The sequence below is a fragment of the Duganella sp. GW822-FHT06D06 genome (assembly GCF_058799615.1).
In genome coordinates this window covers 392,785-450,455 of sequence record NZ_JBXALQ010000001.1, presented here as the reverse complement: position 1 = coordinate 450,455, position 57,671 = coordinate 392,785, and the positions used below count along the sequence as shown (strand labels likewise).

Genomic DNA, 57,671 nt, shown 5'->3' with positions numbered 1-57,671 from the left:
GTCGGCCGTGAAGTCGATGGCGTTGTGCAGGCCCAGCGGCAGGCGCCGGTCGTGCTGGTAGTCGCGCAGCACGCGCGCCGAACTGAGCACGGCGCCGTCGACGGTCAGCATGGCGCGGTCGACCGCGATCTCGGTGGCGATGCCGTACAGCGGGCGGCCCTGGTCGTCGCCGCCCTGCACCGCCTGTATCTGCGCGGCGCCGCTCCATTGCAGCGGCGCGCCGTCCGGCTTGAACCACAGGCCGGTGGCGCTGTTGCCGGCCGGGAAGGCGGCCAACAGGCGCGGCTCCATGCCGGAGCTCAGCAGCAGGTGGGCGGCGACCGCTCCCTGGCGCAGGAATTCATTGGCGACCAAGCCCTCCGGCAGCGAGAAGCGCAGGGCGGGTTCGGCGGGGTCGGGCAGCGGGTGGATCTGTTCCATCGGGGGGTTCCAAAAACGGGTGGGGAAAATCGGCCGGCGCGCACGCCGGCCGGAAAAATAAATGCCGGGCCTAGGGCAGGGTAAAGGTCGCGCGGTCGATGCCGACACCGCGTATTTCCAGCTTGGTCCAGCGCTTGGGCAGCGCGGTCTTGCGCTGGCCTATGCCCTGGTCGTCGATGTGCAAGCCGCCCAGGCCAAACAGCAGGGCTTGCAGGGTGCCGCCGGCGCCGGTCGCGAAATACGGGTTGCCGCCGCCGGGGTATTCTTCCAGCACGCCGAACGGCGCCAGGCGCAGGCCCTGGTAGCTGCGCTGGAAGGCCTGGTACGCCTGCTCGGTCTGGCCGGCGCGCGCGTGCAGCGTGGCGACGATGGACAGCCCCATGGCCGGACCTTCCGGCGCCAGCCGTGGCGCATAGTAGGCCAGGTCCTGGGCGATGCGGGCCGGGTCGCTGACGATCGCCAGCGGATAGGCCAGCAGGTTGACGTCGGCTTGCTTGATCGGCACGCCGTCGTAGCTGGCGTTCTCGCGGGTGGTGCCGTCGGCGAAACGCAGGATGGGGATGTTGGCGGCCACCAGCTCCCAGTCGGGATCGGGCGCGATGCCCAGTTCGCGCGCGGCCTGGCCGGCATAGCGCAACACGGTGATCGCCATGCCGTTGGTGAAGGCGTTGTTGTCGATGTTCTCCTGCCATTCGTTGGCGCCGATCACGTTGTTGATCTCGTAACGGCCCGGCCCCTGGCGTTCGACCCGGCTGGCCCAGAAGTCGGCCACTTCCTTCAGCATCGGATAGCCGCGCTCCCGCAGCCACTGCTTGTCGTGGGTGACCTGATAGTACTTCCAGAAGGCCCAGCCGACGCAGCCGGTGATGTGCTGCTGGAACGGTCCGGTCAGCGCCGGCACCGGCGTGACTTCATGGCCTTCGCTGGCCGACTCCCAGGGGAACATGGCGCCCCGGTAGCCGTGGTTGCGCGCATTCTCGCGCGCCGCGCCGAGGCGCTGGAATCGGTATTCGAGCATCGACTTGGCCAGCTCGGGCTGGAGCGCCAGCAGCGGCGGCAACATCCACAGCTCGGCGTCCCAGAACACATGGCCGTTGTAACCCAGCCCGGACAAGCCCATCGGCGACAGGCTGAAGGCCGTGCCTTCGCGCGCGAACGAGTACAGGTGGTACAGCGCCAGGCGCATGTCGCGCTGGGTTTGCGGATCGCCGTCGATGACGATGTCGCTGCGCCATAGCTGTTCCCAGGCCCGCAGGTGGGCCGCCATCAGCCGCTCGCGCCCCTGCAGCGCGGCGTACACGGTCAGGCGCTCGGCCTCGTTGTGCGGGTCGGCCAGGTGGGCCGAGCTCAGCATCGATCCGACCACCGAGAAACGCAGCGTCTCGCCGGCCTTGAGCTTACGGCTGAATTTGGTCGCATGGCTGTTGTAGTCGCCGTCCTCGTGCACCAGCTCCGGCTGGACGCCGGGCTCGAAGATGAAGCTGACGGCGGCGGCGACGGTGTGCCGGCCCGACGGGCTCTTGCCCACCGAGCTCATGAGCGGAATGCGCGCGTGCGGCCGGTCGATCTGGGCGTACAGGTTCTTGACGTCGCGCAGGATGTCGGGCGCCGCGATCAGCGCCGACGGCGTGACCGTGGTATCGCGCCGCGCCGTGATCTCCACCGTGGCCAGCGCGGTGTAGGGCAGCTGGCGCAGGGCGGCGATGCTGTGCCTGACGTGGACCTGGTCCTTGAGGTCGAACTCGGTAACCAGCAGCGCCCGCTTCATGTCCAACGTTTGCCGCAGGCCCGACACGTGGGCGGCGTCGGCGCGCTGGCCGTCGACGTCGAGCTTGACGTTGATGAAGTTGAAGCCCTTCAGGATGTTGTCGACCCGGCCGCGGCCATAGGTGTCGAAGGCGCCGTTGAGGACCACTTCGCCGATCTGCATCGGTTCGGCCGAGGACACCAGGCCGAGCACGCCATTGGCCAGCGTCACGCCGTGGTAGCGGGCCGGATCGATGGCGGACGCGACAATGGTCCAATCGTCCTGTGCGCCGGCCTGAACCGCCGAACCGAGCAACAACGCTGCAATGCTGAGGTATTTGATCATGGATGGATTCTTCCGCCTGGAAAAAAAACCGGCTGACGCGGACGCCAGCCGGCCAAGGACGCACATTTAGAACGATGCCGTCAGGCTAAACTGCATATTGCGGCCCAGGATGGCGCGGGCAAAGAAATAATTGCCGCCCGCGACTTCGGTGAATCCGGCGCGCGGATTGCCCTCGGTCAGGCCGATGGTGTTGGTCAGGTTCTGCACGCTCACATTCAGCGCCAGCGTCGGCGTCAACTGGTAGCTCGCGCCCAGGTCCACCGTATGGTAGGCCGGCAGCACGAAGGAGTTGGCGGCGTCGGCGTAGCGCTTGCCGACCTGGTGGTACGACAGATAGACCTCGCCCTTGTTATCCGGCAGCAGCAGGGCCGGCGTAATGGTGTAGTTCTGGTCCGGCGAGCGCTCGGGATGCGAGCCCAGGTTGGCGGTGTTGATGGTCGAGGCCGACGGCCCGCTGACGCTCTTGATGTTCATCGACGACTTCTGCACCACGCCGGTCAGGTTGACCCGGGCGTAGCGCAAGGGCTTCCATTGCAGCTCGTACTCCAGGCCGTTGACGATGATGTCGCCGCCAATCTTGGTTTCCAGGCTGTCGCCCTCGAGCAGGCGGCTGAACTGGTAGTTCTTGAAGTTGGTGCGGAACGCCGTCAGCGAGGCGGAGAAGCCGCGCCGCTGGTAACGAGCACCGAGTTCGCCGAAGCTGATGCGGGTCACCGGATTCTCGTTGTTGGCCTGGTAGCTTTTCGAATAGCGCGCGTAGGCCGCCAGATTGTCGTTGATCAGGTAGTTGGCGCCGGCCGTGGCCGAGCTGTGGTTGGCGGCGCCCTTGTCGACGTAGTCGTACTGGCCGTTAAAGGCCGGCATGGTGTTGTTGACCATGATGTTGTCGGCGTCGCTGCCGTCCGGCTTGCTCGATCCCGGGATCGCCACGGTCGAGCCCTGCGGACGCCAGGCGCGATAGCGGAAGTGCTCCAGGCGCATGCCGGCGTCCACCCGCAGGCGCTCGTTGAACTGGTACTCGTCGTTCAGGTACAGGTTCTGCGACGACAGCGAGGAGCGGCTCAAGCCCACGCCCCACGGGTTGTATTCCAACACGCCCTTGTCGGTCAGCTGGCCGACCACCTTGCCGGCGCCGTCGATGGCGACGATGTCGAGGCGGGCCGGGTTGTTCCTCACCTCGCCCAGGAAGCGGGTGTTGCCGTCGTTGCCGCCCTGCTCATCCTGGTCGATGGTCAGCAGGCCGGCGGTCAGGCTGTTGCCGGCCGCGCTCCAGGTGACGCTCAGGTCGTTGACGAAGTTCTGGCGGTAGGCGCGGTTCTTGGCCGAGATATTGTCCGTCAGCAGGCCGTTGCCGCTGACGTTGGCGAGATTGGCGCCGGCATACACGGTGCCGCTGGCCACGCCGCGGATGGCCGCCGTGGTGCCGGGGAAGCGCGCCAGCATGGCCTTGATGTCGCTGTTGGTGGCCGGGTTCAGGCGGTTGGCGGCCGAGCGCATGCTGTTGTTGTCGAAGGTGAACACCGCGTTGAAGTCGTTCTTGAAGTCGGTGTAGCGGCCTTTGGAGCGCACCGTGAAGGCGTCGTTCAGGCGCTGTTCGAAGTTGTAGCCGATCGAGGTCGACTTGGTGGCGACGCCGTCGGTCAGGTCGTTGGTCTGGACGCCGTTGGAATTGCGGCCGGCCTGGACGCCGTTGTCGGCGCTCAGCAAGGTGCCGTAGTTGCCGTTGAAGCCGGGCACCGGTTGCGGATTGGACGGGTTCTGGAACGGGGTCGGCAGCAGGAAGGTGTTGTGGTCGTTGACCAGCTTGAGGTTGACGCTGAATTCGCCGTCGCCCCATTTGCGCCCCACATAGGCGCGCAGCAGGCCGCCGTGGTCGGCGGTGAAGCCGATGTCGCGCACCGAGTCGGCGTTGCGGTAGAAGCCGCCGAAGCCGGCATACCAGCCGTTGCCGAGCGCGCCGCCGTAGCGCAGGTCGATGCGCCGGGTGCCGTAGTCGGAGCCGGTCAGGCGGATCGCGCCCTCCGGCGCATCCTTGGCGCGCGCCGTGATGAAGTTGACGGTGGCGCCGGCGCCGTTGACCGTCAGGATGCCGGAGGTGCCGCCGCGCACCGCTTCCATGCGGTCGATCGACAATTCCTGCTTGAGGACGGTGTCGGCCAGGCCCGGATGGTAGAACACCGGCAAGCCGTCCTCGGACAGCTGGACGAAGTTCTGGCCGCCGCCGGCCAGGCCGCGCACCGTGTAGTTGTTGGACACTTCGCCGCCGGAGTCCTCGACCATCATGCCGGGGATCAATTCCAGCGCGCTGGCGGTGCTGCGCGGCGCCTTGCGGTCGAGGTCGGCGCGGTCGGCGCTGGTGACGGCCACCGAGCTTTCGCGCACGGTGCGCTTGAGCGAGGTGCTGCCGGTGACCACCACCTGGTTCAACTTGTCGTCGGCCCGGCCCTGGTCGGCGCCGCTGGCGTTGTCAGCGGCAGGGGCGGCGGCGCCTTCCTGCGCCTGTACTTGATGCGTCAACGCCCAAACGGCCAGCGTGATGGTGGACAGCAAAAAACGCTTGTGATTCTTCATTTTTGTCTCCGTCTATTATCTTTTTAACTATAACTGTATAAGCGGTCGCTGCGGTATGGCTGGTGATCGGCACTGACGGATTGTGGCATTTTCCGAAATTATCGATTGAGCAACCGGTGCTTCTGATGTGCGCAACCGGTTGCGCAACGAAATAATTATGCAGCGTTCCAAACTTATTTGCAATTTATTCCGCTTCAACGATGCAATTAGCAACACATGCGGCGAAACCGGCAAATGGCGGTATCATGCCGCTTTTGGATGCCATGCCAGGGCCGGGGGAAGCGTAGTGAAGATGACGTTGGACCAACTTGCATTGAATCTCGGCTTGTCCAAGGGCACGGTCAGCCGCGCCCTCAACGGCAAGGGCCGCATGGCCGAAGAAACCCGTCAACGCATCCTGGCCGCGATGGACGCCTCCGGCTATTCGCCCGATCCGACGGCGCGCGAATTGAGCCGGCGTTCGCGCCACAGCGTCGGCATCTCCCTCAGCAAGGGCGGCTTCGGCCCCTACTTCACCTTGTTCTGGCGCGCCCTGGTGCAGGTGGCCGGCGAACGGGGCACCCGCTTCGTCGAGATGAGCGAGCCGCTGGAAACCTATGCCCGCCTGCCGGACGCGGTGCTGCTGCATAACACCGAAGCGGTGCAGGAACGCCTGGCGCTGTTGGCCCAACGCAAGGTGCCGGCGGTGGTGCTGGGACATCAACCGAACGCCGCCTTTGTCGTGCCGGACGACGCCGGCGGCGGCGCGGCCGCCACCCGCTGCCTGCTGGAACTGGGGCACCGGACCATAGGCTTTGTCGGCATGCCGACCGCGCAGCAATCCGACGTCGACCGCCGCCACGGCTACCGCACGGCGCTGACGGCGGCCGGCATCGCGCTGCGCCCGGAGCTGGAGCTGGACGGGCAATTTTCGGTGTTGGGCGGTTATCGCGCCGTACGGCGCGCATGGGAGGGCGGATTGCGCTTCACCGCCTTGTTCTGCGCCAGCGACGAAATGGCGATAGGCGCCATCGGCGCGCTCGAAGACCTGGGTCTGCAGATGCCGCAGCAGGTGTCGGTGATCGGCTTCGACGGCTTGCCGGGCATGCCGTACGAGTTGACCACGGTGGTGCAGGACATCGAACGCATCGCCGTGGAAGCCATCACCCTGGCCGAACAGCTGATCGACGGCGGACCGCTGCGCGAAATCGTGGTGCCGGTGCGCCTGCATCTGGGCGCCACCACCGCGGTATGTACGCTGCCGGCGTAATGCGCCGGCGCGTACAATAGCAAAAGATCAACAACCACTCCGAGGATCGCCATGCGCATTTCGCAGGCAGTACGCACCAGCTTGACCTTGATTGCCACCTTGCTATTCGCCGGCTGCGTCGCCATCGTGCCGCAGTCCGGGCCGGCGCCGTCCAGCGGCAGCGGCAACGGCGGCGGCCCGCCGTTTTGCCAGGCTTCGCCGGACGGCAAGTCGGTGGCCTGCGGCAGCGCCGCCGTGTTCTGCCAGAAATCGTCCGATGGCAGCGCGGTCGCCTGCGGCGGCAAGGCCGGTTTCTGCGAGACCTCGTCCGACGGCAAGCAAGTCGCCTGCGGCGGCGCGGCGCCGTTCTGCGCCAAATCGAAGGACGGCAGCATGGTGGCCTGCGGCGGCGCCGCGCCGTTTTGCGAGAAATCGGCCGATGGCCAGAACGTCGCTTGCGGCGGCAAGGCGCCGTTCTGCGAGCACTCGGCCGACGGCCACCAGGTCGCCTGCGGCGGCGCGGCACCGTTCTGCCAGGCTTCGCGCGACGGTTCGTCCGTGGCCTGCGGCGGACAGTAACACCGCCCTCGCAGCAAGCAACCCGCCGGCCTGAACGCGCTCAAGATCGCGCTCAGTGCCGGCGGGTTTTTTTACGCCGCCGCGCTGCCATGCGTTATAGTTTCAGCTACTCAATTTTTCAACTACGGAACATCATGGCGGAACAGGAAATAGCGAAGCACACCAAGAAAGTGGTACGACTGTTTGACAAGAACGAACATGGCTGGGGCCACAAGCTGGGCGAGATGGCGCTGGAAATCATTACCATCGTGTTCGCCGTCAGCCTCAGCATCTGGCTGCACAGCCTGAGCGAGCACCGCCACGAGCAGCAGCAAGTGCGGACCTTCCTGCTGGGACTGCGGCACGACATCGCCAACGACATCCAGGCCACCACCGAGCTCAGCGCCGCCTACCGCAGCTTCGACGCCAACTTCGACTACCTCAGCAAGCTCGACCCGCGCAGCGCGCCCGTCGCGGAAAAGTTCGAGGCAAGCTACAGCCTCGCCAACAACAATATCTTCTTCAATCCGGTGCTCAGCCGCTATCAGGGCTTCAAGTCCTCCGGCAAGCTGACCCATATTGAAAATGAGGCTTTGCTGGAAAAAATACTAAGCCTGTATGAATCCGCCACGGTAGGCATCAAGTCCTCCGAACGCGGCTGGGCGAGCAGCCAGGAAAAATACCGCGCTTACCTGGAAGACGCGATGGTCGGCGACGACACGCTCGCGGAACGCTACCGGCTGGTGGTTGCCCCCAAGGGCAAGCGCCTGCTGCGCAACCAGATCGCCTATCCGCAACTGTACGACCGCTACCGCGCCTACGCGGCGCTGGGCACCGAGATCATCAAGGAGATCGAGCGCGAGTATCCGGAAGCGAGCCTGGAGAAAAAGTAACGCTCGTGCCGGCTTTTCGGCATTCTGTTCCCGCCAAATTGCAGTGTGTCGTCGCGGCTTCTATCTTGTGGTTTAACCAATTATCATGGCGCCTCCAAATCCAAGGAGACACCTGATGAAACTAAGCACCTTGCTGGGCGCGACCCTGTGCCTGTCCACCGCCATGAGCGCGGCGCTGGCGCAGCAATCGCCGCGCCAGCTGGCCAACGCCGCCGGCACCGCGCTGGAAAAGAAGGACTACGCGGCGGCGATCGGCGGCTATCGCGCCGCGCGCGACGGCGGTTATCGCGACGCCACGCTGATGTACTCGCTGGCCGAGGCCTACCTCAAAGCCGGCAACCACGCGGAGGCGCTGGCCGCGCTGGAACGCGGCGTGGCCGAAGGCATGCGCCTGGCCGACCTGCTCGAAGAAGACCCCGACCTTGAGCCCTTGCGCGGCAATCCGCGCTGGCCGGCCATCGTCAAGCGCGCCGTCGCCAACGAAGAGGCCTACCGGGCCGCGCACGCGGATCCCGGCCAATTCAAATTCATCACCAGCGATATCGACCGCTTCTGGAAAGTCTACGAGCTACTGCCGGCCTCCAGCGCGCCGGCGCAGTTGCTCGACCAGCAGTACCTGGACGCCGGCAGCGTCGGCCTGCAGGGCTTTATCGCGCACCGCATCGTCAGCGGCGCCAACCTGTACGCCACCATCAACAAGCGGCCCAAATACTACGCGGCGATCCGTCCGCTGACGCTGCAAGTGAGCCAGTCGGAACCTGCGGTGCGCGCGGCGATGCGCAAGTTCAAGGGCATGTACGACAAGGCGACCTTTCCCGATGTGTACTTCCTGATCGGCACCATGAATTCCGGCGGCACCGCCTCGCAGGACGGCCTGCTGATCGGCACTGAAATGTTCACCATGGCGCCGGGCGTGCCGACCGACGAACTGACGCCGTGGCACAAGAACGGCATCAATTCCTTTGCGCTGATGCCGTCGCTGGTTACCCACGAGCTGATGCACTTCCAGCAAAAGATGTCGCCGCACAATCTGCTGGGCCACGCCATCAAGGAAGGCGGCGCCGACTTCGTGGCCTCGCTGGTCGTCCAAGGCAACTTCAACGAAAAGCTCTATACCTACGGCTACGCGCACGAGGCGGAACTGAAGCAGGAATTCTTCGCCGCCATGCGGGGCAGCGACCTGAGCAAATGGCTGTACGGCGGCGCCAACGAGGCGAGCGGACGTCCGGCCGACCTCGGCTACTTCATGGGTTTCCGCATCTGCCAGGCCTACTACCAGAACGCCAAGGACAAAAAGCAAGCGATCGTCGACATCCTCAACGCCAAGGACTTCGAGCGCCTGCTGGCCGACAGCGGTTACCGAGCGCCGCAATAGCGGCGGCGGAAACGCGGTGGGGCAAGGAAGTAGAAGAATATTTCTAGACTATTTGTTCTAGTTGAGCTACGCTTGCCCCAGCTCGCACTCCGCGATCGCCAACGACAGAGAGAGACGATGACATTACGCGCACTGGGATTCTGCTTCGCGATATTGACGACTACGCTTGCCGGCGCCGCCGCACCGGCCAACGACGGCGTGATCACCTTCATTCAAAGCGAAATGAAAGAGCGGCAGATCCCGGGGCTGCAAATCATGGTGATTAAGAACGGCAAGACGGTGCTGTCGAAGGTGTTTGGCACCGCCAACCTGCAGTACGGCCTGCCGGTGACCGAGCGCAGCGTGTTCTCCATCAATTCGGCCACCAAGTCCTTTACCGGCGTCGCCATCATGCAATTGGTGGAACAGGGGAAAATCGATTTGCAGGCGCCCGCCGCACGCTATCTGCAGGACTTGCCGGCCGCGTGGCAAGGCATCACGGTGGCGCAATTGCTGAACCACACGTCCGGCCTGCCCGACATCATCGATCCACAGACGTCGAACCTGCTGCCGGGCGGCGCCGACGCGGCCTGGAAAGCTGTGCAAGCGCTACCGATGGAATCGGCACCGGGCCAGCGCTTCAGCTACAACCAGACCAACTACGTGCTGCTGGCGAAGATCATCGAGCTGTTGGGCGGCGAGCCGTTCACGGCCTTCATTCAACACCGGCAGTTCGATGTAGCGGGCATGCCCAACAGCAGCTTCGGCGATAGCCTGGATGTGATCCGCAACAAGGCCAGCTCCTACCGCCTGGCGGGCGACGGCCAGACACTGAAGAACGTGATCGAAGACTTCCCGCAGTACACGCGGGCAGGGGCGGGGATCAACACCAACGTCCAGGACCTGCGCCTGTGGATCGCGGCCTTGCAACAGGGTCGCCTGATCAAGCCCGCCAGCCTGAAGCAGCTTTGGTTGCCGACCTCCTTGTCGGATGGACGGCCGGCGCCATGGGCAATGGGCTGGCCCACCATCCGGCGCGCGGAACATCGGGCGGTCGCCGGCATCGGCGGCGGACGCTCGGCGTTTTATATCTATCCCGACGACGACCTGGCGATCATCATCCTGACCAACCTGGCCGGCTCGCAGCCGGAGCAGCTGATCGACACCGTGGCGGGATTTTACGTGGCGGCGCTACGGCAGGTTGGCGGCGGCGGCTATGCCGCCTATCGCTTGCGCCAGCGCCTGGAGGTATCCGGCTATGGCGACATCACGCGGGAGCTGGCGCAAGTGATGGCTCGCGATGGCGTTGCGCAGCCGTCGCAGAACGATCTGAACAGCTGGGGCTATCGTTTACTGGCCAAGCAGCAAAACAAGGCGGCCGTCGCCGTGCTGGCCCTGGCGGCGCAACGCTATCCCGACAATGCCAACGCGCACGACAGCCTGGCCGAGGCGTACGAGGCGGATCGGGATACGGCGGCGGCCATCCGGCACTACCAGCGCTCGCTCGCGTTAAACCCGGAAAACCGCAACGCGGCCAAGCGCCTGGAGGTGCTGGCGCGCTGAATACAGCGCGCCAGCAATCGGACCTGACGAGAGTAAATAAAGTTGCTCGGGCCGCTTGGAGCGAAGTACTTGATTTAACAAGAGTAGCTTTAGTGTTGGCGCTGATTGAAAACTGACCCACCGGTCAATTTTCGACCAGCGTCAACACCTGGTGCTCCTGGGCCATCCCGAGCTGATGCAGCGCCTGACCTTGCTGTGCAACGAGGACATCAAGAGCCGCATCAGCTACTCCCAGCAATTGCTGCCCCTGAACGATATCGACCTGGCCGCCTTCATCACCGCCGAACTGGCCGCCGTCGGACTGGGCGCGCACACCTTCGACGAAGGCGCCTTGCAGGTCATTGCCCGCGCCGTGCAAGGCAACCTGCGCCTGTGCCAGAACCTGTGCTAAGCCAGCCTGGTGGCCGCCTGCATGGACGGCCAGCGCAGCTGCTCCGTCAGCCACGTCAACGCCGCCCTGGTGCAGCCGCACTGGCGCTCGCACGATGCACTGGTCAAGCAGCAGGCGGTCCGACGAAGTGCGCCATGAACATGCTCATCCTGCCTCTGGCCTTGCACCTGCCGCCAGAGCAGGCGCTCACCCTGCTCGAACTGCTCGACCAACTGCGCGACCTGCTGGTCCAGGCCTATGGCGACGACATCGCCGCCTTGCTGCGGGCGGCGACCGTGTGCGCGGCCAACACCGCAGGCACCGGCGCCGATCCGCCGTTCTGATCGACTCGTCGGACTGATTGCACCAACGATGGGAGGCTATATGCCTCCCATTTTTCCGCCGCCGCTATAACGCAAATTCGGCCGGCGCTACGATGACAGCGTGGCTCGGGTCGAAAAAACTACGACGGCAAAGCGGGAATCAAGGCCATCTTCTCTCAAAAAGCTACGATGCCGCGAGTGGCAAAGTGTGCGACGGGAGCGAGGCGCGCAACACCGTACAGCGCTTGGGCAGCTGCGTGGTTTGCGTGGATAGTGGGCTTGATGAAGTGGTCCGCCACAGGGACAACCAAGAAGACGAGTCTGGTCGGCCAGATCCTGGTCGATCAGGAGCAACTGCTGAAAAAACTTGATGTCGTTAAGGATGGCATGGCACACTGCGGGCAGTCTGAAGTTGTGAGAAACCCAAGACTCCCCCAAAAGGAGCGTTTGTTCAAGTTCCTTGCGGGGGTCACCCAGCCGTCCAGCACGCTACGTGATCAACATCGGGCCAAAACCCATCAGGTTGAGTGAACATACTCATCGGCAGCCTTGTCGAGGCGGTAAATCAGCAACCTGCTAGGCGCGTCACGAGCCACGTATATTCAGCACAAATCCCAGAAAAACAAGCAGAGTCGCACCTGCGGTGGCGGTACCAACAGCCATTGAGAGGATAATCCCTATCAGCGCTGTTCCTTTAAATCCAGAATAAAAAACCCAACCGTTATATGAAAACAAAAAAAACAATCCAACTATCAAAGGTAAGTAGGTTCCATTATTTTTTCCAAGCATCGGCAAAACCCAGAGGTATCCTCCAATCAACGCACAAAGTATAAGGGCGGATGCAACGAGGATACGAGTAAAACTAACAGCGCCGAACATCATACCAAGCTCACTCATGACCGACTCCTTTCTACTTACCCGGGATTTTCACACGAAGACGATTTGCCATATCCAATAGCTTCGCCGCCTCGGTTTTGCAGTTGTTGTTCACGATTCCATTTGAATGTTTATTAGCCGCATTGCTCATAGTGTCGAATGCCAACCGAACAAATGGGTCCAATGTGGAATCACCAACCTTCTTCGCTAGGTTATCTTTCAATGCCTGCTGAGCGGTCTTCAAATCGAGTGGTTGATTTAGATTCCATCCGCGCAAGTTTGCATCATTTCCCCAGCTGTACGTACCGTCGATAACCCCAGCGCTGTCAGTGGTAGCGACAAAGGTATGAGTGATCGGATTTGACATGCTCCGTGCGGAACTCCCAAAAACTTGCAAGTCCCTGTTAACCAAATATGTATCTAGTCCACTCGAATCAATGTAAGAAACGGGGTTACCAAGCACATATGCGTAGGTATTCACTCCACCAGCTAACCCGATCGGATCACTTTGGGTATAACGTTTCGTTGAAGGATCATAATAACGATTCCAGTTGTACCATAACCCAGACTCCACATCAAAATATTGACCAGGGAAGCCAATGTTTAATCCACCAACAGTGTCAACGACTACGGTTCGATCAAATGCAGTGTTGTTCGCACGCCAAACGACGACACCCGATGTGTTTGTAAGCACTTCCGGTCGTCCAAGGTGATCTGCATGCAGTGCATAAAATGCGCCGTTCCGCACAATTCCGATGAGATCGTCCTCTTGCCATATATAACTGGTGGCTGGTGCGCCGGTTTCGTAGATCAACCGTCCGCCGGCATCGTAAACGTAGCGCACAGCACCCTTCAAAACCCGCTGATTTAGCAAATTGCTATTGTAGACGGTTGTAACACCTGACATCGTCATGTACTGGGTGCGATTGAAATCGTCGTACCTGATGGTGTGCACACCATCCGAAGTGACGTTGCCCACGTTGTCATAACCATAGGTTCGAGAAACTCCACCACTTACAGAAATAAGGCGATTACTCGTTGGCGATACGGACACCGTACTAGAAACGCCGGCACGACTCATCGTTAGCGGATTATCTGCGGCGTCCCAAGTAATAGATTGATTATCACCACTTCGGGTAATAGAGGACAGCCGACTATTGGCATCATATAAGATTGTTTCGCTCTGGACCGGATATATCCCATCTGTGATCGATTGAATTGTATCTCCGTTCGTTGTATATCCATAAGTGAGCTTATGAACGGTGCCGCCATCTAGCTTGGTAACCCGGCGGTCAGCATCAGACGTAATTAAACGGGACAAGCCATTTCCATAGCGCCAAGCATAAAGATTGTTGGTTGCCGGCTGACGCAAGAACGAATTGGTGAGTACAGTGGCACTCGCAACATTGCTTGAGATCCCCGATAAACGACCATAAGTGTCGTATGCATATGTCAGCAGTACTCCGCCTGGGTACGTCATTGTTGATTTACGCCCGGTTACAGCGTCGTATGACCACTGGGTGGTATTGCTAGAACCTCCAATGACATTGACTTGAGTGGTCAAGAATCCATAAATATCATAGGTATAGGTCGACGTTCCGCTTATATCGCTCAGTCCTGTCAGGCGCCCTTTTCCATAGGTGCTACTATCATAACTGAAAGTTTCCGTCGTGGCACTTGTTGTTCGCGTCTTGGGTCTGTCTAGCGCATCCCAAGTATAAGTGAAGAACTTTTCTGCAGTCCATTCGGTGAGCATCCGTCCACCAGTATCGTAGGTGTAGGTCGTTTTCCCTGTATCCGGACTAGTGCGGGTCTTCACTTGACCAAATGCATTGTAAGTGAACGTCGTAACGACATTACGTGGGTCAGTAACCGTTGCTAAATGCCCATCCCCGTCATAATCGTATGTGGTTACACCAAGGTCCGGCGAAGTTACTTTATGCAGGCGATTCTGGGCATCATACTCATAGCTGGTGACGTGGCCGAGGTTGTCGTTTCTGGTCTTTATATTTCCGTTGCCATCATAGGCATAACCAACACCTTGACTATTATTGCCAGTAATGGCCCAGGTACGGCCCAGACTGTCACTCGTCTCACTTGAAATAAACTCGCCGGCAAAACCTGCAACTGGCGTCGTTCCACTTAATGAGGGAGCATTACGCGTGGAATGCGACGTACTGGTGTTGTTGATGATCTCGGCAGCTGATTTTGGATATGTAATATATTCAGAAGCGGCATTCCCCACCTGATCCAACCTACCAGCGGAGTTATAATGAAAGCGAGCCACTTGGCCACTCGGGTATGTAATAGATGTTACCTTGCGATTTCCATCATATGTGTACGTCGTTTTACGACCACCCGTCTGTGTGGACGTCAATAAATTACCCGCGGGATCGTAGGTTATCGTAGTCGTCAAACCGTTTGCATCCACAACTGTCTGTGGTTGACCACGGTTGTTATGGTTGGAATAGGTTGTTGTATGCCCTAGCGCGTTGACGACGGAGGTGAGAAACCCGAGGGAGTTATAGTTATAGACGGTGCTGGCATTACCACCAGGAAGGACGCGGGTTTCGGTGTACGAAGCCAATACATTGTTGCTACCGTAAGTATAGCCAAAATTGGTGCGACGAACTTCGTTCGTAAGTAAATCGGTCTCGACCACTGCGGTCACCAACCCGGTGGAGAGACCCGTGCCGTTGTACTCATATTCGCTTTTAAAGAATGCTTGGCTTTGTGCGTTGTACAGTGTCGAGGTTGCCTCATAGACGCCGTTCCAGGTGGTCTTGCGAGTGAGTGCCGATGAGGTGTTGGCTGCAGTTACTTCTGTATCGAGCAGCCCACCATAGGAGTATGTGTAGGTCGAGAGGTTACCGTTCCAGTCTGTCGTCGAATCGAGATATCCGTAGCTATAAGTTTGGCTCGACGAGGTGGCAACACAGCTGATACTGGAAGAGCGACTGGTGCCCGTAAGCTGTGCGATGCCGCTGGACGTAACATAGTTATAGCGTATGGTTTGGCCACGGTGATCCGTTACTTCCGTGTACATCGGCGAAGTACTATAGACAAAGTTCTCGAATTCTTCGCCGTTAGTAAAGCCACTATGAGTAACCCGATGATTGGCATCGTAGCTATACGTCGTCATACGCACGCCATCAAGTTTAATTCCGGTTAACAGGGCAGGATCAGAGGCGTCCTCATAAAGATATTCGCGCACGCCACCTACGGTACCGGACGGCGGCGTGACTTTAACGAGGTTACTGATTGAATCGTAGCCATAAGTCCAGACGGCGCCCCCAGGGTCCGTCACACTGGTAACCAGATATTTGGAACCCGCTGTCCAGTTCATCGTAATCGACTTACCGTTGCGCGCGGTAATTGTAACGCCCGAGCTGCTTGCCGCGTAGGTGTAGAGCGGCGCACCGTTATCGTCGATGCGGACGATATTTTTTCCAGCTGGATCATAAATATATGTACGGGACCCGATGACCACATTGATGTAGGGGTTTGCGGTACCTTGGTAAGTTCCAGCGGCCCAGTTCATTTTGAGGTACCCAGCAGAGCTGGCGCCACCGCCAGAGAGTGGATAGTAGTACGGAAAGCCGGCGTAGACATATTTGTAGGTTCTGCCGTCGGGAAGGCTGACAGTGAGAGATGCAGGTTGATTGCCAAGACTGGGATAACGACCGTCGTAAATCGTCTGCGTTGAGGGCTCAATATTAGGGTAGTCAAACGTGGAGAACCAGCGCTGGCCGAAATAATGCGCAGCACGCGATGTCCGCGTTGAACGATAGGTTCTCCCCATCGATAGATTCACAATAGAGCTATCGGAAAAGTCGTTCTCCTCCACATACTTCTCACCAGTTGCAATAATGACTGGGTGGGAGGTTACGGGCGACTGCTTGTTGTCCATGCAATCATGGGGAACAGAGTTGGTGATCCCGCTGACCCACCTCGAATCAGGAGACCGATTCGGTCCGATGTTGTACGCCCCCGGGAAAGTTTGATAATTGTCGAAGTTGACCCCTGGTGTTGTTGGCGATAGGACGGAATCTGTCGGACGTGGTGCAGTAATTGTTACCGATGGCATAGTTGGTGGCGGTGGTGGTGTATCGTCATCAGCCCACACAATAGCTGTGGATAGCGTTCCGATTAAAACCAACATGGCGGTGCACACGCGTTTAAAGTTCATTATCAGCTCCTTGGCTCAAGATTCGCAAAATGCTCAACGAACTTCGACAAATTCAGTACGAAGCCGCGGTGGTTTTCCTGGAGTGCTAATGTGCTCTTCGATATATAAACCGAGTACCCCGTCTCGCTCTTCGAGACGGATAACGCATGCTTGGTCAGTCCCTTGAGCCACATAGAAGTTGGTTCCCAACGCGGCCTGAATCGACGTTAGTCGTTTTCCATTGCTACTCAAAAGACCCGCCTTCAGGTCGTAATCGGTCTTGCCTTTCTCGTGCAGCGATGAAACGCTTACGTCTTTCTTCCCGTCAAAGGAAAAATTAAATTGCGGTTGGTCTGACAATGCCCGTCCCATACCCACCACGCCGCAAAGTGTTTGTGCAGCCCCATGCCCGCTTACGAGCATCAGTACCAGTATGCAAATTCGTTTTAACACGGCTGCACCTCCTATTGGTTATGATGGAAACGTTTCCCATGGCGAATTTATCACGGTAAATGTTGTTAAATCTCTCGGATTGTCACTTTGTAAAAAAAAGCATTATTTACAACAACGTAGAAAATTCCGTAGTACGTGGAACAACTTACTTGAGCAGGCAGACACCCAATCCACCCAAGTTAAGAAATTAGTGTGCGTTTAAGTAATTTATTTTCAATATTTATATAAATACACTTTACATCGAATTAAATGCGCGGCGGGCAGTGAGGATTTTTATTTCCACTGGCTGCCATGTCCGTTCTGACCACGTTGTTTCAAGATTTCGCCGCCCGACTATGCTCGCCAGAATTTCTCCTCGACGCCCGCCACACCGATCATCCGACGGCATTCTCGCGCTGTCGCAAGCTGCCGCTCGCGACGCTGGTTGCCATCATGCGGACGGGCATGCGGATGAGCATCCAGGCCGAGCTGGACACCTTCTTCGTCCATCTTCGCCAACAAGCCCAGCTGGTCCACGAGGTGTCCGAGCAAGCGTTCGCCCAGGCGCGTGCCAAGCTGTCTTCGGCCGCCATTCCCGGCCTCAACGACTGGCTCATCGCGCGCGCGGAAAAGGACAAGTTTGTGCCGCGCTGGCGCGGACTACGCTTGGTCGCCGCCGACGCCTCGACGGTGCGTTGCGGTCTGCGGGCCAGCCATGTTAAGCGCGCCGCTCTGGCCGATCAAATCCTGTTCGGCCTGTTCTTGCCGGGGCCTGACCTGATGCTCGCCACCTCCCTGCACAACGTCCACGAATGTGGCGAGCGCCAGTTCCTGTTCGAACACCTGGACCGGCTTTCCCCGGACGACCTGCTGCTGCTCGACCGTGGCTATCCCTGCCGCTGGCTGGTCGCCGTGCTGAACGACCGCGCCATCAAGTTCTGCATGCGCGTCGACAATACCAGCGGATTCACCTGTGTGCGCATGTTCATGCGCTCGGACGCGCTTGAGCAAGTCGTCATGTTGCCCGCGCCGAACAAGCGGGACGCGCTTGATTACGAGTGTCCGCGCAAGCCGCAGCGCGTGCGCTTGGTTCGCAACGTCTCGCCCAGCGGCGAGCAGCGCGTTCTAATGACCAACCTGTTCGACGACAAGCTCTACCCAGCCGACTGTTTCGCTGAGCTTTACCACAAACGCTGGGGCATCGAGGAGGCGTTCAAACGGCTCAAGCATCGGCTCAATCTGGAGCACGTCACTGGATTAAGCCAGCACGCAGTGGCCCAGGACGTCGCCGCTAAAATCGTCTGCGACAACCTTCGGGCCCTCGTCGCCCTGACCGCCCATGCCGATGCCGATCTGCCTGACAGCCAACGCGTCAACCACGCCTATGCCCACACCGCGCTCAAGCCGTTAATGCCCATCCTTCTGCTTGGCGGACGGATTGGCAGAAAGGTCGGCAAGCTACTGCGGGGAATGCTCGACTTGATTGCCGGCCGGACCTATCGCCATCGTAAAATCTCTCAAAACCACGAAACCCAGGCCGAAAACCGCACAAGGCCATGAGTCAGAAAAATTGCTGAAATGGCTTAACTTGGGTGGATTGGGCAGACACCTTGCGCGCCAAAGCCGGAACGCATGCGGCTCGATAACGCCAAGGCGAATCTGGCCAGCGACACCATGTTTATTTATAAACTGTCGAAGTTGTGGACCGTACCGGAAATAGACCGACGCAAGGAGTTCGCGCCGCACAAACAAAAACGCCAACCTGCATGGGTTGGCGTTCTCTCTAAAGCATTCTTGGTAGCCCGGGGCGGAATCGAACCACCGACACAAGGATTTTCAAACCTCGCGTCGGACGATCCTTACCTTACAGATCACTTCATTGACTTGCGCGGGTCTTAGATGATGCTCGTCCGTTGATAGAGCGATACAGAGTTCATTTGTACGATACAGACTTTATTTATACGATCACTAGTCACACCTGTTGTTGCTGACTTACTCGACCGTGACCGACTTGGCCAGGTTACGCGGCTTGTCCACATCGGTACCGCGTGCCAGCGCCGAGTGGTAGGCCAGCAGCTGCAACGACACCACGTGCAGGATCGGCGACAGCAAACCATAGTGTTCCGGCAGACGGATCACATGCACGCCTTCGCCCGAGGTGATGCGCGAGTCGACGTCGGCAAACACGTACAGCTGGCCGCCGCGCGCGCGCACTTCCTGCATGTTGGACTTCAGCTTTTCGATCAGCGCATCGTTCGGGGCGATGGTGACGACCGGCATTTCTTCCGTCACCAGCGCCAGCGGGCCGTGCTTCAGTTCGCCCGCTGGATACGCTTCAGCGTGGATGTACGAAATCTCCTTCAGCTTCAGCGCGCCTTCCAGCGCGATCGGGTAGTGCATGCCGCGGCCCAGGAACAGCGCGTTTTCCTTGCGGGCGAAATCTTCCGACCAGGCGATGATCTGCGGCTCCAGCGCCAGCACGGCGGAGATCGCTACCGGCAGGTGGCGCATGGCTTTCAGGTGCTGCTCTTCTTCCTCTTCGGACAGGCGGCCGTTGACTTGCGCCAGCGACAAGGTCAGCAGGAACAAGGCGGCCAGCTGCGTGGTGAAGGCCTTGGTCGAGGCCACGCCCACTTCCACGCCGGCGCGGGTGATGTAGGCCAGTTTGCATTCGCGCACCATGGCGCTGGTGGAAACGTTGCAGATCGTCAGAGTGTGTTCCATGCCCAGGCTGCGCGCGTGCTTCAGCGCGGCCAGCGTGTCGGCGGTTTCGCCGCTTTGCGAAATCGTCACCACCAGCGTGTTCGGGTGCGGCACGCTGTCGCGGTAGCGGTATTCGCTGGCGATCTCGACGTTGACCGGGATCTTGGCCACCGATTCGATCCAGTACTTGGCGGTCAGGCCGGAGTAGTAGCTGGTGCCGCAGGCCAGGATCAGCACGCGGTCGATCTGCTTGAAGACGTTGTAGGCGCCGTCGCCGAACAGTTCCGGCATGATGCCGGTGACGCCTTCGAGCGTGTCGCCGATGACGCGCGGCTGCTCGAAGATTTCTTTCTGCATGTAGTGGCGGTATGGGCCCAGCTCGGCCGCGCCGGTGTGCGCCTGCACGGTCTTGACTTCGCGCGTGACCGGCTTGCCGTCGACGTCGACGATCCAGGTGCGGCCCAGTTGCAGGTCGACCACGTCGCCTTCTTCCAGGTAGATGATCTGGTCGGTGGTGCCGGCCAGCGCCATCGCGTCCGAGGCGACGAAGTTTTCACCCTGGCCCAGGCCGACGATCAGCGGCGAGCCCTGGCGCGCGGCGACCACGCGGTGCGGTTCTTCGCGCGAGAACACGGCGATCGCATACGCGCCGGTCAGACGCTTGACGGCTTGCTGGACGGTGTCGAACAGGTCGCCGTTATACATATGGTCGACCAGGTGGGCGATCACTTCGGTGTCGGTCTGGCTTTGGAAAACGTAGCCGAGCGCGGTCAGTTCGGCGCGCAGTTCGTCGTGGTTTTCAATGATGCCGTTGTGAACCAGCGCGATGCGCGCCTGTTCGGTGGTCGGCGAGAAGTGTGGGTGGGCATTGTGCGAGGCAGGCGCGCCGTGCGTGGCCCAGCGGGTGTGGGCGATGCCGGTGAAGCCTTGCAAGCCGACTTCGGCGATCTGCTTTTCCAGGTCAGCCACGCGCGAGGTGCTGCGCGAACGCTGCAACTGGCCATCCACGTGCAGGGCGACGCCGCAGGAGTCGTAACCACGGTATTCCAGGCGCTTCAGGCCTTCGATCAGGATGGGAGTGATGTTGCGTTGCGCTACCGCGCCGACGATGCCACACATAGAAAACCTCGCTAAAAATAGGTGTAGCCATGCTAGAGCAGTACTCTTGAAATAAGCTTTCTAAATCCTGTATATTTTGGAATATTCTTTCATCACGCTGATGGCGTGAAATATTATTTCATTTTCTAGGATTATTTTTATGGATGAAGTAGATCGTCGCATTTTGAATGCGCTGCAAGTTGATTCATCACAAACAAACAGCGAGCTGGCGCTGGCGGTCCATGTTTCCGCGCCGACTTGTTTGCGTCGGGTCAAGCATCTGACCGAGAGCGGGGTGATCCAGCGCCAGGTGGCCATCGTGGCGCCGGAGAAGGTCGGGCCCAGCCTGACGGCGATCGTGGAAATCTCGCTGGATGTCCAGGCCGCCGAGCGCATGGCCGAGTTCGAGGCCCACGTGGCGGCCGACGATGCCGTATTGCAGTGCTACCGGGTGGCGCCGGGGCCGGACTTCGTGCTGGTGGTCCAGGTGACGGACATGCCGGCCTATCACGCGCTGGCGCACCGCCTGTTCGCCACGCAGACCAATGTGCGCAATGTCAAAGCCTACTTTTCCACCTTCCGCAGCAAATTCCAGACGCGGATCGCGGTTTAGCCACTTATCCCTGCCTTATTCAGCTGCTTTTGCACAGGTTTATCCACACCGGCCAAAACGCGGGAAATGTTTTCCCGCGTTTTCCACGGCTTTTCCCGGGGCTTTGCACTGGCTTATACCCAAGCTTATCCACATTAAAAAGTTATCCTGATTTACTCACATGATTTCCCACAGGCTTATCCACAGCTCAAGCGGAATCGCGGCTGCAGGCCGTGGCGAGGGCTCGCTTTTTTGATGCAAGCCGAGTTGTCCAACACTTTTCCCTGGCTTATACGCCGCTTCTCCAGGGCTTATCCGTAGGCTTCTCCACATTGTTATCCACAATAAAAAACCGGGACGTATCCCGGTCTTGGTGTGGAGTGCGAGGCTGTTACTTAGGCTTTTTGACTGGACGGCTCCAGCCTTCCACCGTGATCTGGCGTGCGCGGGAAATCGTCAGCTTGCCGGCCGGCGCATCCTTGGTCAGCGTGGTGCCAGCGCCCAGCGTGGCGCCCTTGCCGACGGTGACCGGCGCGACCAGCTGGCTGTCGCTGCCGATAAAGGCGTCGTCTTCGATCACGGTGCGGAACTTGTTGACGCCGTCGTAGTTGCAGGTGATGGTGCCGGCGCCGATGTTGACGCGCGAGCCGATCGTCGCATCGCCGATATAAGCCAGGTGATTGGCCTTGCTGTGCGCGGCGACCTGGCCATTCTTGATTTCGACGAAGTTACCCACATGCACATCCTCGGCCAGCACGGTGCCGGGACGCAGGCGCGCATACGGACCGATGACGGAAACCTCGCCGACCACCGCCTGTTCGATATGGCAGAATGGCTTGATGTGGGCGCCGGCCAGGATGCGGGAGTTGATGATCACGCTGTGCGGTCCGACGCGCACGCCGTCGGCCAGCTCGACCTTGCCTTCAAACACGCAGCCGACGTCGATGGTGACGTCGCGGCCGCAGATCAGCTCGCCGCGCACATCGATGCGGGCAGGGTCCATCAGCGTCACGCCCTGTTCCAGCAATTTCAAGGCGATATTGCCTTGATGGATGCGTTCCAGCTCGGCCAGTTGCACCTTGCTGTTCACGCCGGCCACTTCCCACTGCGCCGACGGCTGCGCCGAGACGACAGGCACGCCGTCCGCCACCGCCATGGCGACGATGTCGGTCAGGTAATACTCGCCCTGGGCGTTGTTGTTCTTCAGCGCGCCCAGCCATTGCTTCAGGCGCGCGGTCGGCACCACCAGGATGCCGCTGTTGATCTCCTTGATGGCACGTTCGGCCTCGTTCGCATCTTTTTGCTCGACGATGCGCACAATTTCGCCGTTTTCACGGACGATGCGACCGAGCCCGGTCGGATCGTCCTGCACCACGGTCAGGATGCCCAGCTTGTCGTTGCCGGCCACGTCCACCAGCGCTTGCAGCGAAGCGGAAGTGGTCAGCGGCACGTCGCCGTACAGGATCAGGGTGGCGGCGCTGTCGTCCAGTTCAGGCAAGGCCTGCATGACGGCGTGGCCGGTGCCCAGCTGCGGCTCCTGCAGTGCGGTGGCGACCTTTTCCGGCTGCGCGGCCAGCATCTCCAGCACCGCAGCGCCCCCATGTCCGTAAATCACGCATAATTGGCTGGCAGACAGGCTGCGGGCCGTATCCAGCACATGCGACAACAGCGGCTTGCCCGCCAATGGATGCAACACTTTAGGCAACGCGGATTGCATGCGTTTGCCCATGCCGGCTGCGAGGATAACTACGTTCATAGGTGCCAAATCGAAGAGTTAATCAAAGCGAAAGTTTAACATGCCAGATATCCACAACCGCGCACTGCGCCGCGTTTTCCTGATTGTCGTACTAGCGGTGCTGGCCGGATGCAGTTCGCTGCGCCTGGCCTACAATCACGGCGATACGCTGCTGTACTGGTGGCTGGACGCTTACGTCGACTTCAACGCCGATCAAAAAGGCTGGGTCAAGAAGGATATCGACGAGCTGTTCCACTGGCATCGCAAGACCCAGTTGCACGACTATGTGCAAATCCTGCAAACGGGACAGCGCCAATTGGCCGGCAACCCGACGGCGGCCGACCTGATGAAGGATTACGACGAGGTCAAGAGCCGCACCCAGCTGCTGCTGTTCAAGGCGCTGCCGGAATTGTCCGACCTGGTGCGCTCGCTGCAACCCGCGCAGATTGCCGCACTGGATAAGAAGTTCACCGCCAATAACGCCGAGTTCCGTAAGAAGAACATGAAGGGCGACACGGATGCGCAACTGAAATTCCGCTATAAAAAATCGATGGAGCAATTCGAGCTATGGTTCGGTAACTTCAGCGCCGAGCAGGAAGCGCAGATCCGCAAGGCTTCCGACGCGCGCCCGCTGGACAACGACATCTGGCTGGACGAGCGCATGCGCCGGCAGAAAAACATCCTGACGCTGGTGCAAAAGGTGCAGCGCGAAAAGCTGAACAAGGAAGCGACGATGGCCTTGATCCACACGCTGATCAAAGACTCCTTCGACCGCCTCGAACACTCCGAACGCAAGCAATTCTTCGACGCGTATGAAGCATCCACGGCGCAACTGGTCTTAACCGTCATCAAGATCGCCACGCCGGCCCAGAAAGCCCACGCGCAGAAGCGCATGCAAGGCTGGATCGACGACTTCAACCACCTGGCGGCGGAACCCCGCTGAGGCCCGTATGGTATAGTGGCCCCTGTTGTATCAATGACTTAGAACACAGCCACATGCCAAAAAAGCCCGCCAACAAGCCCGCGAAACCAGCCAAAGTACCGGTCCACGGTCCCCAGCACAGCAACCAGGTGCGCATAATCGGCGGCGCCTGGAAGCGCACGCCGCTGCCGGTGCTGAGCGCCTCCGGCCTGCGTCCGACGCCGGACCGCGTGCGCGAAACCGTCTTTAACTGGATCAATCACCAACGCGACGGCAATTGGGCCGATGCGCAGGTGCTGGACTTGTTCGCCGGCAGCGGCGCGCTGGGTTTCGAGGCGGCCAGCCGCGGCGCGCAATCGGTGACGATGATCGACACCGTGGTGCCGGTGGTGCGCCAGCTTGAGGACGTCAAGGCCAAGCTCAAAGCCGAGAACGTGCAGATCATGCGCGCCGACGCGCTGGCCGTGGCCCAGTCGGCCGCCATGCGCGGCCAGAAATACGACTTGATCTTCCTCGATCCGCCGTACCAGCAAGAGTTCCTCGAACGCTGCCTGCCGCTGTGCACGCGCATCTTGAAAGAGGGCGGCCTGATCTACGCCGAATCCGGCATGGCGCTGGAGTTCGAAGAGGGCGACGCGCCGGAGTGGATGGCGCCGTGGGAAGTGCTGCGGGCCGACAAGGCCGGCATGGTGTACTTTCATTTGTTAAAGCACAAGCAAACTGCGGCTTGAACAGCCCGCATTTGCCGCTAAAAGGGCTGCAAGCAGCCCCAAATTAAGGCAAACAGGGATTTTCAGGCATAATGCGCGTTCTATATTGGTGCACTGCAAGGAGCCGCGATGGTAGTAGCCGTTTATCCAGGAACTTTTGATCCGCTGACCCGTGGTCACGAAGATCTGGTGCGTCGCGCATCCGGTCTGTTCGACACGCTGGTGGTGGGCGTAGCCGACAGCAAGAACAAGAAACCGTTCTTCTCGCTGGAAGAGCGCCTGACCATCGCCAACGAAGTCCTGGGCCACTATCCCAACGTCAAGGTCCAGAGTTTCTCCGGCCTGCTGAAGGATTTCGTGCGCGAGCATGACGCCCGCGTCATCGTGCGCGGCCTGCGCGCCGTGTCCGACTTCGAATACGAGTTCCAGATGGCGGGCATGAACCGCTATCTGTTGCCGGATGTCGAAACCCTGTTCCTGACCCCGTCCGACCAATACCAGTTCATTTCCGGCACCATCGTGCGCGAGATCGCGGTGCTCGGTGGCGACGTATCGAAGTTTGTCTTCCCATCGGTCGACCGCTGGTTGCAAAAGAAAATTGCCGCCAACGCCGCCGCCGAGCAATAAGCGAGTTCCATCATGGCCTTGATGATCACCGACGACTGTATCAATTGCGACGTATGCGAGCCCGAGTGCCCGAACGACGCGATCTACATGGGCGCCGAAATTTACGAAATCAATCCGGACAAGTGCACCGAGTGCGTCGGCCATTTCAATGAGCCGCAATGCCAGCAGGTGTGCCCGGTCAGCTGCATCCCCTTCAATCCCGCCTGGCGCGAGACCGAAGAACAATTGCGCGACAAATTCGACCGTTTGCAAGCCGCCGGCAAGGCCTGACGAGCCTGAAAAAGCATGACCGTGCGGCCAAATTGCGCCGCCACGCGTTTTTGCGCGACTCCCAGTGGTATATTCCAGCAACGCCCACATCGCGGGCGAGATGCGGGCATCTATCATCCTCGGAGACAACACATGAATCGCAGAAATATCATCAAGAGCCTGATGGCGGCCGCCTTCCTGGCCGGCAGCTTCAGCCTGCCCGCCTTTGCCGCCGTGGAAGTGGCCGGCGTTAAATTCGACGACACCATCAGCGTTGCCGGCAAAGAACTGAAGCTGAACGGCGCCGGTCTGCGCACCAAGGTCATCTTCAAGGTCTACGCCGCCGGCCTGTACCTGACCGAAAAGAAAACCGCAGTGCCGGACGTGCTGGCCACCCAGGGCCCGCGCCGCGTGTCGATCACGATGCTGCGCGAAGTGAGCTCGGAAGACTTCGGCAAGGCCTTCCTGGAAGGCTTGAACAACAATACCGACAAGAACGAACGCAGCAAGATCGCGCCGCAAACGATGAAGTTCGGCGAAGTGTTCGCGCAGATCCAGACGCTGAAAAAGGGCGACCAGATGCTGCTGGACTGGACCCCGGGCGAGGGCACGCAGTGCTATCTGAACGGTAAGAAAATCGGGGAATTGATGCCGGACATGGCGTTCTACAACGCCGTGCTGCGCATCTGGCTGGGCGACCATCCGGTCGACAGCTCGCTGAAACCTGCCCTGCTGGGCGAGAAGTAATGCTGCGGCGCGGTACCGGCGGGCTGAGTCCCCCGGTACCGCTGCGTTTTATTCAGGCAGATACGATTTAGGCGCGCGCGGCCATGGCGCGCAGTTCGGCCGCATGGCTGGGATCGCGTTCCATCGCATTGAGCATGCGCTTGAGCATCATTGCATCGCGCATCTGGCGGCGCTGCAGCTGCTCTTCCTTGCTGCGTTTAGGCTTGATGACCAGCATGGCGGCGCGCGCCAGGCCGCGCAACAGCGGTTTGAACAGGACGATCAGCGCGCACACGGCGCCGCTGACCAGCGCCAGCTCACCGGCGGCGACCAAGGAAAAATTTTGTACGAATGAGATGATGGTAGACATGTTGTAGCACTGCATTTAGAATCAAGTGTAACTATAGTGCAGCGCAACATAAGTATCCAATTTACTTCCCCGATAACAATTATTCGTTTGGTGAATGGGATGCTTGTCATTGACGTGAAATCCATATTTCTCGATACTGTACCGACCCCAACCCCACATCCCGAGCCGACATGAGCTTTTTGACGCTGGACTTGAATTTGTTACGCGTCTTCGACGCCGTGATGACAGAGCAGAACCTGACACGCGCCGCCGGCCACCTGGCCATGACCCAACCCGCCGTTTCCAACGCCATCAAGCGCCTGCGCGAGAGCCTGGGCGACGAATTGCTGATCCGCACCGCCTACGGCGTCAAGCCGACCCCGCGCGCCGAGGCGCTGTGGCCGTCGGTGCGCAGCGCGCTGGCCAGCCTGGAAGCGGCGGTGGCGCCCGAGACCTTCGACGTCTCGGCCGCCCATGCCACCTTCCGCATGGCGATGGCCGACGCCACCGCCGCCTTCTGGCTGCCGTCGCTGATGCGCTCGATCGAGAGCGAGGCGCCGGGCGTCAACGTGCGCATGGTGCCGCTGACCACGCGCGAGCCGCGGCCGATGCTGCTGCGCGGCGATATCGACCTGGCGGTGGGCTTCTTCCCCGGCGTGGCGGCGCAGCTGTCGTACGAGACCGGCTCGCCGATCCGCCACGAGCGGCTGTATTCGGGACATTATGTGTGCGTGATGCGGCGCGACCATCCGCTGTCCAAGGTCGACCTGACCCTGGACAACTATTGCAAGGCCAATCACCTGCTGGTGAGTTTTTCCGGCCGCGCGCACGGCCTGGTGGACGAGGCGCTGGCGCAGATCCAGCGCGAACGCCGCATCCTGCTGACGGTGAACCAGTTCTTCACCGCCGGCCGCGTGGTGGCCAACTCGGACCTGATCACCGTGCTGCCGCGCCACCTGATCGCCTCGACCGGCATGACCGACGCGCTGATTTCCAAGGAATTGCCGTTCACCTTGCCGGCCGTGCACCTGGACATGTTGTGGCACGAGCGCGATGCCCGCAGCCCGGCCCACAAGTGGCTGCGCAAGCACCTGGAGGGCATGAACACCGTGGCCCAGCGCACCGCGCCGGGCACGGCGCCCAAGAACGACACCTACTGATCACTGATGGCTGGAGCGGTAGCCGACGCGGAAACCGCCCCAGTGCTTACCGTTCACATAAATCGGCGCCGACAGGTCGTGCATCACTTCGCCGGTATCGCGCTTGTAGGTTTGCAGCAGGAAAGGCTTGGTGTTCGCGCCGCAGCGCTTGCCGGTGCGATCGCTGAAAATCCGCTTGGTCCGGTTGTTGACCATATCGACGTCGTAATTGCCCGTCAGCGGCTGCGAAAACTTCTTGTTGTGGGTGGGGAAATAGCCGTTGTTATCCACAGCGCCGGCATAGGCCAGCTGCGGCATGACCGCCAGCAAACCTTCCTGCAACTGCGGCAGCGCGCGGTCGGTGAAATCGTCGAAGCGGGTCTTGTGCTTGGGCGGGTCGGTGTTCGGTATCGGCGTGTAGCTGCGGTCGAACAGCGCATCGCGCGTGATCTTGCCGGAAGAGATAGCCGCCTCGAAGATCCGTCCCACTTGCTCGGCCGCCTGCTGCGCGGCAATGCGGATCGCGTCGTGCGAGGTCTCGATCGACGATTCGCCCAGCGCGCCGGTGATGACTTCGGCCCGCTCCGCCAGCGCCATCGCCGAACTGGCGGCGCGCGGCAATTCCTTTTCTGTGGACAACAGGCTGTCGCGGATGCTGGCAATCGCCGTGGCGATTTCCTCGGTGGTGGCGACGTGTTCACGCGACGCCCTGGCGATTTCGCCTATCTCTTCCTCCGACACGCCGGACGAACGCTCGATATTGCCCAGCAAACCATGCACCGTTTCCACGTTGCCGGCCGCGTCGCTGACCTTCAGCGCCAGCGAATTCATGCCGGTGGCCGCCTGTTCGGCCTGCTGATTGATCTCGCGCACCATGGTGCTGATTTCGTCGGTGGCTTCCTTGGTGCGCAGCGCCAGCTGGCGCACCTCGCTGGCGACCACGGCAAAACCGCGCCCCTGTTCGCCGGCACGCGCCGCCTCGATGGCGGCATTCAGCGCCAACAGGTTGGTGCGGGCCGAGATTTCGCTGATGGCCTCGGTAAAACCGTAGATTTTGCGGGAATTCGTTTGCAGGCTGGCCATGACGGCCGCCGCGGTCTGCGCATCCTGGCGCGCCGTGTTGATGCGCTGCAAACCGTGATCGGCCTCGGTGCGGCCTGCCACGGTCTCACCGCGCACCTGGGCGGCGATCTTGGCGGCGCGCTCGGCATTGGCGGCGATGGCGACGGTGGCCTGCGCGTTGTGGGACGCGCTGCGGACGATCACCTCGGCCGTGCCCACGTCCAGTTCGATTTTCTTTTTGACGGACTCGACGAAATACGAGGTTTCCGCCGCGCCGATCATGATGGCGTCGATTTCTTCGCCGACCACCTGGGCGAAGCGGCGCACGCCGCCCTCGTCCTTATTCAGGCCGGCGGCCCACCAGGCCAGCAACGCCCCGGTCAGCGCCGCCGGCGCCGCCGTATAGATCAACGCCGCACCGTCGCCGGCCGCCAGCTTGAACAAATATGCAAGGCAGGTACCGCCAGCCGTTGCGCCCAATAACCATAATCCACGTTGCACCAGCTTATGCTGCAAAAGCTTCATCTGTCCCCCGTTTTACCAGGCGCCTTGGGCGTCTCGACTAATTTATTTCCCTGATGCTATTTTATAGGTAACTTGGTGGTATTCTTCACCTCTTCCATGACGGCGTAGGTATGCGTTTCGCGTACGCCCTTCTGGAGCAGGGTTTTACCCAGGAATTCGCGGTAGGCCGCCATGTCCTTGACGCGGGCTTTGACCAGATAGTCGAAGCCGCCGGCAACCATGTGGCACTCCAGCACTTCCGGTATCACCTGCACGCTATGTTTGAAGGCGTCGAACACCTCGGGTGTCGTGCGATCGAGCACCACTTCGATGAAGACGAGCAGGGACACATCCAGCAGCTGCGGGTTCAATTGAGCAGTGTAGCCCATGATGTAGCCGGATTCGTGCAACTTGCGCACGCGTTCCAGGCAAGCGGCTGGTGACAGGTTCACCCGCGCCGCCAGTTCCACATTGCTGATGCGGCCATCGCTCTGCAATTCCATCAAGATTTTTTTGCTGATCTTGTCTAACATTTCCGGGAACTCCCAAATAAATATTATTTGGTTAAATTGTCGCACTAAAAACAATCTATTGCTAGCCCCCTGGAATACCAGAATTAATCCAGAAGAAATCGCACTACAATCGAATCATCAGCAGTTGACTCAAATTCACGCTCGCCGGCACTCGCAGGTAGAGCGTTTTTTTGCAATCCGCTGCGCCCAAATCTTCCTTCTGAAAGTATTCAATGCAAGCAGCAGCAGCCACCGGTTTTACCCCTTTCGCCGCCATGCAGGCCGAAATCCTGCGCGACCCGATTCCCCTGCGCGCAGCAGTGACGGCGGCCTATCGCCGTGACGAAGTCAGCGCCGTTCAATGGCTGCTGGAACAAATCAAAAACAACGACGCCGGCACCCTGCAACAAGCCCAGCAACTGGCGCATAAACTGGTCAGCTCGGTGCGCGAACAGCGCACCCGCGCCTCCGGCGTCGATGCCCTGATGCACGAGTTTTCACTGTCGTCGGAAGAAGGCGTGGCGCTGATGTGCCTGGCCGAAGCACTGTTGCGTATACCCGACAACGCCACCGCCGACCGCTTGATCGCCGACAAAATCAGCAAAGGCGACTGGCGCAAGCACCTGGGCGAATCGCCTTCGCTGTTCGTCAACGCCGCCACCTGGGGCCTGCTGATCACCGGCAAGCTGGTTTCCACCAGCAGCGAAACCGGCCTGGGCTCGGCGCTGACCAAGCTCATTTCCAAGGGCGGCGAACCGCTGATCCGCAAGGGCGTGGACCTGGCGATGCGCATGCTGGGCAACCAGTTCGTCACCGGCCAGACCATCGACGAGGCGATCAAGAACGGCAAGTCCAACGAGGCGCGCGGCTATCGTTATTCTTACGACATGCTGGGCGAAGCGGCGCTGACCGAGGCCGACGCCAAGAATTACTACGCCTCCTACGAAACCGCGATCCACGCGATCGGCAAGGCGTCGAACGGCCGCGGCATCAAGAACGGTCCCGGCATTTCGGTCAAGCTGTCGGCGCTGCACCCGCGCTACAGCCGCGCCCAGCGCAGCCGCGTGATGGAAGAACTGCTGCCGCGCGTGCGCGAACTGATGCTGCTGGCCAAGCACTACGACATCGGCCTGAACATCGATGCGGAAGAGGCCGATCGCCTGGAACTGTCGCTGGACCTGGTCGAAGCGCTGGCCCACGACCCTGAACTGGCCGGCTTCGAAGGCATCGGCATCGTCGTGCAGGCTTACCAGAAGCGTTGCCCGTTCGTCATCGACTACCTGATCGACCTGGCCAAGCGCAGCGGCCGCAAGTTCATGGTGCGCCTGGTCAAAGGCGCGTATTGGGATGCCGAGATCAAGCGCGCCCAGGTCGACGGCATGAGCGACTATCCGGTCTACACCCGCAAGGTCTACACCGACGTGTCCTACCTGGTGTGCGCGCAAAAGCTGCTGGGCTCGACCAGCGTGATCTATCCGCAGTTCGCCACCCACAACGCGCAAACCCTGTCGACGATCTACACCTTGGCCAAGCGCGACGGCGTGACCGACTATGAATTCCAGTGCCTGCACGGCATGGGCGAATCGCTGTACGACCAGGTGGTCGGCAAAGACAACCTGGACAAGCCTTGCCGCATCTACGCCCCGGTCGGCACCCACGAAACGCTGCTGGCCTACCTGGTGCGCCGCCTGCTGGAAAACGGCGCCAACTCGTCCTTCGTCAACCAGATCGTCGACGAAGCGATCCCGGTCGACTCGCTGGTCAAGGACCCGGTCGCCCAGGCGCGCGAACAGGGCGGCCTGCCGCACACCGGCATCGCGCTGCCGCTGAACATGTTCGGCGACCGCAAGAACTCGGCCGGTTTCGACCTGGCCAATGAAGACGTGCTGCGTCATATTTCGGCACAACTGGCCGTGCCGCGCAGCTGGCGCGCCGCGCCTTTGCTGGCGGGCGGCCTGAGCGCCGGCCAGCCGGTGCAGGACGTGAGCAACCCGGCGCAACGCAGCGACATCGTCGGCCAGTTGGTGGAAGCCAGCGCCGCCGACGTTGAAACCGCGCTGGCCAGCGCCAGCAATTTCGCCATGGATTGGCAGACCACCGAACCGTCGCTGCGCGCCGCCGCACTGAACCGCGCAGCCGACCTGTTCGAAACCAACGCCATGGAACTGATGACCCTGGCGATCCGCGAAGCCGGCAAATCGCTGCCGAACGCCATCGCCGAACTGCGCGAAGCGGTTGATTTCCTGCGCTACTACGCTGAAGAAGTGCAAGGCTCGACCAACACCCTGGCGCTGGGTCCGGTGTCCTGCATCAGTCCATGGAACTTCCCGCTGGCGATCTTCACCGGCCAGGTGGCCGCCTCGCTGGCGGCCGGCAACGTGGTGCTGGCCAAGCCGGCCGAGCAGACGCCGCTGATCGCCCACCGCGCCGTCGAACTGCTGCACCAAGCGGGCATCCCGCGCGCCGCGCTGCAATTCCTGCCGGGCCGCGGCGAGGTGGTGGGCGCCGCGCTGACCGCCGATGCGCGCGTCAAGGGCGTGATCTTCACCGGCTCGACCGAAGTGGCGCAGCTGATCAACCGCACCCTGGCCAAGCGCGCCGTCGCCGAGAACGCCGACATTCCGTTGATCGCCGAAACCGGCGGCCAGAACGCCATGATCGTCGATTCGTCGGCGCTGCCTGAGCAAGTGGTGCAGGATGCGATTTCGTCGGCCTTCGACAGCGCCGGCCAGCGCTGCTCGGCGCTGCGCGTGTTGTTCCTGCAAGAAGATATCGCCGACAAGACCATCAAAATGCTCAAGGGCGCGATGCAGGAGCTGAAAGTCGGCTGCCCGGACCGCCTGGTGACCGATATCGGCCCGGTGATCGACGCCGAAGCCCAGCAAAACCTGCTGGCGCACATCAACAAGCTCAAAGCGACCGCGCTGAACTATTTCTCGCTGGATCTGCCGTCCAGCGTGACCGCGGCCGGCACCTTCGTGCCGCCGACCGTGCTGGAGATCCGTTCGCTGTCCGAACTGACGCAGGAAGTGTTTGGCCCGGTCCTGCACGTGATCCGCTACAAGCGCGCCGATCTGCCGAAGTTGATCGAACAAATCAACGAAAGCGGCTACGGCCTGACGCTGGGCGTGCACTCGCGCATCGATGAAACCATCGACTACATCGCCTCGCGCGCGCATGTCGGCAATATCTACGTCAACCGCAACATCGTCGGCGCGGTGGTCGGCGTGCAGCCGTTCGGCGGCGAAGGCAAATCCGGCACCGGCCCGAAAGCCGGCGGTCCGCTGTACCTGAAGCGTCTGCAACGCGGCGCCATCGCCGGCGCCCAGCACGAGAACCAGGCAAGCCCGGGCCTGGATGCGCTGGCGGTCTGGTCGAAAATGCACGGCCACGAGCGTGCCGCCACCCTGGCCGAGCAATACAGCCGCACCACGATGCTGGGCAGCGTGACCGTATTGCCTGGCCCGACGGGTGAACGCAACACCCTGGCGCTGGTCGCGCGCGGTTCCGTGGTCTGCGTGGCCGGTACGCAAGCAGGCCTGCTGAACCAGATCGCAGCGACGCTGGCAACCGGCAATATCGCGCTGCTGACGGCGGAATCGTCCAAATTGCTGCCTGCGGACCTGCCGGCGGCGGTCAAGGACCGCATCCAGGTGCTTGGCCCCCTGGAAAGCTTCGCTGGCGACTTCCAGATCGCGCTGGTGGAGACGATGCTGGTCGCCGGCCTGCGCACCTCGCTGGCGGCCCGTAGCGGGGCGCTGGTGGGCTTGATCGACACCAACGAGGATGGCGCCATCCCCCTGTGGCGTTTGCTCGCTGAGCGCGCTCTGTGCGTGAATACGACCGCAGCCGGCGGCAACGCCAGCCTGATGACGCTGGACGCATAACTGTAACGATCACCTGTTGTTGTTTTCGGGGCCAGGATAAAACCTGGCCCTTTTTTTACGCCTGCGATCTGACGAGCCGGAATCCGAGATCGTCGATGGCATACGTGGGATGGCTGCGGCGGCGATTCGTCGCCAGGCAGCCGCGTTCGGCATCCGACCAGCCGCCACCCCGAAATACCCGATACAAGCCATAGACCTCGGGGTCGTATTGGTCTTCGCACCACTCCCAGACATTGCCCAACATATCGTGCAGCCCCCATAGATTGGGCTGCTTCAGGCCGACCGCGCAGGAACGGCCGCCAGAATTCTCCCGGTACCAGGCAATATCGTCGAGTTCGCCATAACGCGGGCCGTTGGTGCCGGCGCGACATGCATATTCCCACTCCGCCTCGGTGGGCAGGCGATAGCCATTGCTGCCGGGAATGCGGGTGGCGCTGTCTTCATGCAGTTCGTAGCACGCGCTTAATCCTGCGCTAGCCGACAACAAATTGCAAAAGCGCACGGCATCGATCCAGGAGACGTTTTCGACCGGGCTGTGCGGGGAATCATGCGATGCCGGCCACGCGCCGCTGACTGCCGCATATTCGGCCTGCGTGACCGGATAGCGGCCGATCGCAAACGATGGAAGTTCGACTACCCATGCGCGACCGGTTCGATCATCCCGCATGGCGATGGTCCCGGCGGGGACGATCACCATTTCTACGTATTTTCCGCTGGGTGAGCGGCCTTGCAGAAGTTTTCAATTACCTCAAAAGCGTAACGCGAAGCTACGGTTTTGATGAAATGCATGAAATCGACGGCCGCGTCGTCGTTGGCGTTGTCCGAGATCGTGCGGATGACTGCAAACGGGATGCCCAGCTCAAAACACACTTGCGCGACCGCTGCGCCTTCCATCTCCACCGCCAGCAAATCGGGAAAGGCGGCCTTCAAGGCCTGAATTTGAGTCAATTTGCCTATGAATTGATCACCGCTGGCGATCAATCCCCGGTGTACCCGCGTGGTTTGTGCGGCGGCGGTAGCTAATCGCTGGGTCAAATGCGTATCGGTCGCGAAGCGCGACAAGCCTGTCAGCGGGACTTCAAACTGCGGAAAAAGCGGGCTGGCATCGAAATCATGCTGAACCAGCTCTTCGGCGACGACGATATCACCGACTTGTACATTTTTATCCCCGCTTCCGGCAACGCCGGTGAAGACGATGTGGGTAACTCCGAACTTTTCCACAAGGATGGAAGCTGTCATCGCTGCTGCAACCTTGCCTATACGCGACAGAACGCACACAGCGTCGATTTCCCAGAGTTTCCCGCCCGTGTACTCCCGCATGCCGTGGACGAGCTTGTAGGGGCTCTCAAGGGCTTCTATCAGCCCGTGCTGTTCTTCAGCCAAAGCGCTAATGATGCCTAAACGCATAGTTTTCCCAAGTTTGTAGAGGTGGAGGCTGTGGATTTCGTGCTGCTTTTCCACAGCAGTTTACAAAAAACGATCGATTCTAAGGCGTTTTTTGTGGGCAGGAGTGATTTCAAAGCACGAGCAGGCCTTCAGATTTCGCGTTTTACGGGTTTAGTAGTTTACAAAAGATATATAAAAAAATAGTAGTAATAGTAAACGACCAAAAAGCTGTGGATAAGTCATGTATACGTTTACAAATCATTCGTTTACGAGAAAGATAAGCGCTTGCATAAAGGCTGTACCAGTTCAGGAGCAATTCTGTATAAAATGGCGGCCTTTGGACAACTTGGTCCTTACTCACAAGTCGTCCTGTGGATATCCAGCGAGTTATTCACAGGCGCTTGCTCGCTTTTGATCTGTTTTTCCAGTTCTTCGCCTGAAATCGGCTTGGAAAACAGGTATCCCTGCCCTAAATCGCATCCTGCGGCCGTCAGAGCCGCCAGTTGTTGCGGCGTTTCGATGCCTTCCGCGATCACTTTGATGTTCAGCTTGTGCGCCATGGCGATAATTGCCTCGCAAAGCACGATGCCGTCGGTGCCACTGGACAGATTGGAGACAAAAGTCGGGTCGATCTTGATGTAATCGATATCGAAACGCTTCAAAAACGCCACCGAGCAGTAGCCGGTGCCGAAATCGTCCAGCGAAATCTGCATATGGGCATGTTGGAAAGCCAGCATGCGTTCCGAAACCGAGTTGGCGGTGTCCAACAGCAGGTTTTCCGTCACTTCGATGATGATGCTGTTGGCATTCAGGTGCAGTTCCTGGAGAAAATCCAGCCATTGCTGGTAGTTGCTGCCGTCGTCACGGAACTGCCAGGCCGATTTGTTCACGCTGACTTGGAAATCGGGCAATCCCAGCGCCTGCAATTTCTGCACTTCCTGTGCCGCCTGCTTGAAAACCCAGTCGCCGATGCCGACGATCATGCCGCTGCTTTCGGCGATGCCGATAAATTCAGCAGGATTCAACAGTCCGCGCACCGGGTGCTGCCAGCGCACCAACGCTTCCGCCTTGCAAATCTTGCCGCTGGCCAGGTCGATAATCGGTTGGAACAGGATCCGTAATTCGTTGTGATTCACCGCTTCGCGCAATTCGTTGACCAGGGTCATGCGCACACGCGTGGCTTCCTGCATGAACGGAGCGAAGTAATTGAAGCGGTTGCGGCCCTGTTGCTTGGCCGCGTACATCGCCTGGTCGGCGTTTTTGATTAAAGTTTCAGCATCGGCGCCGTCCTCGGGGTAGAGCGTGATGCCGATGCTGCTCGAAATACGGGCGATATGCTTGTCGCCGTCGTTGCCCAGGTTGAACGGCGTGCTCATTTGCCTGAGAATTTCCTGGGCTGTGCGCACCACGTCGCCGGCGTTATGCAACTCGCTGAGGATGATGGTGAATTCGTCGCCGCCGAGTCGGGCCACCGTATCGGTGCCGCGCACGGCGTTGGACAAGCGGCTTGCCACTTCTTTGAGCAGCAAATCTCCTTTATCGTGGCCCAGGGTGTCGTTAATTTCCTTGAAGTGGTCAAGATCCACGAAAACCAGCGCCATCGGCAGATGGGAGCGGTCGGTTTTTTTCATTTCCTGGCGCAGATGCTCGTGGAACATGCGCCGATTCGGCAAGCCGGTCAGCGCATCGAAATTGGCCTGGCGCCAGATCAATTCTTCCGATGCTTTCTTTTTCGTGATGTCGCTCAACAGCGCAACGTAGCGGAAGGGATTGCCCACCTCATCGTAGACGGTGTTGAAGCGCATCGCGACCAGGTAATCTTCGCCGTCTTTATGCTGATGCCAGAGTTCGCCTTCCCATTGTCCGGTTTGCGCGATCGACTCGAACATGCGGGTGAAGAAGTTGATGTCCTGCCGGCTGGTCGTCAATTCATAGCCGCGGTGGCCGATGACTTCTTTTTCCGTATAGCCGCTCAGCAGGGAGAAGGCTGGATTCACGGTCAATATGCGTCCATCGGCGTCGGTGACCATCATGCCTTCGCCGCTATTCTGGAACAGCAGGGCTGCCAGCTTCATGGATTCTTCGTTTTTCTTGCGCTCTTCCTCGTTGGCCAGCAGTTTTTGTTCCATTTCGCGACTGGCGGCGTACAAGGCGCGGAAGCGCAGCTCGCGCTCTTCCTGTTTGGTGTAGGTGCGCAGCGAAAAATGACCGGCGCCTGCCATCAGTATCAGCAACATGATCAAACCAGCGCCAGCAATCAGATAGTTTTGCTGGAGCAGCCTGGTCGATTCCGAATCGTTGCTGCCGACGACGATGATCAGGGGAAGGTTTTCAAATACCCGATAACTGAACACGCGAGTGAGGCTGTCGGAACTGCTGATGGTTTTGAAAGTGCCCGAACTGGAGCGGCGTACGTTGTCGAACAGGTCGGTCGGTCCCAGATCGCGGGCAAATGACTGTTCGAAATTGGGGACGCCGGCGATAACTTTGCCGCCGCTGTGCATCAGCGTGATCGAGATATCGGAACTGAAGCGCGAATTTTCAAACACCGTGACATAGCGGTTGACGTTGAGTGGCGCGACGATCACTCCCAGGAATTCCCCCTTGGAACTCTCGACTCGACGGCTGAGAAAAAGCAGTCGCTGGTTGTTGCGTCGCCCAATCGCCGGCACGCCGATGAACAATTTGCCACGCATGGCGACATCGAGATGGGCTTTGAAGTAGTCGCGATCGCCGTATTTGGTGCCGGAGATATTGTTGCCAGCGGAAGTGGCGACCGCTTCGCCTTTCGGATCCAGGAAACTGATCCAGTACTCGCTGTTGAAACCGGAGCCGCGTGAAGACAGCAGTTCCAACATCGTTTCCGGCGAACGTCGTTGTTGAGTCGTCAGGACTTTGATGGCATTGGCAAATCCCATCAGCGACAAGTCGATGGACTGTATCGAGTACAGCACATGCGCTTCCATCGCTTTGACGTAGTGCTCGGTCTGGGTTTTGACCGCGAGTTCGCGTTCGACGTAAGCGGTGCGGAATTGAGAAACAACAACAGCAATGGCAAGCGCAGCCATGAGGAAAAGGCCGGTGATCAGACGTCGCCGAAAGCGCAGATAAGCCGGCGACCGCAGATTTTTGCGCTGTGAGGACAAAATGTCTCCGCCAGGGGCTGTTTGTTTGCGAATCCAGTATAGGGGAAAGCAGATGTTGGTGAAATCTTATTTCCGTTCCAATGGGGTATCAGGACGTTCAGGCCTGTGCGCCTGTGGTTTTTGGGTTTATGGTTTACTCTAAATATGTATATATAAAAATAGTAGTAGTTGTTAACGTAGACACTTTTCTGTGGATAAGTGTTCATTTTGGATTAAAATCAGGCGTTTACGAGCTGCATAAGCGGGCGAGAAAGCCGTGTATGAGCAAAGAACTGTTTTGGGATAAGAAAAAGCGTCCCCAAAAAATTTTTGTTTACTCACATTCCGTGCCTGTGGATATCCATAGACTTATCCACATGTCGTAAACGCCACTTTATGCGAGAGATCTGATGAATTTGGCATCAATTTTTCCTCATCCCATCATCCAGGGACCGACTGCCGGCGGCAATAACACGCCCGCGCAAGTGGCTGCGGTCTCGAATGCCGGTGGCCTGGGTTCGCTGGCTTGCTCCTTACTTTCGCCGGACACCATCCGCACCCAGACTGCGCAGATCCGCGCCCTGACCGACAAGCCGTTTTGCCTGAACTTCTTCGTGCTGGAAACGCCCAAGCCGGATCCGGAAGAAGTGGCCCGCGCCATGGAATGGCTGAAGCCGATCGCCGCCTCGCTGGGCTGGATGGAAGTGCCGGCGCCCGCCAAATGGTGCGAAGACTTTGCCGCCCAGTTTGAGGCGCTGATCGAGATGCGTCCTGCGGTGGCCAGTTTCACCTTCGGCATCCTCAGCACCGAGCAGATCCGCCGCCTGCATGACGCCGGTATTGTCGTCATCGGCACCATTACCCACGCCGACGAAGCGCTGGCCTGGCAAAGCAGGGGCGCCGATGCGGTGATCGCTTCCGGCACCGAGTCCGGCGGCCATCGCGGCACCTTCATCGGCGCGCAGGAAGACGCCAAACTGACCACCTTCGAGCTGCTGCCGACCATCGTCGAGGCGGTGCATATACCCGTGATCGCCGCCGGCGGCATCATGGACGGCGCCGATATCAAGCGCGCGCTCGATGGCGGCGCCCAGGCGGTGCAGATGGGCACAGCGTTCCTGGTGTGCGACGAATCGTCGATCAATCCGATTTACAAGCAACGTTTGCTGACGGCCGGCGATCATCCGACCCGGTTGACGCGCACCTTTTCCGGCCGCTATGCGCGCGGCCTGGAGAACCGTTTCATGCTTGACATGGCGCCGGTGGAAAAACAGATCCCCGCCTATCCAATACAAAACGCGTTGACCGGCGCCATCCGGGCGGAGGCGGGCAAGCGCGGCGAGACGGAATTGATGTCGTTGTGGTGCGGTACCGGCGTCGCGCGCGCCAGGCCGATGCCGGCGGCAAAACTGGTTGAAACATTGCTGGCGGAGATAGCGGCCGCCTGACCGAAACAGCACTCTTGGAGGAGAAGTTTTTGGAATCAGCAGGCATTTACGATTACATCATTATTGGTGCAGGCTCGGCGGGCTGCGTGTTGGCAAACCGGTTGAGCGCGAACAGAAACGCGAATGTCCTGCTGATCGAGGCGGGTGGACGAGACGATTATGTGTGGATCCATATTCCTGTTGGTTATCTGCATTGCATAGATAATCCGCGGACCGACTGGATGTTCCGCACCGAAGCCGATCCGGGCCTGGGCGGGCGCAGCCTGCTCTACCCGCGCGGCAAGGTGCTGGGCGGCAGTTCCTCCATCAACGGCATGATCTACATGCGCGGCCAGGGCAGCGACTACGATCGCTGGGCCGCGCTGACCGGCGACGATAGCTGGCGCTGGCAGTCGGTGCTGCCGCTGTTTAAAAAGAGCGAGGATTATCACGGCGGCGCTTCCGAACTGCATGGCGCCGGCGGTCCGTGGCGCGTTGAAAAGCAGCGTTTGTCGTGGCAAATCCTGGACGCGTTCCGCGACGCGGCGGAGCAGGTCGGCATCCAGAAAGTGGACGACTTCAATCGCGGCGACAACGCCGGCTGCGGCTATTTCGACGTCAATCAAAAACGCGGCATCCGCTGGAATACGTCGAAGGCATTTTTGAAACCGGTGTCGATGCGGCCCAACCTGACCATCATGACCGGCTGCCACGTGGAACGTTTGCAGATCGAAATGAGCGATCGCGGAGCGGTGTGCAAAGGCGTTATTTTCACCGGCGGCGGCACGCAGTTTATCGCCACCGCCGACAAGGAAACCCTGCTGGCGGCTGGCGCCGTTGGTTCTCCACAAATCCTGCAATGCTCCGGCATCGGCGCAGCCGACAGCTTGCGCCGGCATGGCATCGAGCCGCTGGCCGATCGGCCCGGCGTCGGCGAAAACCTGCAAGACCATCTGCAACTGCGCATGATCTACAAACTCGGCGGCGGCGCGCGCACGCTGAACACGATGGCCTCCAGCTGGTATGGCAAGATGAAGATCGGCCTCGAATATGCGATGTTCCAGAGCGGACCGATGTCGATGGCGCCTTCGCAGCTGGGCGCCTTTGCGCGTTCGGACGCGGCGCAGGCCACGCCGAATCTGCAGTACCACGTGCAGCCGCTGTCGCTCGAAAAATTCGGCGAGCCCTTGCACGCCTTCCCCGCGTTCACGGCCAGCGTTTGCAATTTGCGTCCGACCTCGCGCGGCCATGTGCGCATCGCCAGCGCCGATTCGTATGCGCCGCCGAAAATTTCGCCGATGTATTTGAGCACGCCGGAAGACCGCAAAGTCGCCGCCGCCGCCCTGACATTGACGCGTCAGATCGTCGCCGCGCCGGCCTTGCAGCGCTACGCGCCGGAGGAATACAAGCCCGGCATCCAATACCGCAGCGAGGAGGAATTGGCCAACGCGGCAGGGGAGATCGGCACCACGATTTTCCATCCGGTGGGCACCTGCAAGATGGGCCGCGCCGACGATCCGACCGCCGTGGTGGACGGCGCGCTGCGTGTAATTGGCGTACACGGCTTGCGCGTGGTGGACGCCTCCGTCATGCCGTTCATAACCTCCGGAAATACCAACTCTCCCACCATCATGATCGCGGAGAAAGCTTCAGAGCTGATCCGTTCAGAGTGGAAATGAAACCCTGTGCCCGCTAGGCCTAGATCAAAAGCGGACCGTAGTTATACTGTATTGTTAGCCAATTTGTTACTGTGTATGATTTGAAAAAATTTAGTAGTTTGAAAAGAATAACTAGGAGACAGAATGTCCGGCGTTATCTTGGAAACAAAGCATCTGACCAAGGAATTCAAGGGATTCACCGCGGTCAATGATGTGAATTTAAAAGTGCAGCGCGGCCACATCCACGCGCTGATCGGCCCCAATGGCGCCGGTAAAACCACGTGTTTCAATCTGCTCACTAAGTTTTTAGTGCCCACCTCGGGCCAGATTCTCTTCAACGGCAAGGACATCACCGCGGCCAGGCCGGCGCAGATCGCCCGCATGGGCGTGATCCGGTCGTTCCAGATTTCCGCTGTGTTTCCGCACCTGACGGTGCTGCAAAACGTCCGCATCGGATTGCAGCGCCAGCTCGGCACCAGCTTCAATTTCTGGCAGAGCGAACGGTCGCTGAGCAAGTTGAACGATCGCGCCATGCAGTTGTTGGCCGAGGTCGACCTGACCGAATTCGCCGACACCATCACCGTCGATATGCCTTACGGCCGCAAGCGCGCCTTGGAAATTGCCACCACGCTGGCGATGGAACCGGAGCTGATGCTGCTGGACGAACCGACCCAGGGCATGGGCCACGAAGACGTGCACCGCGTGACGGAATTGATTAAGAAAGTTTCAGCCGGCCGCACCATCCTGATGGTCGAACACAATATGAAAGTGGTGTCCGGCATCTGCGACAAGATCTCCGTTTTGCAGCGCGGCGCGATGCTGGCCGAAGGCACTTACGCCGAAGTTTCAAGTAATCCACAAGTGATGGAAGCCTACATGGGTACCGAAGCCGCCGTACTGGAAGGAGCCCACTGATGACGGCCGCTCTGGAAATCTCCCACCTGCAAACCTGGTACGGCGAATCGCATATTTTGCACGACGTGAATCTGACGGTGCAGCCGGGCGAGGTGGTCACGCTGCTGGGCCGCAACGGCGCCGGCCGCACCACCACCTTGCGCGCGATCATGGGCCTGACCGGCGCCCGCAAGGGTTCGATCAAGGTCAACGGCGAGGAAGCGATCGGCATGCCGACCCATAAAATCGCCCACCTCGGCATCGGCTATTGCCCGGAAGAGCGCGGCATTTTCTCGTCGCTGTCGACCGAGGAAAACCTGATGCTGCCGCCGCAGCTGGCGACCGGCCAGAAGGGCATGTCGGTCGAGGAAATCTACGCCATGTTCCCCAACCTGGAAGAGCGCAAGCACAGCCAGGGCACGCGCCTGTCGGGCGGCGAGCAACAGATGCTGGCGGTGGCGCGCATCCTGCGCACCGGCGCGCGCCTGCTGCTGCTCGATGAAATCTCCGAAGGGCTGGCGCCGGTCATCGTGCAGGGCCTGGCCCGCATGATCACCACGCTCAAGGCCAAGGGCTACACCATCGTCATGGTGGAACAGAATTTCCGGTTTGCCGCCCCGCTGGCGGACCGGTTTTACGTGATGGAACACGGTCAGATCGTCGAGACCTTTGTTGCATCGGAATTGAGCGCCAAGATGCCGGTGTTGACCGAACTTCTGGGCGTCTGAAGTTTGCAAGGCAAGTGGAAAAAAATAAGCAATAACACTACTTCTTGAACCAACGGAGACAAAATGAAACTTAAAGCCATCACCATCGCAGCCACCGCCGTGTGCGCACTCGGCCTGTCCTTTGCTGCCCAAGCCCAGGTTTCCGGCGACACCATCAAGATCGGCATGATCACCGACATGTCCGGCCTGTACACGGATATCGACGGCGCCGGCGGTGCCGAGGCCATCAAGATGGCGATTGCCGACGCCGGCGTGGTCATCGCCGGTAAAAAGGTCGAGTTCATCTCCGCCGACCACCAGAACAAGGCCGACATCGCCGCCTCCAAGGCGCGCGAATGGTTCGACCAGCAGGGCGTCGACCTGCTGATCGGCGGCACCAACTCGGGCGCCAACCTGGCCATGGCCAAGGTCGCGGCCGAGAAGAAGAAAGTCTTCATTTCGATCGGCGCCGGCTCGGCCCGTTTGACCAACGAGGAATGCACGCCGTACACGATTCACTACGCCTACGACACTATCGCGCTGGCGCGCGGCACCGGCGGCGCCATCGTCAAGCAGGGCGGCAAGAGCTGGTACTTCATGACCGCCGACTACGCCTTCGGCCAGTCGCTGGAAAAAGACACCGCCGACGTGGTGAAAGCCAACGGCGGCAAGGTGATGGGCGCGGTCAAGCATCCGCTGTCGGCGTCGGACTTCTCGTCCTTCCTGCTGCAGGCGCAGTCGTCGGGCGCGCAGATCCTGGGCCTGGCCAACGCCGGCGGCGACGCGATCAACTCGATCAAGGCCGCCAACGAGTTCGGCATCACCAAGAAAATGAAACTGGCCGGCCTGCTGATCTTCATCAACGACGTGCACTCGCTGGGCCTGAACCTGACCCAGGGCATGTACCTGACCGACGGCTGGTACTGGGATGCGAACGCCGACACCCGCGCCTGGTCGAAGCGCTACTTCGAGAAGATGAAGAAGGAACCGTCGATGCTGCAGGCGGCCGACTACTCGGCGGCGGCCAGCTACCTGAAGGCGGTCAAGGCCGTCGGCACCGACGACACCGACAAGGTCATGGCCTACCTGAAGGCGAACAAGATCAACGACATGTTCGCCAAGAACGGCGTGATCCGTCCGGACGGCCGCATGGTCCACGACATGTTCCTGATGGAAGTGAAGAAGCCGTCGGAATCGAAGTATCCATGGGATTACTACAAGGTCGTCGCCACCATTCCGGGCGACCAGGCGTACGCCACCAAGGCGGAAACCAAATGCTCCCTGTGGAAATAAGCTGAGTTGTACACAGGCCGGGCGCCCTTGCCCGGCCTTTCTCTGGTGCCACGCCTGCCCGTCCGGGACGGCGATCTTTATATTGTGATCTCATGGAAATATTCGGCTACCCCTTGCCCATGATTATGAGCCAGCTGATGCTGGGCCTGGTCAACGGCTCCTTCTATGCCATGCTGTCGCTCGGCCTGGCGGTGATCTTCGGCCTGCTGAACGTGATTAATTTCTCGCACGGCGCGCTGTACATGATGGGCGCGTTTGTCGCCTGGATGGGCATGGCCTACCTCGGCCTGAACTACTGGGTGATGCTGGTGCTGGCGCCGCTGGTCGTCGGCCTGTTCGGCATCATCGTCGAAAAGACCATGCTGCGCTGGCTCTACAAGCTGGACCATCTTTACGGCCTGCTGCTGACCTTCGGCATCACGCTGCTGGTCGAAGGCGTGTTCCGTTCGTTCTACGGCGTGTCCGGCCAACCGTTCCAGGTGCCGGAGGCGCTGGCCGGGGCGACCGACCTCGGCTTCATGGTGCTGCCGAACTACCGCGCCTGGGTGGTGGTGGCGTCGGTGGCGGTGTGCCTGTCGACCTGGTTCGTCATCGAGAAGACCAAACTGGGCGCCTACCTGCGCGCCGGTACCGAGAATCCCAAGCTGGTCGAAGCCTTCGGCATCAACGTCCCGCTGATGGTGACGCTGACCTATGGCTTCGGCGTCGCTTTGGCGGGCTTTGCAGGGGTGCTGGCGGCCCCGGTGATCCAGGTGCAGCCCCTGATGGGTCAGAACTTGATTATCGTCGTATTCGCGGTTGTAGTGATCGGTGGCATGGGTTCGATCATGGGCTCCATCCTGACCGGCCTCGGCCTGGGCATTATCGAAGGCCTGACCAAGGTGTTCTACCCCGAGTTCTCGTCGACGGTGGTGTTCCTGGTGATGGTCATCGTGTTGCTGATCCGTCCTGCCGGCTTGTTCGGCAAAGAAAAATAAGAGGCCGTTGATGAATAAGAACTTAGGTTACCTGGTCGCCTTCGCGATCGCGCTGGCGGCGCCGTTTGTCGGCTATCCGATCTTCCTGGCCAAGCTGCTGTGCTTTGCGCTGTTCGCCAGCGCCTTCAACCTGCTGATCGGCTTTACCGGTTTGCTGTCGTTCGGCCACGCGGCCTTCTTCGGCGCCGCCGGCTACGTGGCCGGCAACGCGATGAAGATGTGGGGCTGGCCGGTCGAACTGGGCCTGCTGGCCGGGGTCGCGGCCGGCGCCCTGGTCGGCCTGGTGATGGGCGCGCTGGCGATCCGCCGCCAGGGCATCTACTTCTCGATGATCACGCTGGCGCTGGCGCAGATGGTGTACTTCGGCGCGTTGCGCGCCGGCGAGTTCACCGGCGGCGAAGACGGCTTGCAAGGCGTTCCACGTGGAAAATTGCTGGGCCTGGTCGACCTGTCCAACGATACCGCGCTGTACTTCTTCGTGCTGGGCGTGGCCGTGCTGGCCTTCATGCTGATCGTGCGCACGGTGCATTCGCCGTTCGGCCAGGTGCTGAAGGCGATCAAGGAAAACGAGCCGCGCGCGATTTCGCTGGGCTACGATGTGGACAAGTACAAGCTGCTGGCCTTCGTGCTGTCGGCCGCGCTGACCGGCCTGGCCGGCGCGTCCAACATGCTGGTGCAGGGTTTCGAAACGCTGACCGACGTGCACTGGAGCATGTCGGGCCTGGTGATCCTGATGACCCTGGTCGGCGGCATGGGCACGTTTGCCGGTCCGATGCTGGGCGCCATCCTGATCATCGCGTTGGAAAACAAGCTGGGCGATTTCGGCATCTTCATGGTCGCCCATACCGGCATCGAATGGTTCAACACCATCGGCGAGGCGGTCAACATGGTGATCGGCTTTATCTTCATCGTTTGCGTGCTGCTGTTCCGGCGCGGCATCGTCGGCGAGATCGTCGCCAAGTTCGCCTTCAACAACGGCAAAAAACCAGCTTGACGTAGCGCACACGCCGGACGTTCTGTCCGGCGTTTTTTTTTCATCGGTAGTAAATTTTGTCTGGCCGCCGGCCGGAGTGGGAGTAGTCCGTCCGTAACTTTTATCGACATAGAGGATGACATGCATATCAAGAAAATTTCGCTGGCGCTGGCTGGCATTGCGCTGACCGCTTGTGGCTCCAATGAACCCAACTCGGCCGAGGATTTGAACGTACTGCCGACATACCTGGGCACCATCAGCAGCAAGAGCTACGACGGCACCACCGACGATCTGCTGACCGCCGGCCTGGGCGCGACCGGCCTGGCCGGCGCCACGCCCGCGTATGTCGACCCGACCAATCCCACTGCCACCGAGCTGCGCCGCAACGCCATCCACGCCAACTACCGCGCCGTGCTCGATATCAACGCCAACAGCGGCTACGGCACCTTGTACGGCCCGAATGTGGACGCCAAGGGCGCGATCGGATCGGGGCAGGGCATGATCGCCGGCACCGAGTACATCGCCTATTCCGACGACGGCACGGGCAACCAGAACGTGACGTTGATGGTGCAGATACCGACCGGCTTCGACATCAACAATCCCTGCATCGTCACCGGCACCTCGAGCGGCTCGCGCGGCATCTATGGCGCCATCGGCAGCGCCGGCGAATGGGGCCTGAAGAACAACTGCGCCGTGGCCTATGCCGACAAGGGCAGCGGCACCGGCCTCTACACCTTCGACGACGACAGCGTGAACCTGCAAAACGGCGTGCGCGCCACGCGCACCGCGGCCGCCAAGAACGCCATGTTCGCACCGGCATTGAGCGATGCCGACCGCGCCGCGTTCGCCTCGTCGTCGCCGGCGCGCATCGCCTTCAAGCACGCGCACTCGCAGCAGAACCCGGAAAAGGATTGGGGCAAGGTCACGCTGCAATCGCTGGAATTCGCCTTCTACGTGCTGAACGAAAAGTACGGCGTGCTGGCCAAGGACAACAAGAGCCACATCGTGCGGCTGACGCCGAAGAACACGGTGACGATCGCCTCCAGCATTTCCAACGGCGCCGGTTCGGCGCTGCTGGCTGCGGAACAGGACGCCAAGGGCCTGATCGGCGGCGTGGCGGCCACCGAGCCGCAAGTGCAGCCCAAGACCGCCACCGGCTACACGGTGCGCCAGGGCGGCGTCAACGTGACGGGGCAGGGCAAGGCGCTGTTCGACTACTCGACCTTTGCCGCGCTGTACCAGCCGTGCATCGCCTCCACCGCCGCCGCGCCGGGCCGTTGCACGGCGCTGGCCGCCAAAGGCTTGTTGACCGGCGCCGACCTGCCGTCGCAGCAGGCCGATGCCAAGGCCCGCTTGAAGGCTTACGGTTGGCTGTTGGATTCCGATGTCCTGCAAGCGTCGCACGCCGGCACCAACATCCTGGTGGCGGTGACCTATGCCAACGCCTACGGCAAGTTCTCGGTGACGGACAAGGTGTGCGGATTCTCGTTTGGCGCGACCGATGCGACCGGCGCGCCGGTGGCCTTCACGGCGGCGCAAAAGGCCGGCAGCTTTGCGACGCAAAGCGGCATCGTCGGCAGCGTGGTCTATGAGAATTCGGTGGGCGGCGCCAAGGCCTACAACTTGGGCGTGTCGCCGAGCAGCACGCTGGCGGACCAGTCGCTGGACGGCTTCCTGTGCCTGCGTTCGCTGGCGACGGGTGTCGATCCGGTCACCGGCAACGCGCTGGGGGCGACGCTGGCGGCGCAAAGCGCGCGCGTGAAGGCGGGCATGGCCGAGGTGGCGGCGACCGGCAATCTGCGCGGCAAGCCGGCCATCATCGTGCACGGACGCAGCGACACGCTGATCCCGGTCAACTTTGCAGCGCGTTCCTATGTGGGGCTGAATGCATCGGCGGAGGGGGGGGCGAGCAAGCTGCGCTACATCGAAGTGACCAACGCCAACCACTTCGACTCGTTCACCAACGCGCTGCCGGCCAATATCGTGCCGTTGCACATCTACCTGTTCCGCGCGCTGGATGCGATGCTGGCCAACCTGCGCAGCTCGGCCGTGGCCTTGCCGCCGTCGCAGGTGGTGCGCACGGTAACGCGTATCGACAACACTTCGCTGATCACGGTGGCGAATGTCCCGCCGATCGCCGCCGCGCCCGGCGCCAATGCAATCACGGTTACCGGCACCACGGTCGATGTGCCGAACTAAGGTCTACAAGGCCGCCGCGTAGATCGCCCTCGCATCGTCGCGCGTGACGGTGCGGGGGTTATTCCCCAACAAGCGGGTCTGGAGCATGGCGTCATCCGCCAGCCGGTCCAGATCCGTTTCCCTGATCCCGACCTGCTGCAAGGTCCGCTCTATCCCGGTGATGGTGGCTATTTGTTGCATCGCAACAACCAGTGCTTCTGTCCTCGCCTCGGCGCTGCCGCTGGCCTGAGGCACGACGATCTCCGCCAATTCCGCGTACAGCGTTGCCGCCTCCGGCGCATTGAAGCGCAGCACGTGCGGCAGCACCAGCGAGTTCGACAGCCCATGCGGCACGTGGAAGATGCCCCCTATCGGATACGCCAGCGCATGCACCGCCGCCACCGGCGCATTGGAAAACGCCTGCCCCGCCAACATCGCGCCGAGCAGCATGGCTTGCCGCGCCGCCAGGTCGCGGCCGTTTTCGCAGGCGCGGATCAGATTCGCCGACAGCAGGCCCAGCGCCTTGCGCGCGAAGAGATCGGACAGCGGGTTCTTTTTGTGGCGGCTGGTGTAGGCCTCGATCGCGTGCACCATCGCGTCGATGCCGGTCGCGGCGGTGACCAGGGGCGGCAGGCCGATGGTCAGTTCGGCGTCCAGCAATGCCAGATCGGCATAGAGTTGCGGCGCGACGACGCCCATTTTCGTGGTAGTCCCGGTGGTGACGATGGCGATGTTGGTGACCTCGGAGCCGGTGCCGGCGGTGGTCGGAATCTGCACCAGAGGCAGCCGCGCACCCTGCACATTGCCGATGCCGTAGATGGCGCTGAGCGGCTGGTCGCTGCCGGCCAGCACGGCGATCAGCTTGGCGACGTCCATCGAGCTGCCGCCGCCGAGGCCGATGACGAGGTCGGCGCGATGCTTGCGGGCGGCCGCCACCGCGTCCAGCACCACCTGCTCCGGCGGGTCCGCCACGACCTTGGAATAGACCTCGACCGCCAGGCCGGCGGCGCGCAGGCTGGCGGCCGGCGCTTCGACCAGGCCGGTTCCCAGGAAGCCGGGATCGGTGACCAGCAGGGCGCGCCTGGCCGCCGGGAAGCGCTGGACGATATGCTCGCCCAACCTCCCGGCTGCGCCGAGCTCGGAAACGATGTGGGCGACGGTGCTGAATGCGAACGCTGGGAAGTCGGTCATGGCGGTTCCAGGGTGGTGGGTTTCACGTGAAGCTTACCTCATGCGAGGCCCGCGTGCCTGTCGTGGTCCATGCCGGATGCGCATGAGCCGCACTGAATTTCTTCCGTACAATATGGCCTTTCGCAAGCGTTGAGGATGGCAAGGTGATGGTTGAGTATCTGGTGTTGGGAGTGGCGGCGTTCGGTGCGGGGTTGGTGGACGCGGTGGTCGGGGGCGGGGGACTGGTGCAACTGCCGGCGATGTTCTCGGTGTTTCCCAACACGGCGCCCGCCACGCTGATCGGCACCAACAAACTGGCCAGCATCTTCGGCACCGGTGTGGCGGCGGTCAGCTACGCGCGCCGGGTTGCCATCGCCTGGTCGGTCGCCACGCCTGCGGCGTTGGCCGCGTTGATCTTCGCCTTCCTTGGGGCCTACACGGTGACCAAGGTCTCGGCCGAGTTCATGCGCCTGCTGCTGCCGGTGGTGCTGGTGGCGGTGGCCATCTACACCTTCGCCAAGAAAGACTTCGGCAGCGTGCACGCGCCGATCCACTCGGGTGCCAGGGAGCAGACGCTGGCGCTGCTGATCGGCGCCGGCATCGGCTTCTACGATGGCTTCTTCGGGCCCGGCACCGGCAGCTTCCTGGTGTTCCTGTTTGTGCGCATCTTCGGCTTCGACTTCCTCGGCGCCTCGGCCGTGGCCAAGATCGTCAACGTCGCCTGCAACTTTGCCGCGCTGATCTGGTTCGGCTACAGCGGCCACCTGATGTGGCAGCTGGGCGCGATCATGGCGGTGGCCCAGATCGCCGGCTCCATCATCGGCTCGCGCCTGGCGATGAAGCATGGCAGCGGATTCGTGCGCAAGCTGTTCCTGGTCGTGGTGACGATACTGATCCTGAAAACTGGCTACGATGCATGGTTGCGTTGGTGATATTGTTTCACGTGGAACAAAGCGAGGGCTCTTGTCGGGAACGACAAGGGCCCTTTTTCAATGTTTCACGTGGAACAATCCAGCGATATTTTTTTGCTTAAAAAAGTCGCAGCCACAAAAAGACTCTATAATCTGACCTTGATCCCTTCGCTTTAACCAATTCCAACATGCTATTTCCTACAAAATTCGACGTCATCGTCGTCGGTGGTGGTCACGCCGGCACCGAGGCGGCCCTCGCTTCGGCCCGCATGGGCCAGAAGACCTTGCTGCTCACGCATAACATTGAGACGCTGGGCCAGATGTCGTGCAATCCCTCCATCGGTGGTATCGGCAAAGGCCATCTGGTCAAGGAAGTCGACGCCATGGGCGGCGCCATGGCCATCGCCACCGATGAGTCCGGCATCCAGTTCCGCATCCTGAACTCATCCAAAGGCCCAGCCGTGCGCGCCACCCGCGCCCAGGCCGACCGCATCCTGTACAAGCAAGCCATCCGTTCGCGCCTGGAAAACCAGCCCAACCTGTGGCTGTTCCAGCAGGCGGTCGACGACCTGATGGTGGAGGGCGACCGCGTGATCGGCGCCGTCACCCAGATCGGCCTGAAGTTCCTGGCGCCGGCCGTGGTGCTGACTGCCGGTACGTTCCTCGACGGGAAGATCCACGTCGGCCTGCAGAACTACTCGGCCGGCCGTGCCGGCGATCCGCCGGCGATCTCGCTGTCGGCCCGCCTGAAGGAACTGAAGCTGCCGCAAGGCCGCCTGAAGACCGGCACGCCGCCGCGCATCGACGGCCGCAGCATCGACTTCTCGCTGATGACCGAACAGCCTGGCGACCTCGATCCGGTGCCGGTGTTCTCGGTGATGGGCAATGCCGCCATGCACCCTGCGCAGATGCCGTGCTGGGTCACGCACACCAACACCGAGACCCACGACATCATTCGTGCCGGCCTGGATCGCAGCCCGATGTACACCGGCGTCATCGAAGGTGTCGGCCCGCGCTACTGCCCGTCGATCGAAGACAAGATCCACCGCTTCTCGTCCAAGGAATCGCACCAGATTTTCCTGGAGCCGGAAGGCCTGACGACCAACGAATTCTATCCAAACGGCATCTCCACCAGCCTGCCGTTCGACGTGCAAATCGCCCTGGTGCGCTCGATGAAGGGCATGGAGAACGCCCACATCCTGCGTCCCGGCTACGCCATCGAATACGATTATTTCGACCCGCGCGGCCTCAAAGCATCGCTGGAAACCAAGGCGGTTGGCGGCCTGTATTTCGCCGGCCAGATCAACGGCACCACCGGCTACGAAGAAGCGGCGGCGCAGGGCATGCTGGCCGGCATCAACGCCGCGCTGCAAACCCAGGGCCGCGAAGCCTGGACCCCGGCCCGTTCCGAAGCCTACCTGGGCGTGATGGTCGACGACCTGGTCACGCAAGGCGTGATGGAGCCGTACCGGATGTTCACCAGCCGCGCCGAGTATCGCCTGAGCCTGCGTGAAGACAATGCCGACATGCGCCTGACCGAAATCGGCCGCAAACTGGGCGTGGTGGGCGACGCGCAGTGGCAGGCATTCGAGACCAAGCGCGAAGCCGTCGCGCGCGAACTGGAGCGTTTGCGTTCCACGTGGGTCAATCCACGCATCCTGGAAGCGGCCGAATCCGAGCGCGTTATCGGCCAGGCGATCGAGCGCGAGTACTCGCTGGCGAACCTGCTGGCCCGTCCCGGCGTCGACTACGACAAGCTGATGAGCCTGTCCGGCATCGACGGCCGCGAGCTGGCCGGCCCCGGCGTGGCCGACGAAGCGGTGCGCGAACAGGTGGAAATCCAGCTCAAATATTCGGGCTATATCGACCGCCAGACCAAGGAAGTCGAGCGCCATGAGCACTACGAAAACCTGAAATTGCCGGAAGGTTTCAACTACCTGGACATCACCGCGCTGTCGGTGGAAGTGCGCCAGAAGCTGCACGCGCAGCGTCCGGAAACACTGGGCCAGGCATCGCGCATCTCCGGCGTGACCCCGGCGGCGATTTCGCTGCTGCTGGTGCACCTGAAGAAGGCCGGTTTCGGCGGATTTTTGAATCAAAAAGATGAGGCTGTTCAATGAAGGTGTTTGACCGTGTAGCCATTGCGGATGTTTTAAAACAAGGCATCAACAGCCTGAAACTGGGCCTCGGCGACGATCAGGTGGAGAAATTGCTGGACTACCTGGCGCTGCTGAACAAGTGGAATTCGGTGTACAACCTGACCTCGGTGCGCGATCCGATGCAGATGGTCACCTTGCATGTGCTCGATTCGCTGGCGGCGGTGCCTGCCTTCGCCGGCGCCCGGAACGTGCTGGACGTGGGAGCAGGGGGTGGCTTGCCGGGCATGGTGCTGGCGATCAGCCGTCCGGACATGAAAGTGTCGATGATCGACACGGTGCACAAGAAGACCGCGTTCCTCAACCAGGTGAAGGCGGAGTTGGGCCTGGCCAACGTGACGGTGTACACCAAGCGCGTGGAGCAGCTGGAAGTGAAGACGAAGTTCGACGTCATCACCTCGCGGGCTTTTGCCGACCTGTCCGACTTCGTCAACTGGTCGGGGCACCTGCTGCAAGAGGGCGGGCGATTCATAGCCCTGAAAGGCACGGCACCGGCGGAGGAGCGGGAGCGGCTGCCGGAGCCATGGAAAGTGCAGAAACTGGAGCCTTTGGAAGTGCCGGGGCTGGACGCGGAGCGCCACCTGGTTTTCATCCAGGCCGAAACCAAGTAAATGATTTATACGATATAAATGGTTTATACAGTTTATTCTGTATAAACAGTATAAATCGTTTATATCGTTTTAATAGTATAAATAATTAAGAAGCACAACCCAAAGAAATACATGGCGAAAATTTTTTGCGTAGCGAATCAAAAGGGTGGCGTGGGCAAGACCACCACGACGGTAAACCTGGCCGCCGGATTGGCAAAGCTGAACCAGCGGGTACTGCTGGTCGACCTGGACCCACAAGGCAACGCCACGATGGGCGCAGGCATCAACAAGGCGGGACTGCCGGCATCGACCTATGAGGTGATGCTGGGCGAATCCGACGTGGCCACCGCGCGCCAGCGTTCGGAGCCGGGCCAGTTCGACGTGCTGCCCTCCAACCGCGAGCTGGCCGGCGCCGAAGTCGAGATGGTCTCGCTGGAGAACCGCGAGCGCCGCCTGAAGGACGCGCTGGCCCTGGTCGACAAGGAGTACGACTTCATCCTGATCGACTGCCCGCCGGCGTTGTCGATGCTGACCCTGAACGGCCTGTGCGCCGCGCACGGCGTCATCATCCCGATGCAGTGCGAGTACTACGCGCTGGAAGGCTTGTCCGACCTGGTCAACACGATCAAGAAGGTGCACGCCAACCTGAACCCGGACCTGAAGATCATCGGCCTGCTGCGCGTGATGTTCGATCCGCGCATGACGCTGTCGCAGCAAGTGTCGGCCCAGCTGGAGCAGCACTTCGGCGACAAGGTCTTCAAAACTATCATCCCCCGCAACGTACGCCTGGCCGAAGCGCCGTCCTACGGCCTGCCGGGCGTCACCTTCGATCCATCCTCCAAGGGTGCGCAGGCGTATATCGCCTTCGGCGCCGAGATGGTCAAGCGCATCAAGAAAATGTAAGGCAATCACATGGCAACCAAAAAACTCAAAGGCCTGGGTCGCGGCCTGGACGCGCTGCTCGGCGGCGACGGCGACCTCACCACTGCGGACGCCAACACGCCGTCCGAACTCCCGGTCGCGCAAATGCAGGCCGGCAAATATCAGCCGCGTACCCGTATGGATGAGGGCGGCTTGCAGGAGCTGGCGGCGTCGATCAAGACCCAGGGCATCATGCAGCCCATCCTGGTGCGTCCGGTCGGCAGCGACAAGCTGACCGGCGCCATCAAGTACGAGATCATCGCCGGCGAACGCCGTTTCCGCGCCGCGCAAATCGCCGGCCTGGAAGTGCTCCCTGTTTTGGTGCGCGACGTGGACGACCAGGCCGCCGCCGCGATGGCGCTGATCGAAAACATGCAGCGCGAGGATTTGAATCCACTGGAAGAGGCGCAGGGCATCCATCGCCTGATCACCGATTTCAGTTTCACCCACGAGCAGGCGGCCACGGCTGTTGGCCGTTCGCGCAGCGCCGTGTCCAACCTGCTGCGCCTGATGAACCTGGCGAACCCGGTGCAGACCATGCTGATGGCCGGCGATATCGACATGGGCCACGCCCGCGCGTTGTTGTCGGTGGATGCGGCCACGCAGATCAACCTGGCCAACATGGTCATCGCCAAACGGTTGTCGGTGCGTGAAACTGAAAAGTTGGTGGCAAAAACGCTGGAAGATCAAAAAGCCTCGCCGACCGAAGCGCGCCAGAAAGAAAAGTCCGGCGACATCGTCCGCTTGGAGGAAGAGCTGTCCGACAAGCTGGCCACGCCGGTGGTGTTCAAGATGGGCGCCAAAGGCCGCGGCCAGATGATCATCGACTTCGCCGACCTCGACATCCTCGACGGCGTCCTCGCCCGCCTGCGCGCCTAAACCCGGGGTCAAGTCTGACATTCGGACACGAGCTCTACCGTAACGGTAGCTACGGTAGAGCTCGTGTCCGAATGTCAGACTTGACCCCGAAGCTAATAAAAAACGAAAACGCTTAACTGGTTCCAACTTGGTGCAACCGGCTCGGAAATGTTTATAAAAACGTCGCTTTCGTGCACCAATTGCTCTGCTGCGGTGCAGCAATGTTTGACGTGATACAGTAAAGACACATATAATCCCGTGTCTTTGGGTTTTATCGGCTTTTCAGGGAGCTCGCCAGATGAATGATTCGACGAGTATTTCCAAGCCGGTGTTTAAAGTCGTCGCCCTCCAGTTAGCCATCGCAACTGGATTCGCCTTGCTCGCCTGGAACTTGGGTGGAGTACTCAAAGCTTGGTCGGCCGCCTATGGCGGAGCAATCGCAGTCATCGGGAGTCTGATGTACGCGATGATTGTTGCGGGCGGAACAAATGACGCCAAAAAAGCTTTCCGGTCGCATGTACGCGCCGAAGTTGTAAAAATATTTATCACGGTAGTGCTGTTTGTTTTGGCACTGGCGCTGTTTCAGTCGGCCTCTTGGTTATGGCTGATCTTGGGTTTCGCGGTGGCAACCTTAGCTTATTGGTTTTCACTGCTCGCAATTTAATCACCAAAATCTAATACTTTTATGACCACAGAAAACGCTGTAGGGGCACACGATGCGCCCACCAACATTGAGTATATTCAGCATCACCTGTCGCACCTGAAGTCTGCCGACGGCGCCTATAACCTGGACACGTTCTGGGTTTCGGCCGTTCTGGGCATGATCTTCCTCGGCGTGTTCTACATGGCCTCGCGCCGTGCGACCGCCGGTGTGCCGGGCAAGCTGCAAAACTTCGTCGAAGCCGTCATGGAGCTGGTCAACGAAGTCGTCAATTCCGCATTCCACGCCAAGAGCAAGGTCATCGCGCCGCTGGCCATCACGATCTTCTGCTGGGTTTGGCTGATGAACGCGATGGACTTCCTGCCGGTCGATCTGCTGCCCAAGCTGCTTGGCTACGTTGGCGTCCACAAGCTGCGTGTCGTGCCGACCGCCGACGTCAATCACACTTTCGGCATGTCGTTCGGCGTCATGCTGTGCATTATTGGTTTCTCGATCAAAGCCAAAGGTCTCGGCGGCTGGGGTAAAGAGTTGCTGACCGCTCCGTTCCACGCCCACGGCTTCATGGCCATCGTGCTGGCCCCGGTCAACTTCGCCTTCCAGATGATCGAGTTGCTGGCTAAGCCACTGTCGCTGTCGCTGCGACTCTTCGGCAATATGTACGCCGGCGAGCTGCTGTTCATTCTGATCGCTCTGCTGCCATGGTGGGCGCAGTGGCTGCTGGGTGGTCCTTGGGTTATCTTCCACATCCTGGTGGTGACCCTGCAAGCGTTTGTGTTTATGGCGTTGACTGTTGTGTATCTGAGCCTTGCGGTTGAGAAACATTAAGCAACAAATCGTTTTAACTTTTTAGTATCTGTAGTCTTTTTTAAAATCTTAGGAGAAATTCAATGCAAGCTCTGATCGCACAAGTACAAAGCATGACCGTTCTGGCCGCAGCAATCATCATCGGCCTGGCCGCTATCGGCACCGCACTCGGTTTCGCAATTCTGGGCGGCAAATTCCTGGAAGCGTCGGCTCGTCAACCTGAACTGATGCCACAACTGCAAACCAAACTGTTCGTTATCGCTGGTCTGCTGGATGCGATCTCGATGATCGGCGTCGGCGTTGCTCTGCTGTACACCTTCAGCAACCCGTTCCTGGCAGCTGTTCTGGCGGCACATTAATTCGCTCCCTTCTAGGAGAAACTTTTAGTTAGGAGCAAAGGTATGGACATCAATATGTCTCTCATCGGTCAGATGATCACCTTCGCGGTGTTGGTCTGGGTTTCGATGAAGTTCGTATTTCCATCGCTGAATGCAGCGTTGGATGAGCGTGCCAAGCGTATCGCTGACGGTCTGGCTGCGGCCGACCAAGGCCAGCAAGCGATGGTAGTGGCTGAGAAGCGCGCCAGCGAAGCGCTGGCAGGTGCACGCGAAGAAGCTTCGCAACGCGTTGCCGACGCTGAAAAGCGCGCGCAACTGGTAGCAGAAGAAATCAAAGCAAATGCACAAGCCGAAGCGGACCGCATCATTGCGCAAGCCAAGGCCGACGCCGATCAGCAACTGGCCAAAGCGCGCGACACGCTGCGCGCTCAGGTGGCTGACCTGGCTGTGAAGGGCGCCGAGCAAATCCTCAAGCGCGAAATCAACGCGTCGGCCCACGCCGATCTGTTGTCGCGCCTGTCTGTCGAGCTGTAACCATGGCAGAAAACGCAACCGTCGCCCGTCCCTACGCGGAAGCTTTGTTCCGCGTAGCCCAAGCAGGTAAGGAATCGTTCAACCTCGCGGCGTGGTCCGAACTGGTGGCCGAACTGGCCCAGATCGGTGCCCACCCCGAGGTGCAAGCATTCGCCCGCAACCCGAAAGCGTCGGCTAGCGATGTGAGCGCCGCCATTTCGGCACTGGTCAAGTCGCCGTTGAACACGGAAGCGAAAAACTTCCTGGCGATGCTGATCGACAACGGCCGTATCAGTCTGCTGCCGGAAATCGGCGCGCAATTCCTGGCGTTGAAAAACGCCGTGGAAGGTGCGGCAGACGCCGACATCACCAGCGCCTTCGACCTGAGCTCGGCTCAAGTGAGCGAACTGGTCGCCACGCTGGAGAAGAAATTCAGCCGCAAGCTGAACCCGGTCGTGACCGTGGATC

Annotated in this window: 51 protein-coding genes (2 of these 51 only partly in view); 36 read left to right on the top strand and 15 right to left on the bottom strand. The window is 60.4% G+C overall.

The features are described 5' to 3' along the window. The 3 genes from AC1RMD_RS02090 to AC1RMD_RS02080 form a co-directional block, all read right to left on the bottom strand. Positions 1-420: the 5' end (the start) of a hypothetical protein gene (locus tag AC1RMD_RS02090; protein WP_492923169.1), read on the bottom strand. It extends 1,563 nt beyond the left edge of the window; only the first 420 of its 1,983 coding nucleotides appear in the window; its start codon is at positions 418-420; its stop codon lies off the left edge, out of view. 70 nt (positions 421-490) lie between these two features. Continuing rightward, positions 491-2,512, bottom strand: coding sequence for a kojibiose hydrolase (locus tag AC1RMD_RS02085; RefSeq protein WP_492923167.1), 2,022 nt, complete (start codon positions 2,510-2,512; stop codon positions 491-493). 66 nt (positions 2,513-2,578) lie between these two features. Then, positions 2,579-5,083: a TonB-dependent receptor domain-containing protein gene (locus tag AC1RMD_RS02080; RefSeq protein WP_492923165.1), complete on the bottom strand. Its 2,505-nt coding sequence runs from the start codon at positions 5,081-5,083 to the stop codon at positions 2,579-2,581. A gap of 298 nt (positions 5,084-5,381) precedes the next feature. On the opposite strand from AC1RMD_RS02080, the gene AC1RMD_RS02075 reads away from it, so the two are divergent. The 8 genes from AC1RMD_RS02075 (at position 5,382) to AC1RMD_RS02040 (ending at position 11,903) form a co-directional block, all read left to right on the top strand. Beyond that, on the top strand, positions 5,382-6,332 hold the full coding sequence (locus AC1RMD_RS02075; RefSeq protein WP_492923163.1) for a LacI family DNA-binding transcriptional regulator: 951 nt from the start codon (positions 5,382-5,384) through the stop codon (positions 6,330-6,332). 51 nt (positions 6,333-6,383) lie between these two features. Next, complete coding sequence (locus AC1RMD_RS02070; protein WP_492923161.1) at positions 6,384-6,890, top strand: hypothetical protein; 507 nt, start codon at positions 6,384-6,386, stop codon at positions 6,888-6,890. Positions 6,891-7,024: 134 nt separating this feature from the next. After that, positions 7,025-7,762 carry a hypothetical protein gene (locus tag AC1RMD_RS02065; protein WP_492923159.1) on the top strand — a complete coding sequence of 246 codons (738 nt, stop codon included), beginning with the start codon at positions 7,025-7,027 and terminating at the stop codon, positions 7,760-7,762. A 115-nt stretch (positions 7,763-7,877) separates the two neighbouring features. Then, positions 7,878-9,137 (top strand): TPR end-of-group domain-containing protein, encoded by a 1,260-nt coding sequence (locus tag AC1RMD_RS02060; RefSeq protein WP_492923157.1) that lies wholly within the window; start codon positions 7,878-7,880, stop codon positions 9,135-9,137. 117 nt (positions 9,138-9,254) lie between these two features. Then, positions 9,255-10,679 (top strand): serine hydrolase, encoded by a 1,425-nt coding sequence (locus tag AC1RMD_RS02055; RefSeq protein ID WP_492923155.1) that lies wholly within the window; start codon positions 9,255-9,257, stop codon positions 10,677-10,679. A 151-nt stretch (positions 10,680-10,830) separates the two neighbouring features. Next, positions 10,831-11,070, top strand: coding sequence for a hypothetical protein (locus tag AC1RMD_RS02050; protein ID WP_492923153.1), 240 nt, complete (start codon positions 10,831-10,833; stop codon positions 11,068-11,070). Positions 11,071-11,204: 134 nt separating this feature from the next. After that, a complete protein-coding gene (locus AC1RMD_RS02045) occupies positions 11,205-11,393 on the top strand; it encodes a hypothetical protein (protein WP_492923151.1) in 189 nt (62 codons plus the stop codon). Between the two features lie 258 nt (positions 11,394-11,651). After that, positions 11,652-11,903, top strand: a complete 252-nt coding sequence (locus AC1RMD_RS02040) for a hypothetical protein (RefSeq protein WP_492923149.1) — start codon at positions 11,652-11,654, stop codon at positions 11,901-11,903. Between the two features lie 54 nt (positions 11,904-11,957). On the opposite strand, the gene AC1RMD_RS02035 is transcribed toward AC1RMD_RS02040, so the two are convergent. Genes AC1RMD_RS02035 through AC1RMD_RS02025 form a run of 3 tightly spaced genes read right to left on the bottom strand, consistent with a single transcriptional unit; the run spans position 11,958 to position 16,869 of the window. Then, a complete protein-coding gene (locus AC1RMD_RS02035; RefSeq protein WP_492923147.1) occupies positions 11,958-12,269 on the bottom strand; it encodes a hypothetical protein in 312 nt (103 codons plus the stop codon). A 13-nt stretch (positions 12,270-12,282) separates the two neighbouring features. Then, a complete protein-coding gene (locus AC1RMD_RS02030; protein ID WP_492923145.1) occupies positions 12,283-16,437 on the bottom strand; it encodes an RHS repeat-associated core domain-containing protein in 4,155 nt (1,384 codons plus the stop codon). 33 nt (positions 16,438-16,470) lie between these two features. Then, entirely contained in the window at positions 16,471-16,869 is a 399-nt protein-coding gene (locus AC1RMD_RS02025) for a hypothetical protein (protein ID WP_492923143.1), read from the bottom strand. A gap of 291 nt (positions 16,870-17,160) precedes the next feature. On the opposite strand from AC1RMD_RS02025, the gene AC1RMD_RS02020 reads away from it, so the two are divergent. Beyond that, positions 17,161-18,408 (top strand): IS4 family transposase, encoded by a 1,248-nt coding sequence (locus tag AC1RMD_RS02020; protein WP_492923141.1) that lies wholly within the window; start codon positions 17,161-17,163, stop codon positions 18,406-18,408. A 72-nt stretch (positions 18,409-18,480) separates the two neighbouring features. Further along, positions 18,481-18,747 (top strand): hypothetical protein, encoded by a 267-nt coding sequence (locus tag AC1RMD_RS02015; protein WP_492923139.1) that lies wholly within the window; start codon positions 18,481-18,483, stop codon positions 18,745-18,747. Positions 18,748-18,840: 93 nt separating this feature from the next. Here the strand turns inward: AC1RMD_RS02015 and glmS are convergent, their stop codons facing one another. Then, positions 18,841-20,670 (bottom strand): glutamine--fructose-6-phosphate transaminase (isomerizing), encoded by a 1,830-nt coding sequence (gene glmS, locus AC1RMD_RS02010; protein ID WP_492923137.1) that lies wholly within the window; start codon positions 20,668-20,670, stop codon positions 18,841-18,843. A gap of 139 nt (positions 20,671-20,809) precedes the next feature. Between glmS and AC1RMD_RS02005 the strand changes: the two genes are divergently transcribed. Continuing rightward, complete coding sequence (locus tag AC1RMD_RS02005) at positions 20,810-21,262, top strand: Lrp/AsnC family transcriptional regulator (protein ID WP_492923135.1); 453 nt, start codon at positions 20,810-20,812, stop codon at positions 21,260-21,262. 370 nt (positions 21,263-21,632) lie between these two features. Here AC1RMD_RS02005 and glmU read toward each other — a convergent pair whose 3' ends face one another. Continuing rightward, entirely contained in the window at positions 21,633-22,997 is a 1,365-nt protein-coding gene (gene glmU / locus AC1RMD_RS02000) for a bifunctional UDP-N-acetylglucosamine diphosphorylase/glucosamine-1-phosphate N-acetyltransferase GlmU (protein ID WP_492923133.1), read from the bottom strand. A gap of 40 nt (positions 22,998-23,037) precedes the next feature. Between glmU and AC1RMD_RS01995 the strand changes: the two genes are divergently transcribed. The 5 genes from AC1RMD_RS01995 (at position 23,038) to AC1RMD_RS01975 (ending at position 26,231) form a co-directional block, all read left to right on the top strand. Further along, on the top strand, positions 23,038-23,919 hold the full coding sequence (locus AC1RMD_RS01995) for a DUF6279 family lipoprotein (protein WP_492923131.1): 882 nt from the start codon (positions 23,038-23,040) through the stop codon (positions 23,917-23,919). A gap of 53 nt (positions 23,920-23,972) precedes the next feature. Continuing rightward, complete coding sequence (gene rsmD, locus AC1RMD_RS01990) at positions 23,973-24,629, top strand: 16S rRNA (guanine(966)-N(2))-methyltransferase RsmD (RefSeq protein ID WP_492923129.1); 657 nt, start codon at positions 23,973-23,975, stop codon at positions 24,627-24,629. 108 nt (positions 24,630-24,737) lie between these two features. Beyond that, positions 24,738-25,235 (top strand): pantetheine-phosphate adenylyltransferase, encoded by a 498-nt coding sequence (gene coaD, locus AC1RMD_RS01985; RefSeq protein ID WP_026334762.1) that lies wholly within the window; start codon positions 24,738-24,740, stop codon positions 25,233-25,235. Positions 25,236-25,247: 12 nt separating this feature from the next. Further along, positions 25,248-25,505, top strand: coding sequence for a YfhL family 4Fe-4S dicluster ferredoxin (locus AC1RMD_RS01980; RefSeq protein ID WP_020703946.1), 258 nt, complete (start codon positions 25,248-25,250; stop codon positions 25,503-25,505). Positions 25,506-25,637: 132 nt separating this feature from the next. Then, complete coding sequence (locus tag AC1RMD_RS01975; protein ID WP_492923126.1) at positions 25,638-26,231, top strand: chalcone isomerase family protein; 594 nt, start codon at positions 25,638-25,640, stop codon at positions 26,229-26,231. Between the two features lie 67 nt (positions 26,232-26,298). Here AC1RMD_RS01975 and AC1RMD_RS01970 read toward each other — a convergent pair whose 3' ends face one another. Beyond that, on the bottom strand, positions 26,299-26,580 hold the full coding sequence (locus tag AC1RMD_RS01970) for a hypothetical protein (RefSeq protein WP_445231335.1): 282 nt from the start codon (positions 26,578-26,580) through the stop codon (positions 26,299-26,301). Positions 26,581-26,750: 170 nt separating this feature from the next. Here AC1RMD_RS01970 and AC1RMD_RS01965 point away from each other — a divergent pair, with 170 nt between their 5' ends. Next, a complete protein-coding gene (locus AC1RMD_RS01965) occupies positions 26,751-27,719 on the top strand; it encodes a LysR family transcriptional regulator (RefSeq protein ID WP_492923124.1) in 969 nt (322 codons plus the stop codon). Here AC1RMD_RS01965 and AC1RMD_RS01960 read toward each other — a convergent pair whose 3' ends face one another. After that, a complete protein-coding gene (locus AC1RMD_RS01960; protein ID WP_492923122.1) occupies positions 27,720-29,285 on the bottom strand; it encodes a methyl-accepting chemotaxis protein in 1,566 nt (521 codons plus the stop codon). Between the two features lie 56 nt (positions 29,286-29,341). Next, a complete protein-coding gene (locus AC1RMD_RS01955) occupies positions 29,342-29,797 on the bottom strand; it encodes an Lrp/AsnC ligand binding domain-containing protein (RefSeq protein WP_008443393.1) in 456 nt (151 codons plus the stop codon). Positions 29,798-30,009: 212 nt separating this feature from the next. Here AC1RMD_RS01955 and putA point away from each other — a divergent pair, with 212 nt between their 5' ends. Beyond that, positions 30,010-33,663, top strand: coding sequence for a trifunctional transcriptional regulator/proline dehydrogenase/L-glutamate gamma-semialdehyde dehydrogenase (putA, locus tag AC1RMD_RS01950; RefSeq protein ID WP_492923119.1), 3,654 nt, complete (start codon positions 30,010-30,012; stop codon positions 33,661-33,663). A 55-nt stretch (positions 33,664-33,718) separates the two neighbouring features. Here putA and AC1RMD_RS01945 read toward each other — a convergent pair whose 3' ends face one another. From AC1RMD_RS01945 to AC1RMD_RS01935, 3 genes are all read right to left on the bottom strand, one after another. Further along, complete coding sequence (locus AC1RMD_RS01945) at positions 33,719-34,360, bottom strand: formylglycine-generating enzyme family protein (RefSeq protein WP_492923117.1); 642 nt, start codon at positions 34,358-34,360, stop codon at positions 33,719-33,721. Between the two features lie 2 nt (positions 34,361-34,362). Then, entirely contained in the window at positions 34,363-35,070 is a 708-nt protein-coding gene (locus tag AC1RMD_RS01940) for a 5'-methylthioadenosine/adenosylhomocysteine nucleosidase (RefSeq protein ID WP_492923115.1), read from the bottom strand. A 332-nt stretch (positions 35,071-35,402) separates the two neighbouring features. Continuing rightward, positions 35,403-38,195 carry a bifunctional diguanylate cyclase/phosphodiesterase gene (locus AC1RMD_RS01935; RefSeq protein ID WP_492923113.1) on the bottom strand — a complete coding sequence of 931 codons (2,793 nt, stop codon included), beginning with the start codon at positions 38,193-38,195 and terminating at the stop codon, positions 35,403-35,405. 389 nt (positions 38,196-38,584) lie between these two features. Between AC1RMD_RS01935 and AC1RMD_RS01930 the strand changes: the two genes are divergently transcribed. From AC1RMD_RS01930 to AC1RMD_RS01895, 8 genes are all read left to right on the top strand, one after another. Further along, positions 38,585-39,622, top strand: a complete 1,038-nt coding sequence (locus AC1RMD_RS01930; RefSeq protein WP_492923111.1) for an NAD(P)H-dependent flavin oxidoreductase — start codon at positions 38,585-38,587, stop codon at positions 39,620-39,622. Between the two features lie 29 nt (positions 39,623-39,651). Beyond that, a complete protein-coding gene (locus tag AC1RMD_RS01925; protein ID WP_492923109.1) occupies positions 39,652-41,280 on the top strand; it encodes a GMC family oxidoreductase in 1,629 nt (542 codons plus the stop codon). Between the two features lie 123 nt (positions 41,281-41,403). Further along, complete coding sequence (locus AC1RMD_RS01920) at positions 41,404-42,174, top strand: ABC transporter ATP-binding protein (protein ID WP_492923107.1); 771 nt, start codon at positions 41,404-41,406, stop codon at positions 42,172-42,174. Then, entirely contained in the window at positions 42,174-42,881 is a 708-nt protein-coding gene (locus AC1RMD_RS01915) for an ABC transporter ATP-binding protein (protein ID WP_492923105.1), read from the top strand. Before AC1RMD_RS01920 ends, AC1RMD_RS01915 begins: the two co-directional genes overlap by 1 nt. 63 nt (positions 42,882-42,944) lie before the next feature. Continuing rightward, positions 42,945-44,153, top strand: a complete 1,209-nt coding sequence (locus AC1RMD_RS01910) for an ABC transporter substrate-binding protein (RefSeq protein WP_492923103.1) — start codon at positions 42,945-42,947, stop codon at positions 44,151-44,153. Between the two features lie 92 nt (positions 44,154-44,245). Continuing rightward, complete coding sequence (locus AC1RMD_RS01905; RefSeq protein WP_492923101.1) at positions 44,246-45,130, top strand: branched-chain amino acid ABC transporter permease; 885 nt, start codon at positions 44,246-44,248, stop codon at positions 45,128-45,130. A 10-nt stretch (positions 45,131-45,140) separates the two neighbouring features. Further along, the gene (locus tag AC1RMD_RS01900; RefSeq protein ID WP_492923099.1) at positions 45,141-46,124 is read left to right on the top strand and encodes a branched-chain amino acid ABC transporter permease; all 984 of its coding nucleotides are present in this window, start codon (positions 45,141-45,143) and stop codon (positions 46,122-46,124) included. 120 nt (positions 46,125-46,244) lie between these two features. Continuing rightward, entirely contained in the window at positions 46,245-48,302 is a 2,058-nt protein-coding gene (locus AC1RMD_RS01895) for a 3-hydroxybutyrate oligomer hydrolase family protein (RefSeq protein WP_492923097.1), read from the top strand. Between the two features lie 3 nt (positions 48,303-48,305). On the opposite strand, the gene AC1RMD_RS01890 is transcribed toward AC1RMD_RS01895, so the two are convergent. Then, positions 48,306-49,472, bottom strand: a complete 1,167-nt coding sequence (locus AC1RMD_RS01890; protein ID WP_492923095.1) for an iron-containing alcohol dehydrogenase — start codon at positions 49,470-49,472, stop codon at positions 48,306-48,308. Between the two features lie 146 nt (positions 49,473-49,618). Between AC1RMD_RS01890 and AC1RMD_RS01885 the strand changes: the two genes are divergently transcribed. The 10 genes from AC1RMD_RS01885 to AC1RMD_RS01840 form a co-directional block, all read left to right on the top strand. Beyond that, complete coding sequence (locus tag AC1RMD_RS01885) at positions 49,619-50,383, top strand: sulfite exporter TauE/SafE family protein (protein ID WP_492923561.1); 765 nt, start codon at positions 49,619-49,621, stop codon at positions 50,381-50,383. Positions 50,384-50,550: 167 nt separating this feature from the next. Then, positions 50,551-52,482, top strand: coding sequence for a tRNA uridine-5-carboxymethylaminomethyl(34) synthesis enzyme MnmG (mnmG, locus tag AC1RMD_RS01880; protein ID WP_492923093.1), 1,932 nt, complete (start codon positions 50,551-50,553; stop codon positions 52,480-52,482). After that, positions 52,479-53,129: a 16S rRNA (guanine(527)-N(7))-methyltransferase RsmG gene (gene rsmG, locus AC1RMD_RS01875; protein WP_492923091.1), complete on the top strand. Its 651-nt coding sequence runs from the start codon at positions 52,479-52,481 to the stop codon at positions 53,127-53,129. The genes mnmG and rsmG overlap by 4 nt, the downstream gene beginning before the upstream one ends. Positions 53,130-53,240: 111 nt before the next feature. Beyond that, a complete protein-coding gene (locus AC1RMD_RS01870; protein ID WP_445231353.1) occupies positions 53,241-54,011 on the top strand; it encodes a ParA family protein in 771 nt (256 codons plus the stop codon). Between the two features lie 9 nt (positions 54,012-54,020). Further along, positions 54,021-54,908, top strand: coding sequence for a ParB/RepB/Spo0J family partition protein (locus AC1RMD_RS01865; RefSeq protein WP_492923089.1), 888 nt, complete (start codon positions 54,021-54,023; stop codon positions 54,906-54,908). 277 nt (positions 54,909-55,185) lie between these two features. Next, positions 55,186-55,551: an ATP synthase subunit I gene (locus AC1RMD_RS01860; RefSeq protein ID WP_036622994.1), complete on the top strand. Its 366-nt coding sequence runs from the start codon at positions 55,186-55,188 to the stop codon at positions 55,549-55,551. 21 nt (positions 55,552-55,572) lie between these two features. Next, positions 55,573-56,373, top strand: coding sequence for a F0F1 ATP synthase subunit A (gene atpB / locus AC1RMD_RS01855; protein WP_492923086.1), 801 nt, complete (start codon positions 55,573-55,575; stop codon positions 56,371-56,373). A 62-nt stretch (positions 56,374-56,435) separates the two neighbouring features. Continuing rightward, positions 56,436-56,711, top strand: a complete 276-nt coding sequence (atpE, locus tag AC1RMD_RS01850) for a F0F1 ATP synthase subunit C (protein ID WP_008443432.1) — start codon at positions 56,436-56,438, stop codon at positions 56,709-56,711. Between the two features lie 42 nt (positions 56,712-56,753). Continuing rightward, positions 56,754-57,224 (top strand): F0F1 ATP synthase subunit B, encoded by a 471-nt coding sequence (locus AC1RMD_RS01845; RefSeq protein ID WP_020703971.1) that lies wholly within the window; start codon positions 56,754-56,756, stop codon positions 57,222-57,224. Positions 57,225-57,226: 2 nt separating this feature from the next. Further along, positions 57,227-57,671 carry the 5' portion of a F0F1 ATP synthase subunit delta gene (locus AC1RMD_RS01840; RefSeq protein ID WP_492923084.1) on the top strand. Its footprint extends 101 nt past the window's final position, so the window shows 445 of its 546 coding nt (coding positions 1-445); the start codon lies at positions 57,227-57,229; its stop codon lies off the right edge, out of view.

Bases quoted from the DNA above. Each gene is read 5' to 3' on its own strand.
- AC1RMD_RS01975 (WP_492923126.1), top strand. From the start codon at position 25,638: ATGAATCGCAGAAATATCATCAAGAGCCTGATGGCGGCCGCCTTCCTG.
- AC1RMD_RS01995 (WP_492923131.1), top strand. From the start codon at position 23,038: ATGCCAGATATCCACAACCGCGCACTGCGCCGCGTTTTCCTGATTGTC.
- AC1RMD_RS01980 (WP_020703946.1), top strand. From the start codon at position 25,248: ATGGCCTTGATGATCACCGACGACTGTATCAATTGCGACGTATGCGAG.
- AC1RMD_RS02030 (WP_492923145.1), bottom strand. From the start codon at position 16,437: ATGAACTTTAAACGCGTGTGCACCGCCATGTTGGTTTTAATCGGAACG.
- AC1RMD_RS02080 (WP_492923165.1), bottom strand. From the start codon at position 5,083: ATGAAGAATCACAAGCGTTTTTTGCTGTCCACCATCACGCTGGCCGTT.
- rsmD (WP_492923129.1), top strand. From the start codon at position 23,973: ATGCCAAAAAAGCCCGCCAACAAGCCCGCGAAACCAGCCAAAGTACCG.
- AC1RMD_RS01885 (WP_492923561.1), top strand. From the start codon at position 49,619: ATGGTTGAGTATCTGGTGTTGGGAGTGGCGGCGTTCGGTGCGGGGTTG.
- atpB (WP_492923086.1), top strand. From the start codon at position 55,573: ATGACCACAGAAAACGCTGTAGGGGCACACGATGCGCCCACCAACATT.
- AC1RMD_RS02005 (WP_492923135.1), top strand. From the start codon at position 20,810: ATGGATGAAGTAGATCGTCGCATTTTGAATGCGCTGCAAGTTGATTCA.
- AC1RMD_RS01860 (WP_036622994.1), top strand. From the start codon at position 55,186: ATGAATGATTCGACGAGTATTTCCAAGCCGGTGTTTAAAGTCGTCGCC.
- AC1RMD_RS02020 (WP_492923141.1), top strand. From the start codon at position 17,161: ATGTCCGTTCTGACCACGTTGTTTCAAGATTTCGCCGCCCGACTATGC.
- AC1RMD_RS01945 (WP_492923117.1), bottom strand. From the start codon at position 34,360: ATGGTGATCGTCCCCGCCGGGACCATCGCCATGCGGGATGATCGAACC.
- AC1RMD_RS01845 (WP_020703971.1), top strand. From the start codon at position 56,754: ATGGACATCAATATGTCTCTCATCGGTCAGATGATCACCTTCGCGGTG.
- AC1RMD_RS02060 (WP_492923157.1), top strand. From the start codon at position 7,878: ATGAAACTAAGCACCTTGCTGGGCGCGACCCTGTGCCTGTCCACCGCC.
- AC1RMD_RS02035 (WP_492923147.1), bottom strand. From the start codon at position 12,269: ATGAGTGAGCTTGGTATGATGTTCGGCGCTGTTAGTTTTACTCGTATC.
- AC1RMD_RS01910 (WP_492923103.1), top strand. From the start codon at position 42,945: ATGAAACTTAAAGCCATCACCATCGCAGCCACCGCCGTGTGCGCACTC.
- AC1RMD_RS01955 (WP_008443393.1), bottom strand. From the start codon at position 29,797: ATGTTAGACAAGATCAGCAAAAAAATCTTGATGGAATTGCAGAGCGAT.
- coaD (WP_026334762.1), top strand. From the start codon at position 24,738: ATGGTAGTAGCCGTTTATCCAGGAACTTTTGATCCGCTGACCCGTGGT.
- AC1RMD_RS01865 (WP_492923089.1), top strand. From the start codon at position 54,021: ATGGCAACCAAAAAACTCAAAGGCCTGGGTCGCGGCCTGGACGCGCTG.
- AC1RMD_RS02065 (WP_492923159.1), top strand. From the start codon at position 7,025: ATGGCGGAACAGGAAATAGCGAAGCACACCAAGAAAGTGGTACGACTG.
- AC1RMD_RS01900 (WP_492923099.1), top strand. From the start codon at position 45,141: ATGAATAAGAACTTAGGTTACCTGGTCGCCTTCGCGATCGCGCTGGCG.
- AC1RMD_RS01940 (WP_492923115.1), bottom strand. From the start codon at position 35,070: ATGCGTTTAGGCATCATTAGCGCTTTGGCTGAAGAACAGCACGGGCTG.
- AC1RMD_RS01970 (WP_445231335.1), bottom strand. From the start codon at position 26,580: ATGTCTACCATCATCTCATTCGTACAAAATTTTTCCTTGGTCGCCGCC.
- AC1RMD_RS02045 (WP_492923151.1), top strand. From the start codon at position 11,205: ATGAACATGCTCATCCTGCCTCTGGCCTTGCACCTGCCGCCAGAGCAG.
- rsmG (WP_492923091.1), top strand. From the start codon at position 52,479: ATGAAGGTGTTTGACCGTGTAGCCATTGCGGATGTTTTAAAACAAGGC.
- AC1RMD_RS01870 (WP_445231353.1), top strand. From the start codon at position 53,241: ATGGCGAAAATTTTTTGCGTAGCGAATCAAAAGGGTGGCGTGGGCAAG.
- AC1RMD_RS01920 (WP_492923107.1), top strand. From the start codon at position 41,404: ATGTCCGGCGTTATCTTGGAAACAAAGCATCTGACCAAGGAATTCAAG.
- AC1RMD_RS02070 (WP_492923161.1), top strand. From the start codon at position 6,384: ATGCGCATTTCGCAGGCAGTACGCACCAGCTTGACCTTGATTGCCACC.
- glmU (WP_492923133.1), bottom strand. From the start codon at position 22,997: ATGAACGTAGTTATCCTCGCAGCCGGCATGGGCAAACGCATGCAATCC.
- glmS (WP_492923137.1), bottom strand. From the start codon at position 20,670: ATGTGTGGCATCGTCGGCGCGGTAGCGCAACGCAACATCACTCCCATC.
- putA (WP_492923119.1), top strand. From the start codon at position 30,010: ATGCAAGCAGCAGCAGCCACCGGTTTTACCCCTTTCGCCGCCATGCAG.
- mnmG (WP_492923093.1), top strand. From the start codon at position 50,551: ATGCTATTTCCTACAAAATTCGACGTCATCGTCGTCGGTGGTGGTCAC.
- AC1RMD_RS01930 (WP_492923111.1), top strand. From the start codon at position 38,585: ATGAATTTGGCATCAATTTTTCCTCATCCCATCATCCAGGGACCGACT.
- AC1RMD_RS01915 (WP_492923105.1), top strand. From the start codon at position 42,174: ATGACGGCCGCTCTGGAAATCTCCCACCTGCAAACCTGGTACGGCGAA.
- AC1RMD_RS02015 (WP_492923139.1), top strand. From the start codon at position 18,481: ATGCGGCTCGATAACGCCAAGGCGAATCTGGCCAGCGACACCATGTTT.
- atpE (WP_008443432.1), top strand. From the start codon at position 56,436: ATGCAAGCTCTGATCGCACAAGTACAAAGCATGACCGTTCTGGCCGCA.
- AC1RMD_RS01895 (WP_492923097.1), top strand. From the start codon at position 46,245: ATGCATATCAAGAAAATTTCGCTGGCGCTGGCTGGCATTGCGCTGACC.
- AC1RMD_RS01905 (WP_492923101.1), top strand. From the start codon at position 44,246: ATGGAAATATTCGGCTACCCCTTGCCCATGATTATGAGCCAGCTGATG.
- AC1RMD_RS01960 (WP_492923122.1), bottom strand. From the start codon at position 29,285: ATGAAGCTTTTGCAGCATAAGCTGGTGCAACGTGGATTATGGTTATTG.
- AC1RMD_RS02085 (WP_492923167.1), bottom strand. From the start codon at position 2,512: ATGATCAAATACCTCAGCATTGCAGCGTTGTTGCTCGGTTCGGCGGTT.
- AC1RMD_RS02055 (WP_492923155.1), top strand. From the start codon at position 9,255: ATGACATTACGCGCACTGGGATTCTGCTTCGCGATATTGACGACTACG.
- AC1RMD_RS01965 (WP_492923124.1), top strand. From the start codon at position 26,751: ATGAGCTTTTTGACGCTGGACTTGAATTTGTTACGCGTCTTCGACGCC.
- AC1RMD_RS01890 (WP_492923095.1), bottom strand. From the start codon at position 49,472: ATGACCGACTTCCCAGCGTTCGCATTCAGCACCGTCGCCCACATCGTT.